Raw genomic sequence first — 57,671 nt, forward strand, 5'->3', positions numbered from 1 at the left:
GATAGAGTCCTCCCGTTCCGACGCCCAAGGAGTTCAAAACTGAACTCGCTGCCCAGGTCCCGTCCAGCGTCTGGATCCCAGCGGATTTCTTCCCTGTCGGCTGGCCAGACAGCGTCGATGATGCCCCGTGGAGCCCACCAGCGCTGGCGAGATACGCGACCGCGCTAGCCTGTGGTGGGAAGAGCCCGCCGAGTCTGCCGCCTTGGCGAAGATCGGGTTGGGCAGGATACGGTTCGCCGTTTTCCACGAGGATTCAGCCAGCTCGCAACGGGATTCGCGGCTCGGTCGAGGCATTAGCATAGCCGCCCGGCGCGTCGGAGTAGTGGGATTATGTTTTGTCCTATTTTATTGAACGTGTCGTGTTTATGCGTCCATGTTTTGCGGGAACGGAGACTGCGATGCCAAAGCATCAGACCTCGCTTGAAAAGATCGAAAAGATCGGGCGCAAGAAGGATGAGGCTGTCTTCCTAGTGTGTGAGTTCACCGAGCTCGGCGGCGAAGATCAAGTCTTGCGCGCTTCGTACCGCTCTGGGCAAGGGCCGTCTCGTACGGCTCGGCTAAACCTCATGGCCCTGCCAGTCCCTCGCGGCTGACACTGGATGGCTTCGCTGTAGAGCCGGAAGCTCTGGCGGTTGGATGAGAGGGGCTCGGACGATTTCTTGACGCAAACCCAGTTACCACGCCGGCCCGGACCAGCAGCCTTGCCGTTCGTCTCGATCGCGACGAACGAACCCGAGATCATGGAGCGCTTGCACGACATCGTCGCCCAACCCAACACTTGCTTCGGCCCACAGACGGCCCTGGCGCCGTCAACCACATGCTGCCGTTTCCCTAGTAATGTGATCTCGCTGAATGTCTTGTGAGTTCGATATGTCGGGCCGATGACAGACCGGAGTTTTTGCACCGTCGGCCCAGGTGGGTCGCCGCCGAAGTTCACGGCGGCGACCCTTCTTTTTTGCTAGTGAATGAGTGCGTGGGCCGCCAGCGGCCACGCCGGTAATCACTTCCACCTTCGAAAACGTCTTGGACGCTTCAAGGTACTTCTGCGGGGAAACGCGTACGGCTTCAGGATGCTGTCCAGGAAGGCTGCAGTCTGGAGCTTGATTACGGTGGGGCCTTTTCAATCGACCTTGTAAGAGGCCTGAAAGAACGTACCCCAGCGCTCCATGCTGAACTTCGCAAGCTGAGGCGGAGTGGGTGCCTCAGAACAGTATGGGCAAATCGATTCGCTTTCCTTTTGGGTCCACATTGCCCAATAGCGCCCGCCGACGCCAATGCTGAGATTTTTGGTGATGAAGTAGGACAACACGCCTTCGGCCTGTACACCCCCGCCTCCGTTCCCGCGATGTTCAGCAAAGGTAGTCCTCGGGCGCAAGAGATGGTGGTCGCGACCAGCGAAATCGGTCCGAGGCAGGTAAGCGACATCTGTGCTCAAACGCCAACGCTCGGTAAGCATGGTTTCGGCGCTCAGGCCGACGCGAGGTGCATTCCACTGCGTATCCTGGCTGCCAATGATTCGATCAGCGGACGCCCGGCATGAAGACATGGGGTTGGCAATCTCCATGCATCCGATCGAGTCGGAGTTCTGGGCGTAATAGGTCCAGCCGATAAATCCGCCCACCTTGTAGTTGGCGCCGCGCAAAAAATCATAACCTACGTCGGCCGTGTAGTACGTGAACCGCCCGTTTGTCTGACCCGATATGGTGTTGACATAAGAGAATGTGCGATCGAGGCCCCAATCTTCATCGTTGAACTTTCCTATGTCGAAGCGCCCGATGCCGACGTTGCTCTTCAGGAACACTCCCGACGGGCTGTCAAGACGGCCAAATAATTCCCCGGAAAGTCCGTCGAGGCCGTGGTAGGTGAGCCTTGATGTAAGACTGTTAGGATCTTGATCTCCAGCAGCGACTCCGCTGTGGTCCCATTGGAATCGTCCCCGGCCTGAGCCAGAGCCGCGATCCGCCTTCGAACGACCAACCGGCCGTGTAAGCAATCGGCGGCGCGCCGGCAGGTGCTTTCGCGTACAGCGGCGCATCGGACCATTGCGCCCCCCATGGGTCGGCGCCAAAATGGTAGTTCAACCCCATCTTTCCGATGTGATAGCTGCTGGACAGGCTCGTTGTGTTCGCCGGAACACTTGCGAACGGCGGAAACTGCACCGTCGGAGGCGTTCCGACGCTTGGCCCACCGAAATGCAGATAGTCATACTCTACATTGACCGACCATGCAGGCGTAAGCGCTTGTTCGATGCCCAGCCCGATGATGCCACCGACCTGACCATAGTCGAAATGAGTTTTCTGCCGTAGCTCGTTGAATTCGCGGTTATTGAGGACGTTGCCCTGATTGTGTTGCCAAGCCACGCCTCCCTTGAGATAGGCCAGCGTATGGCCGACAGCGCCGAACGCGTAACCGACGCGGCCGGTCCCGGTGGCGAAGAGGTTTGGACCAGCCGTGCAGTTTGCGCTCACAACAAAGCCGGAGGCGGCCAGGCAAGTATTTGTGCCATCGGACACAGCGCCGCTGGCATCTAGTTCGACGCCAAACACCCAGCCGTTCTTCTGCCAATTGTAGCCGACCTGGCCTCCTGCGAGGAACACTGGGGTATCGACGACGGCGCCATAGATTGACGGACCGTAGGGATTGGTGAAGGAGGTTCGGCCGTACCCACCGCCGACGTGCCCGCCAATATAGCCTCCGGACCAGCTCCACACCGCCGGTGGCAGTTGCACCGCTGGCTCATAATTCGCCGCAGTGGCTGCAACGCTTGCAAACGCAATTGTTGTGGCTCCCGAAAGAAGAATTCCAGATCGCATCCAAGTGTTCCCTGCATTGCCTCGGTCCACAACCGAGCGCCGTTATCCCCGCGTCCTGCAATCCACAGCAAGGCCGGGGCCTCCGTTGTTTCGCTGAATAGAACTTGTTCTTGCTGACGGAACTTGAGAGGGACCTCTCGGGCGGTCAGCCGGACAATTTGGTTGGAGGACTGTTTGGCCCCTTCAGTAATTTTGGATGACGGCCTTGTTTCCGACGCCATCCTGCTCAAGGAGCACGGTGCCACCGCCGGAATAGACGGCCGCCCCGTTGCTGTCGCCGCGGATGCGCGCGCTGAATTGTGCGCCACGCGACAGAGTTGCGCCGACATCATTGTCGTCGCCCCGGACTGCTACATGGGCAGTGGTGCCGTAGCCCGTCTGAGACAGTGCAACAGCAGAGTTGCCGTAGATCTGAGCGTACGTGCCTGCGGCGAGGCGGCGCTTCCTTCCGACATGAGGACGAGCGTGCGCGGCCTAGATAATGCAAGACGCCGCCCTACAGCTTCAACTCCACGCCGCCAAGTTTATCCTCGGCATCGGCACAAACTCGGCCACGGACACCATGTCAGGCGCTCCCATCTGCATTTGCAGAAAGCGCGCCGTGGCATTCAAGGGTCGGCGGCGAATATGGACTTGATATGCTGCCGCCTCTGAGGACGCCGTTTGCGGCCGGGACGCTGCGCGATCGGGTCGCCATGCTCTTGCCGAGAGAGCCGGCGCGCCGTCCCGCAGTCCATGTCGGAGAAGCCTTACACGCTGGCTGGCTCGAGCTCTGGTGTGAGCCGAACTTTGACGCGTGTACCTTCAGCCGCCGCGGCGCCGAGGCGCTTGCGCGAATGCGGCATCCGACCTGGGGTGTTCCACCGGCCTATTTCATCCCGGAGGCTCACGATCCGCATTTTAAGGAGTTGTCGCAGTTCGTGATCGACCGCGCGATCAAGGATTGGAGGGATCTTCTGGAGCAGCAAACTTCGATCGATCTCTCAATCAATCTCCCGGCAGCATTCCTGATTGACCGGCACGCGGTACGCGATCTCTGTTAGCGCATGCCGGCGCACCCCGCTTTCGGCGGCTTGACGATTGAAATCGAGAGCGAGGAAGCGATCCAGAATCTAGATCTCCTGATCGAGGTCGCGCGTGAGGTTCGCTGTCACAACATCGGCCTGCAATCGGCAATGTCGGCGCCAATTGGCCGCAGCTGATGGGGGTTGAAGAATTTCCGTTCATGAAACTAAAAGTGGACCGGCAGTACGCCGCCGGTTGCGGAAATGGGCCCCTGAACCGAACGGTGTGCCGTCATATCGTCTATATAGCCAAAGAGTACAACGTGCGCACCGTCGCCGCAGGCGTGGAGCCACGCCGACGTGATCGCTGTACTCGGCTTCGACCTTGCGCAGGGCCATCTGTTCGGAAAGGCCATGCCGCTGAAGCAATTTGCACAGTCATCTTTCAGCCCTGTTCCACTTCGTCCAAAATAGTTGCATGAGGAGTGGCTGAGCACAGCCAGGCAAAGCGTACCAGCGCTCGCCCGCGCCTCCACGCCTACTCGGCACCAGGCATGCGGCTGACTGCAAGTAAAGCGGTCACTTTGCAAAGCCAGTATCGCTTTCCCCACCTTCATTTTCCCTCCGAAGCGTTGCCGAAGGTATTGTAGCACAAAACTGTCTTGGGGAGCCTCCAGCGAGTCAATCCGCGGAGTTGAGGTTGCAGCCGTGAGCGCGGGCTTGCACAAAACCTCCAGTCAGGGCGTGTGACCGGATGCTTGTCGAAATCCGGCGCAGACGTGCGTCGGCTCGCGGCTTTTTAGTCCCGCCGCCGGTTTCGGAATCGTCAGCGTCGCTTGGCCCCGCGCTGCCATGCCCGACAAACCGACGGAAGGTCGCAGCGGGTCGAGTCGCGACCGGCTCTCGAGTAGGGCCCGAGGGCTCGCATTGGCGTGAAATAGAAGTGGCCCGTTGCTGTCGCAGATGCAACATGGTCTCAGAACCGGGACAGCACAATTTGTCAAATTGCCCATCATTGAGTGCGTCTGTCCTTGGCACGGCATTTGAAAGGGATCGCCAATGGCATCGCTCGCCTAAGGAGTTGGAAGGCATGGCTTACAAAATCGTCGCTTCGCAATGCACCGTTTGTGGGGCATGTGAGTTCGAGTGTCCCAACGCGGCGATCAGCCTCAAGCGCGACATTTACGTTATCGATGCAAAAAAGTGTACGGAGTGCGAGGCCCATTCCGAGACGCCGCAATGCGCGGTAGTCTGTCCGGTGCCTGACACCTGTGTCCCGTCTAAGACAACATAAGCAGCCCGCGTCCAGAAGGCTTCACCGCTCGATGTCGCGAACGAAGTAGTAGATGTCTAGCTTGTGGAGGCCGCCGTCCGCGTGGGGCGCATCGAGGTCGATCAACATCGTTATGAGCTTGAGGCGCTGATGGACTCCGAGAAACCCTCGAAGGACTCTGTCAGAGGACTCGCAAATTTGTCTTGAATAAGAGACAAGGCCGCCTCGATGCTCCAGGTCGCCGCGTTGAGGCTTATCGGTCGCTGGCTGACGAGCCGAGGCGAGGTGGACGGGGTCGAATAACCGCTATGGTCGAGAATGTCCAAGCGCTCAAACGCGAAGGCAAGCTCGAAGAGGCAATCCAAACCCTTTTGCCGCAGCTCGACCTCTGGGAAAAGGACGCCCAGGCGGGGCTTTGAACCGCCCCGGGTTTGCCGGAGGCTCCAACTCCTGAGAGGATGGAGCCATGACGAGCAAGACGACGAACAAGTTTTCACCCGAGGTCCGGACCCGAGCGGTTCGGATGGTTCTGGATCACGCCGGCGAGCACCCGTCGCGCTGGGCGGGAGTGACGTCAATCGCGGCCAAGATCGGCTGCACGCCGCAGACGCTGCATGACTGGGTCAAGAAGGCCGAGGTCGATAGCGGTCAGCGGACCGGCGTCCCGACCGATACGGCCGAGAAGCTGAAGGCGCTCGAACGGGAGAACCGCGAGCTTCGGCAGGCCAACGAGATCCTGCGCAAGGCAAGCGCCTATTTTGCGATGGCGGAGCTCGACCGCCGGTCCAAGCCATGATCGCCTTCATCGACGATCATCGTGGGGCGCATGGGGTCGAGCCGATCTGCAAGGTCTTGCCGATCGGCCCCTCGACCTACCACGCCCATGTCGCCAAGCGGCGCGATCCGGCCAGGCTGTCGGCGCGCGCCAGGCAGGACGCCGCGCTGAAGATCGAGGTTCGGCGCGTCTTCGATCAAAACTTCTCCGTCTACGGCGTGCGCAAGGTGTGGCGGCAGCTCAAGCGTGAAGGCTTCGATGTTGCCCGTTGCACGGTGGCGCGACTGATGCTGGACATGGGTTTGCAAGGGGGCATCCGCGGCAAGCCCGTCAAGACCACGATCAGCAACAAGGCCGCGCCATGCCCGCTGGATCACGTCAATCGCCAGTTCAAGGCACCAAGGCCGAACGTCCTCTGGCTCTCCGACTTCACCTATGTCGCGACCTGGACCGGCTTCGTCTACGTCGCCTTCGTCATCGACGCCTATGCCCGCAGGATCGTGGGCTGGCGAGCCTCGCGCACGGCGCATGCAGGCTTCGTGCTCGATGCGCTGGAGCAGGCCCTGCACGATCGCCGACCGGTCCACCGCGGCGGGCTGGTGCATCATAGCGATAGGGGCAGCCAAGGCGGATTCAAACGGTCGTCGCAACACCAGTTACTTTCACTGATAACAGAAGATCGTCAAGCGCCTCCGCCGGCGTTTTCCAGCCTAGTGTCTTCCGCGGTCGGGCATTGAGGGCCGCTGCCACAGCGGATATCTCCTCGGCGCTGTGGATGCTCAGGTCCGTGCCTTTCGGGAAGTACTGCCGCAGCAACCCGTTGGTGTTCTCGTTAGTGCCGCGCTGCCATGGGCTTTGCGGGTCGCAGAAGTAGACCTGGATACCCGCATCGATCTTGAGACGATCGTGCTGAGCCATTTCGGCTCCCTGATCCCAGGTTAGCGAACGGCGCAGCTCTTCGGGCAAAGTGATGATGGTGCGCGTGATCGCGTCGCGCACGGCTTCGGCCCCATGTCCCGCAAGGGCTGGTCCGTTTTTGACGCGCGGAGCTTCGCCATGCCCCGCCAACCGTGGAAGGTGCAAGAGCATCGTAAAGCGCGTCGTGCGCTCGACCAGCGTGCCGATTGCTGAGCTGCCAACACCGAGGATGAGGTCTCCCTCCCAATGTCCCGGCACTGCTCGATCGGCAGCTTCAGCAGGGCGCTCACTGATCATGATCTCCGGCGAGACAAAGCCCTTGCCTCGCCTGCGTACGCGCGCTCTGGGCATCCGTAACACACGCCCTGTTCGCAAGCAGGCCGTCAGCTCGCGGCGTAGCGCGCCACGGCCCTGAACGAAGAGGGCTTGATAGATAGCTTCGTGGCTGATGCGCATCGTCTTGTCGTCCGGGAAGTCGATCGGCAAGCGTCGGGCAATCTGCTCAGGGCTCCAGGCTTTGGCCCATCGCCGATCCTTGCGCGGGCCATGCCGCCGCCCCTTCCACGGAACGGCGGGACCAGGAACGGGCGCGCCGGTCGGGGCTACGACGCCGCCAGCAAGTCTTTCCTCCACATAAGTGCGCAAGGTTGCATTGAGCGCAAGCTTGGTCGGCTTAGGCCGGCGGGCGGATCGATCCGCATGCCATTGGGCAGTTATTGCCCGATACCCCAACCCGCCGCCGCGAGTGGCCGCGTTGCGCCGCAGTTCACGGGAGACTGTGGAAGCAGCCCGCCCCAGGCGACGTCCAATCTCCTGTATGGAATGGCCCTGCACCTTGAGAAGTGCGATCTCCTCGCGCTCATTCAACGAGAGATACCGCCCGGAGAGAGCCTTTGCCGAAGATCTGAACATCGCTGGTGGCATGCCGCCCGCCTTTCGGAATAATCTGCTTCCGACAGGTTGTGACAATCCGGCTTCGAGTGCAGCATCTTCGCTGCTTAACCCAGCGGCAATCGCCCGCCAAAATTTATTCTGTTCATCGCGCCCGGCAACAGAGGGCCGTCCTGGCGACGGCAATGGGGCTCGTCCTGACCGCGCCGATCTGCGCCTTACAACGTTCATCGCAACCTCCAAACTCCTGGTGTTGCGACGACCGTTTGAATCCGCCCAATACGTCTCTATCAAATACACCGAGCGCCTGGCTGAAGCTGGTGTTGAACCCTCTGTCGGCAGCGTCGGAGATTCCTATGACAACGCTCTCGCCGAAACTATCAACGGTCTCTACAAGGCCGAGGTGATCCATCGGCGCGGACCATGGCGCAGCTTCGAGGCCGTCGAGTTCGCGACCCTGGAATGGGTGGACTGGTTCAACAACCGGCGGCTCCTGGAGCCCATCGGCAACATACCGCCGGCCGAAGCCGAGCAACGCTACTACGCCATGCTGGAACAGCCGGCCATGGCGGCATAAATTAAACCAAATGGCCTCCGGCAAACCCGGGGCGGTTCAACACGCTGGGAGGAGATCGTTACATCATGTCCGCAGATGGGCCAGGTTGAGATCATCGGCGTCTTACCAAGGGAAGGACGTGATTGACCAGTTGTCCATGGCTGGTTCAAGTTAGATACGGTGTCCGTGATGGCTTCGATTGACGATCGATTAAATGAGATCAGATACGTGCGGAATGACATTTGGCGCTGTCGAAGAAGGCTTAAAAGCGAGCTAAGTGATCTCGAGCGTAAGATTCTCGAAGATCGCCTGCTTGAGCGGCAATCTGCCTTTGAACGGCTCCTAGCGAACCGATCGTGTTTGCGATCGCTCGATGGGTGCGGCAAGCAAAGCTGCGCACCGGAGTGACGTCGGCGCGCGGGAAGACTCTAGCTATCTCGCTGGCGGAGGGCGCAAAGTGATTGTTTTGTTTCAGACAGGGCGTTAGCGGGTACGCCTGTCGGTGCCACGCAGCGTCAGGTTTATAACAATCCGCATCCTCCAGCTATCTAGCTGTACAGACATGGGTTTCTCTATTCAACCAGCGCTGGCACACTCGTTGCAAACCCCTGCGCAACGGGCGGCTGTTAGCCCTTTGCATCGACATGCAGAGGGGCAGGCGGCCCCCTGATGGCACGCGAGCGAGTAAAGAAGCCGATATGACCAATCGATGGAGGGCAGGCATGACATCACCCAGACGCATCTTGGTCAGCGATCCCGGGGCAAATCAACAGCGTCACAGACGGTGCTCGCATGCGCTCAGCCGAGATGAAATACAACATCTGATCGACCGCTGCGGCACGATTAGAAGCTGCCGAAGTTGCGACCGGTAAGACCTGCAGGAAGATTGCACGCTTTAAGCCTGAACGCCGGATCGGAAATCCGTCGGTCCACCGGTGAAGCGCCCCGTCTTGATTTGACACGACAATGGAAAGGGATTGTGTATGAGCCGAGCAACTACCGAAAGCGTGGCAGAGATCAAGGCGCGCAACAAGCAACTAATCGACGACGTGTTGAAGGTCTACCCAGAGAAGACGTCCAAAAGGCGTGCCAAGCATCTGAGTGTTCACGAGGCGGGCAAGTCGGATTGCGGCGTCAAGTCGAATATTAAGTCCATTCCGGGCGTCATGACCATCCGTGGCTGCGCCTACGCCGGCTCCAAGGGCGTGGTCTGGGGGCCGATAAAGGACATGATCCACATTAGCCACGGTCCGGTCGGCTGTGGTCAGTACTCATGGGGCTCGCGACGCAACTACTACGTCGGCACGACCGGCATCGACACGTTCGTGACACTGCAGTTCACTTCCGATTTCCAGGAAAAGGATATCGTGTTCGGCGGCGATAAAAAGGTCACCAAACTCATTGACGAGCTCCAGGAGCTATTTCCTCTCAACAGGGGCATCACCATTCAGTCCGAATGTCCGATCGGTTTGATCGGCGACGATATCGAGGCGGTCTCCAGAGAAAAATCAAAGGAATATGGCGGCAAAACCATCGTGCCTGTGCGGTGCGAGGGTTTTCGCGGGGTATCACAATCGCTCGGCCATCACATCGCGAACGACGCCGTCCGAGATTGGATCTTCGACAAGAGTGCCCCAGAGGTCAGCTCAGAATTTGAGCCGACGCCGTATGATGTCGCCATCATCGGCGATTACAACATCGGTGGCGACGCCTGGTCGTCACGGATCCTGCTGGAAGAAATGGGCCTGCGCGTCATCGCCCAGTGGTCCGGTGATGGATCTCTCGCTGAATTGGAGGCAACGCCGAAGGCGAAGCTCAACATACTACATTGCTATCGCTCGATGAACTACATCTCACGGCACATGGAGGAAAAATTCGGGATTCCCTGGTGCGAGTACAACTTCTTTGGGCCTTCCAAAATCGCTGAGTCCCTGCGCAAAATTGCAAGCTTCTTCGATAATAAGATCATGGAAGGCGCCGAGCGCGTCATTACGAAATATCAGCCGCTTGTCGATGCGGTGACCGCGAAATATCGGCCGCGGCTCGATGGCAAGACCGTAATGCTGTTCGTCGGCGGCCTACGTCCTCGCCACGTCATCGGCGCCTATGAGGACCTCGGCATGGATGTTGTCGGCACAGGCTATGAGTTCGGTCACAACGACGACTATCAGCGCACCGCCCAGCACTACGTCAAGGACGGCACGCTGATCTATGACGATGTCACCGGCTACGAATTCGAGCGCTTCGTAGAAAAGATCCGGCCCGACCTCGTTGGCTCCGGTATCAAGGAAAAATACGTCTTCCAAAAAATGGGCGTGCCGTTCCGCCAAATGCATTCCTGGGACTACTCGGGTCCTTACCACGGTTATGACGGCTTCGCGATCTTCGCTCGAGACATGGACATGGCAATCAACTCCCCGATCTGGGGGAAGACCACCGCACCTTGGAAGGACGCTCCGCGGCCGAGCCTCATGGCGGCGGAATAGGAAAGCGGACGCCCGGCCCTTTCTTCAACAGAGGAGGGGAAGGGCAGGAGAACGAACACAAGAACCTGAAGAGTGCCATGATGACACAGAACGCCGAACACATACTCGACCACTCTGAGCTTTTCCAGGGAGACGAATACCAGCAGATGCTGGCCAATAAGAGGGCGCTATTCGAGAATCCGCACGATCCCGCCGAAGTCGACCGTATCAGAGAATGGTCCAAGACGCCCGAATACCGCGAGAAGAACTTCGCCCGCGAGGCGCTAACCGTTAATCCGGCGAAGGCTTGCCAGCCGCTGGGTGCGGTGTTCGCCGCGCTCGGGTTCGAGCGCACACTGCCGTTCGTCCACGGCTCCCAGGGTTGCGTCGCGTATTATCGCAGCCACTTGTCGCGGCACTTCAAGGAGCCGACCTCGTGCGTCTCCTCGTCCATGACTGAAGACGCGGCTGTGTTCGGAGGGCTCAACAACCTGACCGACGGGCTTGCCAACAGCTACAACATGTACAAGCCGAAGATGATCGCGGTCGCCACGACTTGCATGGCGGAAGTCATTGGCGACGACCTCAACGCCTTCATCAAAACATCAAAGGAGAAAGGTTCAGTCCCCGCGGACTATGACGTGCCATTCGCTCACACTCCTGCATTCGTCGGTAGCCACATCACGGGCTACGACAACACGCTGAAGGGCATCCTCGAGCACTTCTGGGATGGTAAAGCCGGCACAGCGCCTAAACTCCAGCGCAAAGCGAACAACTGGATCAACTTCATCGGTGGCTTCGACGGCTACACTGTCGGAAACATCCGTGAGATAAAGCGGATCTTCGAGCTGATGGGGATCGGCTACACGATCCTCGCGGATAACAGCGATGTGTTCGATACCCCCACCGACGGCGAGTTCCGCATGTATGATGGGGGCACCACACTAAACGATGCCGCGAACGCAGTCCATGCGAAGGCAACCATTTCCATGCAGCAATATTGTACGGAGAAGACGTTGCCCTTCATCAAGGGGCACGACCAGGAGGTCGTCGCCTTCAATCACCCGCTGGGTGTCAGCGCTACGGACGATTTCCTGATGACGCTGTCGCGTATCACCAACAAGGCAATTCCAAATGCGCTGGAGCGGGAGCGCGGGCGTCTAGTAGACGCAATGGCTGACTCTAGCGCGCATGTTCACGGCAAGAAGTTCGCGATCTACGGCGATCCCGACCTCTGCTATGGCCTGGCCGCATTCTTGCTGGAGCTTGGCGCTGAGCCGACCCACGTGCTCTCGACCAACGGGAGTAAGGCCTGGGAGCAGAAGATGCAGGCGCTGTTCGCGACCTCGCCGTTCGGTAAAAACTGCCGCGCCTTCCCGGGCAAGGATCTCTGGCACATGCGTTCGCTCCTGTTCACAGAACCGGTCGATTTCCTGATGGGTAACACCTACGGCAAGTATCTCGAGCGTGACACTGGAACGCCGCTAATCCGCATCGGGTTTCCCATCTTCGATCGCCATCATCACCATCGCTATCCAGTGTGGGGCTATCAGGGTAGCATGAATGTGCTGGTCAAGATTCTGGACAAGATCTTTGATGAGATCGATAGAAAAACCAGCTCGGTTGGCAAGACAGACTACAGCTTCGACATCATACGCTAACGCGAGCGCCCCGCCTCATCGTCCGCAGGAACAGCGGCGCTGCGGCGGGGATCACAGGTTATCCGCCGGCCCATCCTCTTGGTCTGTGCGGATGTCTTGACATCCCCCCGAAAGACACACCATGACTTCGCTTCCCACGACCATACAGGACGTCTTTAACGAACCGGGCTGCGCCAGGAACGCGAGCAAGTCGAACTTCGAGCGCAAGAATGGATGCACCAAGCAGCTGAAGCCGGGCGGCGTCGCCGGTGGGTGTGCCTTCGATGGCGCCAAAGTCGCACTGCAGCCCTTCACCGACGTCGCCCATCTTGTGCATGGTCCAATCGCCTGTGAGGGCAATTCTTGGGACAATCGCGGTTCCGGCTCCTCCGGCTCCGATCTGTGGCGCAGAAGCTTCACCACGGACATGAGCGAGACCGACATCGTGTTCGGCGGCGAGAAGCGGCTGTACAGAGCAATCAAGGAGATCACAGAGAAATACGACCCGCAGGCCATCTTCGTCTACCAGACATGCGTGCCCGCGATGATCGGTGACGACATCGATGCGGTCTGCAAGGCGGCCTCCGCCAAATTTGGCAAACCGGTCATTCCCATCAATGCACCGGGATTTGTGGGGTCGAAGAACCTTGGCAACAAGCTCGCAGGCGAAGCACTGCTGGAGCACGTCATCGGTACCGGAGAGCCCGACTACACCACTGCGTATGACATAAACATCATCGGCGAATACAACTTGTCCGGCGAGCTCTGGCAGGTCAAGCCGCTGCTCGATGAGCTCGGAATCCGGATCCTGTCGTGCATCTCGGGGGACGGAAAGTATCGCGAGGTGGCTTATTCGCACCGAGCCAAAGCCGCGATGATGGTCTGCTCAAAGGCAATGATCAACGTCGCGCGCAAGATGAGGCAGCGCTACGGCATCCCGTTTTTTGAAGGCTCGTTCTACGGTATTGAGGATTCCAGCGATTCACTACGCCAGATCGCGCGCATGCTGATCGAACGCGGCGCGCCGGCTGAGCTGATGGAACGCACGCAAGCCCTGATCACACGCGAAGAGACCAAAGCCTGGGCTGCGATTGAACGTTTCAAGCCACGCTTTGCCGCCAAGAGGGTTGTTCTCATCACCGGTGGCGTGAAATCCTGGTCGATGGTGGCCGCTTTGCAAGAGGCCGGGCTCGAGATCGTCGGCACGTCGGTGAAGAAATCGACCAGAAAGGACAAGGAACGTATCAAGGAGTTAATGAGCCAGCACGCCCACATGATCGAGGACATGTCGCCTCGCGAGATCTACAAGATGCTAAAGGACGAAAAAGCCGACATCATGCTCTCCGGCGGCAAGTCGCAATTCGTCGCACTAAAGGCGGCGATGCCGTGGCTCGATATCAACCAGGAGCGCTGTCACGCCTATATGGGCTATATCGGGATTCTCAAGCTCATGCAGGAGATCGAGAAAGCGCTCTACAATCCGATATGGGATCAGCTCCGCCAAGCCGCGCCATGGGATGAGTTCGACCGAAAGCGTCAGGCAAAGGCGGCTGCGCAGATGTATGCGCAAGCCGCTGATCCAGTTCGAGACGCGAGCAAGAACGGCGTCAATACGATAAGTCTCTCCAATGGAAATGAGGCCAGCGGTGGCGAGAGCGCGATTGCGGCGCATGGCCTGAATCTCGCAACGGCCGCCAAGCCGTGCACCAATTCCGCCGCACGGTGCGTTGCTTGTAAGGACATTCGTTCCGATCTGCAGCCCCCGACGCTGCAGGCGGCGGAGTAGGGGAACGGCATGGCGATCGTCACTACCTCGAAGAAAGCCTGTTCGGTCAATCCGCTCAAAATGAGCCAGCCGATCGGCGGCTCATTTGCCTTCCTGGGTGTGCGCGGCGCGATGCCGCTTTTGCACGGCCCGCAAGGTTGCACCTCCTTCGGGCTAACGCTGTTCGTGCGCCATTTCAATGAAGCCGTGCCGATGCAGACGACCGCCATGAGCGAGGTTGCCACCGTGCTCGGTGGCCACGAGAATCTCGAACAGGCGATCCTCAACATTTACAATCGCGTCGAGCCCGAGATCATTGGTATCAATTCGACTGGCGTCACCGAGACCAACGGCGATGACGTCGAAGCATTCATCCGGTTGATCCGACAGAAGCATCCAAAGCTCGAGAAGCTCCCCCTTGTCTACGTCTCGACCCCGGATTTCAAGGATGCCTTTCAGGATGGCTGGGGCAAGACGGTGGCGCGGATGATCGAGATTCTTGTGGCTCCCGTCGACACAGCGAGATCGCGCGATATCTCCCGCGTCAACGTGCTACCTGGATGCCACCTCACGCCCGGCGATCTCGACGAGCTTCGCACGATTTTTGAGGATTTTGGGCTCAAGCCCTCGTTCCTGCCGGACGTCGCCGGTTCGCTGGACGGTCACATCCCCGACGAATTCACGCCCACCACGATCGGGGGCATTGGAGTGGACGAGATTGCGACCATGGGGCAGGTGGCCTGGACGATCGCGATCGGCGCGCAAATGCGCCGCGCGGCCGAGGCCATGCAGGTGCGGACAGGCACGCCGTTCCGTCTGTTCGAGCGGCTCTGTGGCCTTATCCCAAATGACGAATTCATCGCCTTCCTGAGCCAGATCAGCGGCCGGTCGGTGCCCTGGAAATATCGCCGGCAGCGTGGACAACTGGCAGACGCCATGCTGGATGCACATTTCCATATCGGCGGCCGCAAGCTCGCGATCGGCGCCGAGCCGGACTTGTTATTCGATCTCTCCAGCTTGCTCCACGAGATGGGCGCACAGGTAAGTGCTGCGGTGACGACGACGAACTCACCGGTGCTCCAGCGGGTCAGGACCGAGGACGTCCTGATCGGCGATCTGGAGGACCTTGAAGAGCTTGCCAGGTCGCGTGACTGCGACCTCTTGATGTCGCATTCACATGGTCGCCAGGCCGCTTCGCGACTCAATGTCCCGTTCTTCCGGGTAGGCTTTCCGATGTTCGATCGCCTTGGCGCTGCGCACCTCACGTCCGTCGGCTATCGCGGCACGCGCAATCTGATCTTTGACATCGCCAATCTGATCATCACCGACCGCGAAGCCAACCATGGGCCGACGCCCGACACCTGGCGATCAACCTGCGGCGGCCCGCAGGTCCATCCGCCCCAGTTGCATTGAGCAGGGAGAGGAAACAACCCGGATGAAAGTTGCATTCGCCACTCAGGACTTGAAGCAGGTCGATGCCCACTTCGGCTGGGCCAAGAACATTGCGATCTACGAGGTCGGCCCCAACGGGCATCGGTTTATTGAGGCGATCCAGTTCGACGGTGACCTCACCGAAGACGGCAATGAGGATAAGCTCGCGCCGAAGATCGAGGCGATCAGGGAGTGCGCAATCCTCTATGTTGCGGCGATTGGCGGCTCGGGTGCTGCGCGAGTCGTCGCCAGGAACATCCATCCGATGAAGGTGCTGCAGCCAGAGCCCATCCACGACCTTTGCGTCAAACTCGAAACCGTGCTGAAGGGCTCGCCGCCGCCCTGGCTGCGGAAGCTGCTCACCAAAAGCCGGGAACGTACGGTGGATTTCGAAGCCTGAAGGAACAAAGATGGCTGATCCGTCTGAAGTCACTCCAGCCGCCGCCGCGGCGGAAGGGCCACTTCTGAAAGAGCTCGTCAAGATTTGGCGCGCCCAGGACACCCACGGCGCCTGGGAGGCAAAAAGGATCTCGAGCTGTTCGAACCCTACGTTCTCGACAACCGCAAGCGCGGTGCGCTGCCGATCGTCGGCAATCCCGACCCGGACACGACATCGCGGCTGGAGCTGTTCCTCGACGCCGTTGTGCTCTCGGTCGAGACGGCAACCGATGTGATGATCTCGCCAATGCTGAAGATGCATCGCGAAGGGTTCGGTCGGATCGTGCTGATCGTCGGCCGGCTCGTTGTCGTGAGCAAGCAGCTGCGCGACGTGCATCGCTTTGGTTTCGACCATCTCTCTGATCTCGCCAATCAGGCGACAAATTCGTCAACAGTGGCGTTGGTGATCCGTAAGTTCCCGGAAGTGGCGAGTTGTTGAGGCTAGTGTGAGCGATATCGAAACTCTGAAAGCGGAAATAAAGAAGCTGTCGGCCAAGGCGACCCAGGCCAAGATGGACCTCCACGATCTCTCCGAGGAGCTGCCGGTCAACTGGTCGTCGATCCTGAGCGTGGCTCAGAAGGCCCACGCTGCCTTCAGCGAGCTCGAAAGCAAGCGCCAATATCTCGAGGCGCTGGACAAAACATAGCGGACGGTTAGCCATGTCATTCAGGACCCGCGACGGTCGCAATTGGAGGCCGGACTACCTGGTTTCTATCGATCTCAACAAGTGCATCGGCTGCGGCCGCTGCTACAAGATCTGCGGCCGTGAGGTCATGACGCTGAAGGGGCTAAGCGAGGGTGGCGAGATCATCGACCTCGACGCGGACGACGATGAGCTCGAAAAGAAGGTCATGGTGCTGAAGGACGAAGGCGCTTGCATCGGCTGCAGCGCCTGCGCCCGGGTGTGCCCAACAAACTGTCAGACCCACACACTACCTGGTTGATTTAGCTTTCTCCGACGAGATCGACGGGTGAGTTGTCAGATACAAGCTGGTAGGGAACGCCCAGATCCGACTTGTTCTAACGTGAAGCCGGCAGTTGCCGAATCGGCCGCGACCTCGCATGGGCCCCCGCGGCGAAGGCCAGCAGGATCGTGAAAACGACAATGCCGACACCGTCATTGAAGAGTGAGTCGCCCTGCTTGTCGACCTCGAGACTTTCAGCTGCCTTTACATTTTGAGCGCACCTATGACCGCCACCGGATCGGTCAGGCTGATGAGAGCGCCAAACACCAGCGCCCAGGACAGCGGCAGCGACTAAGCAAGGAGACCAGCGGCCTGCCAGAATAGAAAGCCAACGATAAACGTCGACGTGAGCGAGGTGAAGGTGGCAAGCTCGATTACGGGTACGGCGCGGCTTACCAATTGCGAGATCGACGTGGAGCGCTCCCCCGAAGAGCAAGAATGCTAGTATCCCGTTCATGACAACCGACGTGAAGTCGATCTGGAGCACTGTCGTTGTTAGCGCTTCGAGCAGATGCTGTTCTGGCGACGAACGCAGAGATCCCGCGTTTACCTGACGCTTCTGGCTCGATTGCAAGGCTTGCGAATAGTGATGACGAACGGTGGATCAGCATACCATAAGCCCTGTGCAAAAAAGGCGGGCTTCGTGCCCCAACCCTTTATTGGGAACGCGTGTGCGCGGATCTCATCATGGCCTGGCTGCAACAGCAGTCCACTTGCCAGAGGGCCGGATATATTTAAGCAACTGGAATCGGCATTCAGGAGAACTGATAAAGAAGGTGTCGCCAGTCTGGCGTCTGACGACTATCCGACACTGTTCTGTCGCCTTTGTTGGTCCGCGACACCGGCCTAGGGTCTGTTGGGATTCATCTGGAGTTTATCGCGGCCGCGGCCAGATAGATCATTGAAGTGAAGCTCTGGTCGGTCTTGTCGGCGCGCATTGCGATGCGCTTGAATTCCTTGAGCTTGCCGAAGAAGTTCTCGATGAGATGCCGCCATTTGTACATCTCCTTGTCGATGGCGAGAGGCTGTGCACGGCGCGGATGCTGGGAGATGACGACTTTGGCGCCACGCGCTTCGAGTTCGGCGATGATGGCGTTGCTATCGAAGGCCTTATCAGCGATCAGCGCGTTGAAGGCCAATCCCTCGATGAGTGGCGGCACGCCCACCGTATCGAAACGCTGTCCCGGCAGGAGCACGAAGCGCACGAGATTGCCGAGCGCATCGGTGAGCGCCAGAATTTTGGTGGTCATGCCGCCTTTCGAGCGGCCGATCGCCTGGCTTTGCGTCCCCCTTTTGCGCCCTGACCGTGGCGGTGGACCTTGACGATGGTGGCGTCGACCATGGCGTATTCCATGTCGGGATCGTCGGAGATGGCCTCGAACAGCCGCTTCCAGACATCCGCCTTCACCCAGTCGCGAAAGCGCGTGAATGTGCTATTCCAGTGGCCGAACATCGCCGGCAGATCCCGCCAGGGACTGCCGGTTCGGGCGATCCACAGAACGGCCTCGACAAACAGTCGGTTGTCCTTGCCGCTGCGGCCCGGATCTCCCGGCTTGCCAAGACAATGCGGCTCCATCTTCGCCCATTGGGCGTCAGTCAAAACGAATCGGTCCATCCCAAGCTTGAATCACAACCAAGCCCCGATGAGAATCCTGAATCCCAACAGACCCTAGTCCGCCGAGCTCTTGTCTGGCCTCAGTTAATCCGCTGAAAAGCAATCACAATCTTTTTCTTCTGTTGGGTCGGCCAAATTGGCACGAGTTTTGACACTCCTTCGTTGCGAGCCGGGAGCCGCCGACCGACCTTCATTTCGTGGATGACACCGCGATCGATGGAACGAAGAAAGAAAATCAAAATGTCAAACCCGCATCAGACAGCATTCTATGGGAAGGGGGCCTCGGCGAAATCGCCCCGATGTACTCCGCAATTTGCCCGGGCGCCTGGCGCGCGCCGGACAGATCAGCCAGCCAACAGGTAAGCAAGATGGACGTGCAAGAAACCACGGCAGCATGCCGGACGCCTTCGCCGAACTGGCGTCGCCAGCGCGGTGGTTGCGCGAGCACGATCCGGTGCATCGCGCGGCGTCGGGCCTCTTTCTGTTGAGCCGCCACGCCGACATCTACTGGGCGCTCAAGGCCACGGGCGATGCGTTTCGGGCGCCGGCGCCGGGCGAACTGGTGCGCTATTTTCCGCGTGCGGCGACCAGCCTGTCACTCAATCTGCTGGCGTCTACACTAGCGATGAAGGACCCACCGGCGCATATGCGTCTGCGCCGGCTGATCTCGCGCGATTTCACCATGCGCCAGATCGAGAACCTGCGGCCGAGCATCGCGCGCATCGTCGCAGCGCGCCCCGACGGCATGGCGCCCGCGCTGGAGCGTGGGAAGCCGGTGGACCTGCATCGGGAATTCGCGCTGGCCTTGCCCATGCTGGTCTTGGCCGAACCTGTTCGGCATGCCCCAGGACGACATGTTCGGGCTCGCCGCCGTCATCGCCCCCATTCTGAGAGGCCTGGGCCCGCACGCCAGCGACCCCCAGCTCGCCGCGGCGGACGCGGCCAGCGCCAGGGTGCAGGCCTACTTCGGCGACCTCTATACAGCGTAAGCGCACCGATCCCCGCCACGACATCGTGTCGATGCTGGTCGGCGCACACGACCACGATGCCGACACGCTGTCGGATGCGGAGTTGATCAGCATGCTTTGGGGCATGCTGCTGGGCGGCTTCTCAACCACTGCTGCGACCATCGACCATGCGGTCTTGGCGATGCTGGGGTATCCCGAACAGCGGCACTGGCTTCAGGGAGACGCCGTGGGGGTGAAGGCATTGGTCGAAGAAGTCCTGCGCCGCGATTCGCCCGTCATGTTCAGCACCACTATGCGTATCGCCCGGCGCGACATCGAATTGGGCGGCGTGGTGATCCCGAAGAACACGGACGTGCCCGTGCTGATCGCGGCCGGCAATCGCGACCCGGACGCCTTCGCCGATCCCGACCGCTTCGATCCCGCGCGGTTCTACGGCACCAGTCCTGGCATGTCGACGGACGGGAAGATCATGCTGAGCTTCGGCACGGCATCCGCTGCTGCGTCGGTGCGCAACTGGCCAGGGTGCAGTTGGCCGAGAGCCTGCCGCGGATCCAGGCGCGCTTCCCCACGCTGGCATTGGCTAAGCCGCCGACCCGGGAGCCCTCCGAGTTCCTTAGGACGTTCCGCGCGCTGCCGGTGCTGCTGCATGCGCAGGGGGGCTGAGATGCGCGTCGTGATCGACCAGGATCTGTGCGCAACCAGCGGGCAGTGCGTGCTGACGCTGCCGGGCAACTTTCGACAGCGCGAACCGGACGGCGTGGCCGAAGTGTGCGTGGCGAGGGTCCCGCAGGCGCCGCACGCGGCCGTGCGGCTCGCGGCCGAAGCGGGCCACGCGGCTGGCCCTGGCCATGGACATCGCCGACGCGCAGTCGGTGGCAGCGCTGCTCGAGACGGCGGAGCGGCACGTCGGTGGGGTTGACCTGGTGAACAACGCGAGCGACATGCATCTGACCCCGCGCCACCGCGCGATCCTCGACCTGGACCTGGCGGTCTCGGATCAGACCATGGCGACCAATCTGCGCGGCACGCTGCTCTGCTGCCGGCAGGCCATATCGCTCGCGGCGGTGGCGCGATCGTCAACAAGTGGTCGTGCCAGGCGCTCAGCGGTGACACCGCGCAGACGTCCTACGCCGCGTCGAAGGGCGGGGATGAAAATGCTGTCGGCCTCGCTCGCCACCCAGTACGGTCATGCGCAGATCCGCTGCAAGGCGATTGCGCCGGGTCTCGTCATGACCGAGCGTCTCCTCGCCATCTGGACGAGTGCATGCAACGGCATCTGCGCCGGCACCAGCTCCTGCCGCGCGTCGGCTGCCCCAAGGGACGTGGCCGCGCTGGTGGCATTCCTGCTCTACGACGATGCTGCGTTCATCACCGGCCAGGTCGTGTGCATCGACGGCGGCATGCTGGCGCATGTGCCGACGTACGCCGACGGTCGCAACAGCCGCGCGGCGCGGCCTGCAGGCACGCCGCCGAAGCGGCCGCGGCGCCGCGCTGCTGATGGACATGCTGCTCAACCCGCTGGACCGTCGGCACCGGCTGCGGCACGACATCCCGCTCCGTGCGCGGCGCTTTCCCCCTGGTCGGGCATCTTCCCGCCATCGTCTGCGACCTGCCGCGCCTGCTGCGGCGCGCGGAACGGACGCTGGGCAGCCACTTCTGGCTGGAGTTCGGCCCTGCCGGACACCTGATGACCTGCGTGGATCCGGATGCGTTTGCACTGCTCCGGCACAAGGACGTGTCCTCGGCGCTGATCGAAGAGATCGCGCCCGAATTGCTTGGCGGAACGTTGGTTACCCAGGACGGCGGCGCGCACCGGCGGGCGCGCGATGCGATCAAGGCGGCGTTCCTGCCCAAGGGGCTGACCCAGGCCGGCATCGGCGATCTGTTCGTGCCCGTCATCCGGGCGCGGGTGCATGCCGGAAGGAGGTCCGCATAGACAAGAGCTGGGAGAGCCTGTTCGATGGCGACATCGGCTTGTCGATCGGCGATGGCAAGAAGATCAGCTGCAGAACGCGGTTGTGAATCATGAGGCGGAGACGTATGCCCTTCTTCGCCGGGTTTGCCCGGATTGCCAAACGTTCCGACCGGTCAAGCACTACACGACACGCCGGATCCGAACCGTCTTCTGCACCGTTGAGGTTCGCAATCCGCGATGGATGCTGTGCCGGAATGCCATCCAGGGGCGATCGAGCGACACCGGAGCTTATGGAACTGCCGGCGCGGCTAGGAAGCATGCTGCCCTACCGGCAGGCGCCGAAGGTGATGCCCGATTTCCTGCCCACTGAACCGACTGAGACGCATGCGACGGACAACGTACCATCAGGATCGGCAAGCGGCTCAACGACCAGGTCATGCAGGACACTGGCGTGCGAGGTCCCAAACGGATGACCGATGCCAGCTTGAGATGCAGCTTCCCGGAGCTCGGCGCAAAGAGTTGGTCATCAGCATCGATACGGCGCACCTTCGTAGCGATGATCAACATTCGGCGCGAAATTGCGAGCTCGTCGTGGCCAGATGCGCCCGCGGAGGACGGGAGAAAGGGGCAGTCGCTATTTCTTAACCGGCAGCACCGATCATCAGGCAATCCGTGATCGTGCTCTTCGCCCTCTCCAGGAAGTCGGATATCGCGGCTTTGGGGATGTGACGGTAATCTCGGACGGGGCCGAAATCCTAAAGCGGCTGCCCGGCGCCATGCCGAAACCAACGACCCACATCATCGACTGGTTTCATATTGCCATGGAGATCCAGCGCATACAGCAGATCGCCGATCGCATCGTACGATCCCGGTCAGGCCCCTTTGAGCGCTCCCAACCATCGGCAGGGACATCAGAGCTGTGAAGTGGCGTCTGTGGCATGGGCGGGTCGGCAGCGCGATCCGCGACCTGGAGCAACTTCCTAGGACAGATTCAGTTGCGGCATTCTGCGTAGCTTCGGTTCGTTCTCTCAACATTGAAGACGTGCGGCCAACTCTGCTCAGCTACCGCTTGGCCGGGTCGGTTTCCATCATTCATGGGCGCAGCTCGTCGATAACTTCGGCTGGCGAGCATCGAACGCCGCGACATCTCTGCGCCACGCAGGCTGGCAAAGGCCTGGAGCACAGCGCCAAAGCCGAACCATACATCGGCGATCCGCCCTCCGAAATGTAACCGCGATCATCAACCGATGAGCATTGGATTCTCCGGATCCCTCATGGATGCAGTCAGGCGGACGGTCGCGGCCAGCCACCCCTCAGTGCAACGACAGTGCTCTTGGCCAACACACGACTAGCAGAGTGGCCGTGTGATCTCCCGAAAGGTAGGCCGATAAGTCCATGACCAGGATTTGTCAGAGCCAGTCCCGGCGAAGCGGGCGCAGTGACCCTCTCACGGCATACTCGTCGAGCTGGCGAGAGAGAGGTCTGAGGTAATGCCTCAGACGGGGCGGTTTTCGCTTCTGTTCTTCACCGGCTCCATTTTGGCCAGGCCGTCCTCGTATGAAACTTCCGTGTATGATCCACCGATGTCCTTGGCCGCGTCGAGCAGGTAGTCGAGCCTACCGGCCGCACCGAGCTTCTGGATGTCATTCTTGTCGACGCCGGCGAGGTCCATCATCTCCTTCCACACAGTTGATTCGTCGCAAGGCAGAATGCGGAAGGTGATGTCGCCTATCTTGGTGCGGTATTTCGCGAGCAGATCAATGTTGTTGCAGAACATGAAATAGCTGCCTTTGGGGCTCAGCCTGCCATCCAGAACCTTTGCGGCCTGAGGTAGATAGGCGAAGGAGTGCAGATATCCGGCAAGGACTGGGATGGTCGGTTCGCCTTCCTGCGCGATTGCAAGAACTTGTTCGATGGAATAGTCCGGCGGTCGTTTTTCGTCGGCGAGCTGGGCTTGGAACTTCAGCGCGATGTCGCCCCGAAATCCAAATCGCCCCGACTTCGTTGTCTCGGTCTTAAGCACCGCATTCAGCAATCGTCCCTCCTTGTCCAAATGGCCAAGAGCGGTTTTGTCGATCGACGTCATGGAAGGCTCCTCATCAATCTGTAGTGTACATGCAGGCCCAATGCGGCATGTCCGCCAACCTTGTGCAAGTTGTTTGCCATGCGCCTATGTCTGTAGCGACGCACAGCGTAAGCGGCGGCTCGGCGCAATGTGCATGAATACGTGCTGGCACCATCACGAGGTCTCGGCCGGATGAGGTCGGGACGCCGGAAAACCGCCTGTCTCAAAGCCGACAGGTCGCAAATCGTATGGTCGCCGCCTGCAAAACCAATCGATTTCAGCTGCATCCGGACTGGCATGGGATTTGCGAATTGTGCCTCGCGACAGAAACTGAGAGCGAGCCAGAAATGATCAACCTAACGGATAGCGCCATCAACGCACTGAAGGCCGCAATCTCCTCGACAACCCAGCCGGCAGGCGGTTTGCGGGTCATGGTCGAAGGCGGCGGTTGCCAAGGGTTCACATACAGAATGGGTCTTGCTCATGAGCCGGTCTCCGATGAACCCGTGTTCGAGCAAGACGGGATCAAAGTCTTCGTCGACAACGCGAGCCGGGCGCATCTCAACGGCACCACGATCGATTTCGTGGTGTCGCTCGAAGGATCAGGGTTCCGCTTCGATAACCCAAATGCCAAATCGAGCTGCTCCTGCGGCAAATCGTTCAGCTGAGCGGCCTTCGGACCATTCGCAAAAGGAGCATCGAACATGGGCCTGAAGGCTGAACGAACGAAGCAGTCTTCGAATGCAGAGGCTTCCGATCGCGAGCGGATTATCCGCGCCGTGCTCGATGACGTTCGGCCAAGCCTCAGGCGTGATCGTGGCGATTGTGAGCTCGTCGAAATCGAAGGCAACAAGCTCATGTTCAGGCTCACCGACGCCTGCATGTTATGCAAGCTTGCGGGAGCGACGCTCGCGGCCATTCAGGCGCGCCAGGTCGAGCGGCTCGGCGAGTTCGTCCGCCTGATCCCGCTCCCCGGAGCTGCCAAAGTGGGGCCTTAAGTGCAGAGCGGACAATCCGTGCGGCCGATCTACCTGGATAACAACGCGACGACCCGTGCACATCCTTTGGTGGTCGCGGCAATGCTGCCGTTCTTCGCTGGGCAATTCGGCAATCCGTCGTCCGGGCATGCATTCGGCATTGAGGTTGCGCCCGCATTGAAACAAGCGCGCCGGAAGCTGCAGGCCCTCGTTGGCGCGGCATTCGATCACGAGATCGTCTTCACCTCGGGGGCAACTGAATCCGACAACACCGCGATCCTGTCCGCGCTCGCCGTGCAGGAAGGACGCGACGAGATCGTCACTACGGCCGTTGAGCATCCAGCCGTGCTGTCCCTTGCCGAGGAGCTGGGCCGACGAGGAATCAATACCCATGTCATTCCGGTCGATGCAAGCGGCCGATTGAACATCGAGGCTTATCGCAACGCATTGTCGAGGCGCACGTCAATCGCCTCGGTCATGTGGGCCAATAATGAGACCGGGACGATATTTCCGGTGAGATCCCTCGCCAAGATGGCGCGCTCAGTCGGCGCGCTCTTTCACACCGATGCGGTCCAGGCGGTCGGGCGGATTCCGATTGACCTGAAGACTACGGACATCGACATGCTGTCGCTCTCCGGCCATAAGGTTTATGGTCCGAAGGGAATCGGCGCGCTGTATGTGCGCAAGGACATCAAATTCCGACCGCTGATCTTCGGCGGCGCACAGGAGCGGCATCGCCGCGCTGGCACCCAAAACGTTCCGGGCATTATTGGGCTCGGCAAGGCGGCGGAACTCGCTGCGGCAGGCCTCATAGAAGAGCAGATGCAGATTGGCGTGCTTCGCGACCGGCTGGAGCAAGGCATTCTCGCTCTCGGCTGTTGCATCGTGCTTGGTGATATCAAGAACCGCTTGCCAAATACGTCCAACATCGCATTCGAGCATCTCGAAGCAGAGGCCATCGTCGACCACCTGAACCACAACGGAATTGCCGTCTCGCTCGGTTCCGCCTGCGCGTCCGGCTCCATGGAGCCGTCCCATGTCCTGCGCGCGATGAGAGTACCACCGGCCTTTTTGCGCGGTGCGGTTCGCTTCTCGCTGTCGCACGAGACGGCGCCGGATGAGATCGATCGTGTCCTGCAAGTCCTGGCGGACATCAATGCCAAACAGAGAGCCTTGTGGCGTGCGTGTCAGGAGCGCGCGGGTGAGAGCTCACAACTTGCGGAGCTCCTATGAAGGTCATGATTCGCCGTTCGCCCGAGACGGGGCTTTCGATTTATGTGCCCAAGAAGGATCTTGAGGAGTCGATTGTCGAATGTGAGCACGAGACGCTGTGGGGTGGTTGGATCAGAATCGCGAACGGGTGGGTGCTCGACCTACCCGCGATGGCGAGTGACACCATCCTTCCAATTACTATCAATGCCAGGAAGCGCGGCGGCGAAGCAACCGAATGATGAATGCTGCGACTCCACAGAACCTCGCCAAACCAGCGGATGCGGAAGCTGTTCTTGGCGCAGCGGTCCGGCCTTTGCGAGGAAGGCCACATCATTCCCTGGCTTTGGCTTGGCGTGATCGAAGGTTCAGCCCAACGTGCCGATGAGTCCGGAAGCGGTCGAAGCGTTCTTGGGAACCAAGATGGCGCCGACGCATGGTGCCAAACGCAATACTCGGCCTAGCATTACAGTTGTCTTTTTGATTTGACATGAGCGCGTTGAGCGGCAGCCTGATGAGCTCTGCGCCAGAAAGACCATGCGATGATGCGTGCGGGTTGAATACGCTTTCGAGCAAGTCTGATGGCAATGCGGCGGATTTCCTGGATTGACCAACGGATCAGCGGCGGCGTGGTTATGCTTTGGCTTTTGCCGGGTGGCGAGGTTTCGTTTTTTTGGGCGGTGGCGGATTAGCGCGCTGTCGGATCGCGGCCATCATGGCGAAGGCCAGCATCACCAAGGACACATGACGGTGCCAGCCATGCCAGGATCTGCTCTCGTTGTGATCCAGCCCGAACTCGTTTTTCGCGGTTTCAAAGCTGTCCTCGATCGCCCATCGATGGCCTTCGACCGCGACCAACGTTTCAATTGATGTTCCCGCTGGGCACCAGGTGGTGAAGAAGGCGAGGTCATCATCGGCGATGCGACGACGGATCAGTAGACCGCGCGTCCATAAACCATCATTTGCGCTGTTGAACTGCTCGGCCTCGAGGTCGGCCAATTCGAGATAACACCAGTCATGCAGCCGCGGTCCTTGGGTTCCGGCTCCCGCCGACAAGCGCTTCCAGTCGGACGGGCGCTGCGTCCGGGCGAGGTCCGCGGCCGTACCGGCGACCGGCGGTCGCTTGCCCCAGGATCGAAACACATGAGCGCTGCTGACCCCAAGCACGTAGCCTTTGCTTTGCCTGCCCGACGTAGTTGCTGTTCGATGTCGCCAACACCGTAGACCGTATCACCGGCGACCCACTTGAATGGTACAGACGCGGCTATCGCACGTGCGATCATTCTCGTCGCAAGCTTTGGTTTGGTCGCAAAGCCGACATCGGCAGGCACGTATGCGTCTTCCAGACGATCTGGATCGTCGGTCCATTCCTTCGGAAGATACAACGCGCAATCGATGAACGCATGACCATGACGCGAAACGTAGGTAGCGAAGACGCCGATCTGGCAGTTCGTGATCTTCCCTGCCGAACCAGTGTATTGCCGCGCCACTCCGCACGAGGCCTAAGGCGTCTGGTACGCGAGCTTGCCGACGTCGTGGCCAGACTGGCAAGAGCCGGGCGAGCTACTCGCGACGGTCGAGCATTTCGCCGTCTACATCAACTGCTGCGAGTTCGCTCCTCGTCCTCTTTAACCCTCGCGCCGCAACGCTGCAAAGGCGCGCTGTCGCATTCCTGATGTATTGTTCGAAATCAGCGGCGCTGTTGATTGCCATTGTTAGTTGGGGTTCTCTTAACTCGTTGGATTGTCGTTAGATCTTTGCGATCCGCGAGCTGGCATGGCATTTGCTATAGCTAAGTCCGTCATTCACGCCGGAAGCGGAGCGCCGCACCCGAGTAATGGTGGGATCGAGATGGGCGATGAACAGAAGTCGGCCCAAGCCGAAATAGTTGGAGGCTATAAACATGGCAACGCACGATCACGACAACAGGTCTAGCCACACCGCCGAGCCCGTCGACGAAGCAGTTCGACGTACCCGGCGAAAGTGCGGCCGAGCAGATAAAGCACATCTGGGAAATGGCGGTTGAGGCTGGCCAGGAGATGAATCGCATCGGTCCCGAACTGCTCCGGCAAAATGCGGAGGCGTTCCAAGACGCCATGCGGGTCAGATCGGAGATGACGGCAGCCGCAATGGGCCGCTCTACCGATCAGTTCGCGCTCCCCGGCTTGTGGAGCGGCCTCCTACAGGCTACCGAACGGTCGGCGGGTAACGCTGCGGCTACGCTACAATGCACAAGCGCCGTTACTCAAGCGACAAGCGAGATGTCTCGAGAGTATTGCGCGTTCGTTCGGCATCAAATGGAAATTACGATGACGTGCATAAAGAAGTTCTGGGCCTGTCGAACTCCCACAGAGATCGCGGTCCTGCAGAGTGAATTCTTGCGTGAAACTGTTCAGGGTCTGGTGGAGAGCAACCGCCGGGTGGTCGGCATCATGTCGAAGGTCGATGAGACCGCAAAGCGCATGGCCAAAAACACTCACTGGCCTGCTGCCTAGCGGGGTTCGGGCGCGACAGCGCTTGCTTGGCACGCGACTTACTGAATCTCGTGCTGAGGGCGGCGGGGCCGATAACAGCGGCGCAGGTTGCCCGATCCGCTCCGCGGCTGAGGGCTATACGTGCTGCGCCAGTTCGTGAGCTAACGATCTCGCAATTAAGCTACGGACCGCGATCGAGCAGACGTTGCAGGTCGACAACGTGCGGACCGCCAATCTCGGCGGGGAGGTCTCGACGTCGGAGTTTGCGAGCGCTGCAATCAAGCGCCGCATAACCAAGCGGACGAGGCGATCGACAATAGGGAGTAGATAGATGGTGAAGGGTTCTGATCTTTTGGTCGCTGCCTTGGAGCATGAAGGCGTTGACCGCATCTTTGGCGTGCCGGGCGACGAAAATCTCGACTTCGTCGAGTCGCTCCGCACTTCAAAGATCCAGTTGGTCGTGACCCGTCATGAACAGGCGGCGGCGTTCATGGCGGCGACGCACGGGCGGCTGACGGGGCGGCCAGGCGTGTGTTTCTCGACGTTGGGTCCTGGCACGCTGAACTTCTCGACCGGCGCGGCCCATGCACATCTCGGCGCGATGCCGATGGTGATGATCACCGGGCAGAAGGCGATCATGAGCAGCCGGCAGGCCCGCTTCCAGATCGTCGACCTGGTCGGGTCGTTGAAGCCGCTGACCAAGCTGGCGCGTCAGATCGTCAGCGCGCCAAGCATCCCGACGCTGTTGCGCGATGCCTTCCGCATCGCGATGGAGGAGCGGCCGGGCTCGGTCCTGCTCGAGTTGCCCGAGGACATCGCCCGTGCCGAGGTCGAGGCGGTGCCGATCCATCCGATCGAAATCCCGGTCGCGCACCCCGCGGCCCTCGATCGCGCGGCCGAGATCATCCTGGCGGCGAAACGGCCCCTGATCATGGCCGGGGCCGCGGCCAGCCGCCCGCGTTCGACCTACTGTCAAGCGCCAGCGTTAGCGGTGGCCTCCAGCTACTCTGGAGCCCTGCATGCTGGTCGTTGAAGGTCTGACGTGCCGCTTCGGCGCAAAAGCCGCGGTGGACGACGCTTCGTTTCAAATCTCCCCCGGCGGCTTCGTCGGTGTGATCGGGCGCTCCGGCGCCGGCAAGTCGACCTTGCTGCGGACCATCAACCGCCTGGTGACACCGACGCAGGGCCGCATCCAATTCGACGGCATCGACGTAACGGCGCCGCGCGGCAAGGAGCTGCGGCAGTGGCGGGCGCGATCGGCAATGATCTTCCAGCAGTTCAACCTGGTCGGCCGGCCCGACGTCCTCACCAATGTCCTGATGGGGCGCCTCGCAACGATGCCGGCATGGCGCTCGTTGACGCAGACCTGGCCCGAGCACGACAAGGCGCTGGCGATGTCGGCGCTCGAGCAGTTCGATATCGCCTCGCTCGCCGCCCAGCGTGCCGACCAGCTCTCCGGCGGCCAGCAGCAGCGTGTCGCGATCGCCCGCGCGCTGGTGCAGCAGCCCGACATCATCCTCGCCGACGAGCCGATCGCCTCGCTCGACCCGCGCAACACCAAGATCGTGATGGATGCGCTGCTGCGCATCAACAAGCATTTCGGCATCACCGTACTCTGCAACCTGCATTCGCTCGATCTGGCGCGCAGCTATTGCGACCGTCTGATCGGCATGGCGCAGGGTCGCGTGGTGTTCGACGGCGCGCCGGCCGAGTTGACCGACCACTTCGCGCGCGAGCTCTACGATCTCGAAGCCACCGACGTCATGGGCGGAATGCCTGTGCCGGTGCCCGAGGGCGTGCCGGCGCTCGGAACGGCTGCGGCCGCCTGAGCCGCGGCATACCTGTAGTTGCCCAATTTTTTGCGTCAACCGACCCCAACCGATGAAGAGGGTACCATGATCACTCGCAGACTCATCCTCGCCGGCGCCGCCGCGCTCGCGTTCACGACTTCGGCCTCCGCCGTTGCGCCGATTTGCGATGCGCTCACGCTTTACGGCAGCGCTGCCAACTCCGGACTCTGCAAGGGACTCGGCATGGGTAACCATTGGGTCTGCGAGTTGACGCAGAAAAATCCCGACATTCATCTCACCTTCAACGAAACGACCGAGCTGCACATCACGGTCAGACAACCGAACTGCGAGGCGAAATCAGACCTGACGGGGGCCTGGAATGCCGAGGGTCACACTCTGAACGGGCAACCCTCGATGACCTGTAACGTGAATGTGCAGAATTATGTTGATCGCCTGAATGCGCAACCTGGCATGGAGGGTGCGGGACGCCGCGCCTGCATCGCTGCGTTCAGTACGGCCGCTAGCAACGGCAGAATCTCATTTGAAGCTCAGTCGTTCTTTATCAATCCGTGTAAGAAGGACTGTGCGGAGGACGCCAGTAAGTCGTGAACTCGTTGACATTTGAGTGCTCTCTCCGAGTGCCGGCGCCTACATGAATGGCGCCCGCACAATCGGTAGTGCACATTAGAGCAGACGACCGGCGCGCGCAAATGCGGCGATAACTTAAGGTGTAAGTTCTGAAGCGGGAAAATGCAGGACAATCTTTAATACGATCTCAGGTCCTTTTTCGGTAACTACAACAATTGCGCTCGTCGCAAGCGGTACTGCCAACCCGTCGGAACTTTCCAGCCTTGCACGCTGCGGAGGCGATGGCCTGTTCCGGAGGTTGTCGTAACGGGCACAATCGGCGATCGGCGCATGACGAAGCGTCGGTGCGGCCGGCGTCATGATGTTGACCGGTGGGGCGGGTTCACGTTGACGGGCCAGGATATTGAGCACGACATCGGCGGAATGGACGCCGTGACTGAGCGCTTCGGCACAGGCCGCTTCCACCGCAGGCAGACCGTCAGTCAGCACCGCGTTGAGGATGTCGACCATCTGCCGGTTGCCGTCATCGGTGCTGGCAAGCCTGCGCCGGATCCGCTCGATCGCGGCCGGCAGCACCCAGTCCTTGAACGGAGCGCCGTTGCGCAAGGCGCCGGGTTTGCGGGCGAGCACCGGCACATAGTGCCAGGGGTCGTAGACAGTATCGCCGCGACTAAAGGCGCGGGTGCTCGGCAACGATACGTCCATCCTGACGGATCACGATGCGATCGGCATAGGCTTGAACTTCGACGGGGCGTCCGACTGCGCTGGCTGCGACCGAGTACTTGTTGTTGTCGAAGCGCACCAGGCAGGTCTTCGAGACCGACGCCGTCACCGCATGGAAGCCGTCGAAACGGCCGGCATAAGGACCGAGTTTGGGGCGTTCGGCATCGAACACGTCCCAGATCGTCTGATCGACCAGCTCCGGATGGCGATGAGCCTTGGCGTAGCCGATGCATTTGTCGAGCAGCCAGGCGTTCAACTCGTCGAGGTTTTTGAACCGCAGCCGCGGCGTGAAGAAGCGTTGCCTGACCAGCCCGACCTGGTTCTCGACCTGCTCCTTCTCCCAGCCTGACGCCGGCGTGCAGGCGACCGGATCGACCAGATAGTGGCTGCACATCTGCAGAAAGCGACGATTGTAGAGACGCCCTTTACCGACGACGATCGTCTCTACGGCGGTCTTCATGTTGTCGTAGATGCCACGGGTGCAGGTGCCTTTGAACAGGGCGAACGCCCGGTCGTGGGACACCGAGTAGTAGCCGGTCGAGCCGTCGGCGTTGATGTCGTTGGCGAAGGCGTCGGTCTTGACGCCGGTCAGGCGGGCGCGGGCGAACGAGGCCGAGCCGTAGCTGGCGATATGGATGTTGCCGGCGCGCTGTCCTTCGATGACGGCGGCGTAGTCGTTGGCGATGCGCAGCGTGACCTTCACGCCCAATTCCTTGGAGAGATAGCTCATGAACGGCGCCCAGCGCTCGGTCACGCCCGAGGCGTTTTCCGCCGGAATGACCGCGAAGGTCAGCTCGGGATATTTGGCTTTCCAATCGTCGGATCGCGCGTTGTATCTTCCGAAGGAATGGACCGACGATCCAGATCGTCTGGAAGACGCATACGTGCCTGCCGATGTCGGCTTTGCGACCAAACCAAAGCTTGCGACGAGAATGATCGCACGTGCGATAGCCGCGTCTGTACCATTCAAGTGGGTTGCCGGTGATACGGGTCTACGGTGTTGGCGACATCGAACAGCAACTACGTCGGGCAGGCAAAGCAAAGGCTACGTGCTTGGGGTCAGCAGCGCTCATGTGTTTCGATCCTGGGGCAAGCGACCGCCGGTCGCCGGTACGGCCGCGGACCTCGCCCGGACGCAGCGCCCGTCCGACTGGAAGCGCTTGTCGGCGGGAGCCGGAACCCAAGGACCGCGGCTGCATGACTGGTGTTATCTCGAATTGGCCGACCTCGAGGCCGAGCAGTTCAACAGCGCAAATGATGGTTTATGGACGCGCGGTCTACTGATCCGTCGTCGCATCGCCGATGATGACCTCGCCTTCTTCACCACCTGGTGCCCAGCGGGAACATCAATTGAAACGTTGGTCGCGGTCGAAGGCCATCGATGGGCGATCGAGGACAGCTTTGAAACCGCGAAAAACGAGTTCGGGCTGGATCACAACGAGAGCAGATCCTGGCATGGCTGGCACCGTCATGTGTCCTTGGTGATGCTGGCCTTCGCCATGATGGCCGCGATCCGACAGCGCGCTAATCCGCCACCGCCCAAAAAAACGAAACCTCGCCACCCGGCAAAAGCCAAAGCATAACCACGCCGCCGCTGATCCGTTGGTCAATCCAGGAAATCCGCCGCATTGCCATCAGACTTGCTCGAAAGCGTATTCAACCCGCACGCATCATCGCATGGTCTTTCTGGCGCAGAGCTCATCAGGCTGCCGCTCAACGCGCTCATGTCAAATCAAAAAGACAACTGTAATGCTAGGAAGGATCGCCGGTTCAAGTTGTCCTTCAAAGCTCCCGAACGTCTTTGGCGGATTGTGCTTTGCATACGCGTCACATTTCGGCGACAAGATCAACTTTCAACGACCAGCCGCCATGCTCTTTGCCCAAGGGCATAGATGAACCCGCGTACCCGCCGTCACAATAGCGCTGCCGAGCGGCGCTCTTGTGATCGCAATTCTGTCAGCTTTCCAACATGAGTTGATAAAACTGACATTCGAGCAGGCGGTACCTAACTGCTTGAAGCGAACCACAAAATACGTTTGTGGCAGGTATGGCACGCCAGTTGCTCTTGGCTTTTCAGAAACGACTCTGGGGATGCTTGCTGGAAGGATTCGGCTTGCGAAGAGAATTGGAAGAATGAGTACTTCAGCGCAACACCAGGTATCCTGTGGCGGCGGCGAGATCAGCGAGACCATGCAAGTCATGACTAAGCACAACAGCTGCAGTACGGTCGATGGCAGCGGCAAGGGCAGGTGCGGATCTCAGGCCGGCATCGGCAATGTGCGGAAGGAGGTCTGGGAAAAGGTGAAGAACCATCCCTGCTACAGCGAGGAGGCGCACCACCATTATGCCCGGATCCATGTCGCGGTCGCACCGGCCTGCAATATCCAGTGCAATTACTGCAATCGTAAATACGATTGCGCCAACGAATCGCGCCCCGGCGTTGTCAGCGAGAAGTTGACGCCGGAGCAGGCCGCCAAGAAGGTGCTGGCGGTCGCTTCCGCCATCCCTCAGATGAGCGTGGTCGGCGTTGCTGGCCCTGGCGACCCCTTGGCGAATTCGGACAAGACATTCAAGACGTTCGAGCTCGTCAATAAATTCGCGCCAGACATCAAGCTGTGCCTCTCGACGAACGGTCTGGCGCTAGCTGATCATGTCGACACGATTGCAAGACTTAAGGTTGAGCACGTGACGATCACGATCAACATGATCGATCCCGATATTGGCGCAAAGATCTATCCCTGGATCTTTTACCGCCACAAGCGCTACACCGGCATTGAAGCTGCAAGCATCCTCAGCAATCGGCAGCTCCAGGGCCTGGAGATGCTCACCGCGCGCGGCATCCTGTGCAAAGTCAACTCGGTGATGATTCCCGGGATTAACGATCAGCATCTGGTTGAGGTTAACAAAGCCGTGAAGTCCCGCGGCGCCTTCCTGCATAACGTGATGCCGCTGATTTCGTCACCCGAGCACGGCACCGTGTTCGGTCGCAGCGGGCAACGCGCCCCGACGGCACAGGAAGTGACAGCATTGCAGGATAGCTGCGAAAGCGAGATGAACATGATGCGTCACTGTCGCCAGTGCCGCGCCGACGCCGTCGGACTGCTCGGGGAGGACCGCGGCGGCGAATTCACCATTGAACAGATCATGGCCATGGACTTCAAATATGATGAACAGGCCCGAAAGGAGTATCAGGTTAAAGTCGAGAAGGCGCGCATTGCAAAGCTTGCGGCCAAGCAGGAGCAGCTTGCGGAGCTCGCCAGCGCGTCCAGCGAAATCAAGGTGCTGGTGGCGGTTGCAACCAAGGGCTCGGGATTGATCAACCAGCACTTCGGTCATGCCAAGGAGTTCCAGATCTACGAGCTCTCGACTTCAGGCGCAAAATTCGTTGGCCATCGTCCTATTCATCCCTATTGCCAGGGCGGCCATGGCGAGGACAGCAAGCTCGAAGTCGCCATCGGCGCCATCAACGATTGCCATGCCGTGTTCGTGTCAAAGATCGGCGGCTGCCCGAAGGCCGAATTGATCAAGGCCGGAATCGAGCCGGTCGATCAGTATGCCGGCGAGTTCATCGATGGCTCGGCGATCGCCTGGTTCAAACTCTATCTCGATAAAGTCAATGAGGGGAAGATCAAGCACGTTGAGCGGGTCGATGCGGCGGCCCGCCACAATACGCTGATTTCCGCCGCCTGAGGATTGGGTCAGACAATGCCGTTCAAGATCATCGCCTCGCAATGCACGGGCTGTTCGGCGTGCGAAACGCAATGCCCGAATCTCGCTATTTCCGAACGAGCCGGCGTTTTCCTGATCGATCCTGAGAAATGCACCGAGTGCGCCGCCTACTTTGATGAGCCGCAATGCGTGGCGGTTTGCCCGGTTGACAACACATGCGTGCTCGACACGGCGCTGCCGCGTCACCAGGAGCCTGCTTGAGGGCCACGATGGATGTCACTACGACACTAACGGTTCAGACACTCGGGCGGATGATGCCCGCCTTGACGAGGCGCCGGCCGCGGCTTTCGCCTTCTCAGACCGGGTGGACGGCTCGCCCTGGTCGCCAACCTTTTCGCCAGTTGCCAAACCAAATTCTGGCGACGCGCACGTCGGTGGGAGCGCGTCGAGCTATTCTTGTCGGCCCAAAGGCCGCTGTCTTGAGCATCGAGGATCGATTTCGCCTATGGGCCCACGAAGAGCGCAGGACCCGTCTTCCGCGATATCAATCCAGTCACCTGCGGCCATCATTGATCAGTCGACATTCATGCCCGAGGCCTTCTTCAGTCGGTCGTCCGAGAGAAAACGAGGGCCTCCTCACCGAGTCCTGTCTTGGTCGCACGGTGTCGAGCCGGCCGAGCATCATCCCAGGGCGGCAGGGTTTCACCTCGATGAAGGTGCAGAAAGTACACCTGCGCCATGCCAAGGCGTTCGCACCCGATCACGTGATGCGGAATCGAATTTCCTGCCACCGGTGCGGTCGGCGCCACCAAGCCGGAGTTCGGCTGTTATGAGAGCACCTCGTGTGGGTCTTCCTGTTCTCGCTCAACGCATATTGCCGACTTGCAGATGCGTCTCGGGCAACTCGGGATGGACGGCAGCTGTCGGGAGACTGCTGGGGCTTTGTCCCGCGGACAAGGCTGGCACCAAGGTGTTGTTGGGCACGCTCGAGCGTATGGGCGGGACCGTGAGTGATGACGTCCACAATGCCCTGGGTTGCCGGGGTAATCAGGTCGACTCTGTCGGCTGTGCGCATCCCGCGCTGGAGCACGCGGCTCGCCGCCGGCTCAAGCACGCCTCCCTCGATGACAGACGCGCGTGCCGCGTCGGTGGCTTCTTCAACATCAACCATGGGCTCACGATAGTTATCTGGAGCATCAGGAGTTTAGGTTGCGGGCGTTGATGTTGCTGCACCGGGATCCCGACAGGCTCATGCGATCCGTGATCGCAAGCGCCGCCGTGCGGGAATGGCGGGGGTTGATCGAGCATCATGATAGGGCGGTCCGTAAGGCCGGGCGCGGTACAGTTGAACTATGGAACAGGGACGGCAGCATGAGCAACATCGCCCGTGATAGTGACATCGTCGAGCTGACGGACGCCCCATTCTTTGATTATGGTGACAACGTGCGGGCCAACCGCACTATCCGCAACGACGGCACCTATGTGGGCAAGGAGATCGGTGAGGTTCTGGTCAAGAAAGGCGAGCTTGGCTATGTCATCTCGATCGGCACATTCCTGCAACAATTTTATATCTATGGAGTCGAATTCCTCAACTCCGGCAATCGCGTCGGCATGAAATGCAAGGAACTCGATCTAGTCACGCGAAACCGCGAAGGCGAGGAGCCGTTCTTGCCAGGAGCGGCACCCCGATGATCGACCCAAGATTGCCAAAATACCGGTCAGGCCAACGTGTCAAGGCCGCAATCGATCTGCTCAACGACGGTTCCTTTCCCGACGCGTCGGCGGAAGAGTGTCTGGTCAGCGTTGGGTACATTGGTGAGATCGTCCAGATCGGTCGCCATACGGAAGCGAACCTACCCATTTATATGGTCGACTTCGGCAAGCAGTTGGTGGTTGGCTGCCTCGAGGCAGAAATCTCTGCAGTCTAGGATATCGCGCAATGAGCGCCGCAATCATCAGGCGACATCATTCCGGATTGCCTGCGCATCCCAACGAGGTCGACCGGTGGGCGGATCGTGCGCGCGCTGAAGAAGCGCGAGCACTACCGATATGTCTCGCCAAAGGTGACAGCGGTTGCTGGCGGCTATCTGGTCGAGAGCCCGTGCTGCTCAGGCAATATCAATGCGGAGGGCGGCCTCGTCGACGTCGCGCTGCTGCACCACGATAGGACTGGGGCGGCATGCCAGCTGCTCCGATCACCGCACGGGCGTTTGGGAGTGGCATTCAACCCATCAACGGCTTGGCCTGGCGACAGCGGTTCTGAACGCCGACCCTGAACGTTTATTCTGGCAATAGATGTGGAGATGTTCTGGCAATGGATGTGGAGATGGTGCTCGAAGGCGCCTTGACGGAGATCGAGTAGACGCTCGCCGCTATTGATACAGCCTCTGAGCCCTGCCTGACGCTCCGGCAGAAAGTTCCACATCTTGCCTGGATCTGTTGCGAGGCGTCCGACATGACGCAGAATCCGTTCCGCCGGGTTGGAAGTTCGACCTGCATCTGCTCGACGGTGGAGGTCACTGTTACAGCTCACGAATGAGCCGCAGCGCGCCGGCATTGTGCTGGCCAAGCGCTCTGGCAAGTCGATCAAGCAATCGCCTGCCGGTGCCAAGCTCACACAGGACGGCTAGGCCCGCGGCTTGCTTGCCATGCCGTAGTGCCCGGCCCGGGAAATATCACGAGCAGGTCGCTCACTCGTTCATCGGGTCCATGAGACGGGGGACCGGCGATGGTCTCGCAGAACTGTTCGTGAGGACGGAATCGCCTGGGAACGTCAACGTGGCTTATTAAACCAAGGATACTGCGATAGCCTAAATTGGATCAGCGAGCTGTGCCCGATCTGCTGACGAGGAGTAACGCTCAGGCTTCGCAAGATTTGCCTTTGTGAGTACTCGTCATTAAGTCCGCCGCCGTGCACTCGCTGTGAAGGCCGGTTGATGATGCGCGCGCAAGTGAGGCAGTGCGACTGTCCCGGCCCATCCGCTCTACTCCATCAATAGTATTGGGGCTTGGAAATATCATACTACGAAACTGGTGAGTGAAGTCGGCGCGTTCAAGCAAGAAGGGATTGTTTTTGGAAGACGCATCGAGTGTCCCTTCTCTATGGCTTGCTTCCATGTTGAAGGCGCTGACGTGCACGTCGAGAATCAGGTTTGTCACGCGGATATAGATCCAGAGGACAGCGGACAAATTCGCGTGTAGTCCCGGTTCTTATCTACAAGAGAAAAATCCGCTTGAATAGTTGTCGATGACCATTGATATGGTAGTGGAAAGCAGTTGCGTCTTCGCCAAAACAAGGCGCTACAGGCAAATGTGCAAAGCGGAATCGGAGAACACGTGCCAAAAAGCACCAAGCGCAAAGAGTATAGTAAGGATGACGTCAAGCTGCTCAAAGCGCACTCAAAGGCCCGCACCCCTGTAGCTAGGGTTTCAACGCTTATGAAGCGATCCGAGGGCTCTCTAAGACAGAAAGCACGTACCTTGGGGATTGGCTTGGGTCACCAGCGCTGAGATACGCGTCAAGGTTCGGAAATTGACCGGCGTGATGATCGAGACGGCCAGGCGGCTTACGACCGCCGGGCCATCCGATCGTTTCAGGTTCTGCGCCCGAGGGTCAGCTCGCGCGATGAACGAGCTGACCGATTTCCTGATAGACCGGCTCACTTGGCCTAAAACTCGTCGAGTGTCATGGTTTTAATCAGAGACTGATAAGCCCGGCTCGTTCGTCACATAGTGCGGCTTACATCGCTGAATATAGATCTGCCGAGCCCAAATACGGGCTGCGACGTGCCGGCGAGGCGCAGAAAGAAGGGAATAGCCGCGGTCCGGCCTACGGCGACAATATAAAGGAACCGGCAGGAGATGTGCGTCGAGTAGGCGCAGAAGCGTACAAGTATTTTGTATGTTCATGCGGAGACGCGCCGGCATCCTCTTGTATGCGGGATTTGTTATGAGGTGAGCAAGAGCGGTGGTGAACCTTGTTCATCGTCATCATCGAGACTGTCGATTTCGCCGCAGCGACTGCCGCGCGCGGACAGCGCGGCGGCCGCGGCAGACGGCATGGCGGCAATGAGAATTGAATTGCGTGCCGTACTCGCTCGCAGCAGGCCGCATTTGCGGTAAGATCGTCTGTATCCAAAAACGATTGAGTCTGACGTCCTTCGAATTCGGGAGCTGCTCCTTGCTGCACTTTCGATATGTTGCCTGAGGCACTTTTAAGCGTGTCGCCGCCGATTTCGCGGTTGCAAGGGCAGAGCTAATCAGTCTGTATCGTATCCAGAACGCGTAACGTGTCCGTCGGGCTGCGGCCGACATGAGGCTTGTCGCATAGACATGCTGGATCGTGTTCTCAGGATCGACGATGAACGTGTAGCGATGCGCGATGCCATCACGCGATCGCACTCCAAGGCCATCGACCAGTGCGCCCTTGGTGTCGGCAAACTGCCAGATCGATAGACGGTGCAGATCCTTGTGCTCACGCCGCCAGGCGAGCTTGCAAAGCTCGCTATCGGTCGAGCCACCAAGCACGATTGCATCGCATCGGCGAAATGCTTGGATAGGCGAGCACACTCACCGATTTCGGTTGGGCAGACGAATGTGAAATCCTTCGGGAAAAAGTAGATGACTTTCCATTCTCCGGGAAACTCCTGTCAGTCAGCGTCTCGAAGGCACTCTGCCCGTTCTCCTCTGGCAGGTGAAAGCCGGGCTTCACGCCTGTGATGTCGAACGGCGGCAACTTACTTCCAGTTCCAGGCATATTGTCCTCACAACATCGCGTCACACGGAAACAGCGTTCCGCGATTGGCAAAGCAAGCGATATGCCACCCATCTGACGGCAAGTACCCATCATGCCGGTCGTGGAACATTCGCCTTTGATGATGGCGGTGTGCTCGAACCCCATCTGCACGAATCCACGCGCCAGGCTTTGTCGGGTTTCTGTCAGAGCCCTTGCCTCTGTCGGGTCCGCCACAGCTTCCGGTCTCGGACGCTGCGCTATTAGTCAAGCCTAGTCAGATGCTTAACGCGCGTGCGAACGAATGGCACGCCAGTTGCTAACTGGATGCAGCAACAAGGAGTGAGGGCTGAGGGCACGCCGACGCCGATGGCGAGCGATGGCCTCCTTCCCGAAACCCGTGTGCCCACGTTTCTGAGAGAGAAACAGCCTCGCGCGTTCGGCGCGCAAAATTGGCAATCGGTTGATGGAGAGCAACATGTCTTCGCTGAGACAAATCGCGTTTTATGGCAAGGGTGGCATCGGTAAATCGACAACGTCGCAAAATACGCTGGCGGCTCTTGCTGAGCTGGGCCAAAGGATTCTCATCGTCGGCTGTGATCCCAAGGCGGACTCGACCCGCCTCATCCTGCACGCCAAAGCGCAGGACACCATTCTGAGCTTGGCGGCGGATGCCGGCAGCGTTGAGGACCTCGAAATCGAGGACGTCATCAAGCTCGGCTACAAGGACATTCGATGCGTCGAGTCCGGCGGTCCAGAGCCGGGGGTCGGGTGCGCCGGAAGAGGCGTGATCACATCGATCAACTTTCTGGAGGAGAATGGCGCCTATGAGGACATCGACTATGTCTCTTACGACGTGCTGGGCGACGTCGTCTGCGGCGGCTTCGCGATGCCTATCCGCGAGAATAAGGCACAGGAAATCTACATCGTGATGTCCGGCGAGATGATGGCGATGTATGCCGCCAACAACATCTCGAAGGGTATTCTGAAGTATGCGAATTCCGGCGGCGTGCGCCTCGGCGGCCTGATCTGCAACGAGCGCCAGACCGACAAGGAGCTGGAGCTGGCAGATGCTCTTGCCAAGAAGCTCGGCAGCCGGCTGATCTACTTCGTGCCGCGCGACAACGTGGTGCAGCACGCGGAGCTGCGCCGCATGACTGTGCTGGAATACGCGCCAGAGTCCAAGCAGGCGGATCACTATCGCAATCTCGCGAGCAAGATCCACAATAATGCGGGACAAGGCGCCATCCCGACGCCAATCAGCATGGACGAGCTCGAGGATATGCTCATGGAGCACGGCATCATCAAGCCTGTCGACGAGAGCCTGGTCGGCAAGACCGCCGCCGAGCTCGCCGCTGCTTCGGCATAGTTCATGTTGTCGGCCTTCTCGACCGGGGAAGGCCGACATCGTCCACTCAGAAGCCGGGAGACCTTCATGATTGGCACACAAAGCGAATTGGCCAATACGATGTCATCTCCTGTATCAGCAGCTCACGTCCCCGAGCAGCGCGATGCAAGTGAGCTCTACGGGCTTCTGACCGGGCGCCATCCAACAGAAGTCGACATCAGCGACGATGAGGATTTCGATCGCCATGTGCTCGCTTGCGTTCTCGCCGCATCCGCTATGGATGGCGGCCAACTTCCCGAACGGGCTGGCTTGACTAACCAGGAGCTCGATGCGCTCTTGGTGCAGTACTTTCCATCCATGCCGGTCAGGAGTTGTACCTGGCGCGAACAGTCCGCGTTACCGGCTCCTGACGAGACGATTATGGTGCGAGACCTCCTGCTTGCGCAACGTTCCACTGATGGCGAGGTCGGTGGCTGGCTCGCGACGATGATCGCGCGGCGCGCCATGGAGCCTAATCACCTGTGGGAAGATCTCGGTCTGCGGGAGCGGGACGAATTGTCCCGCCTCCTCATGCGCCATTTCGGGCCGCTGGCGGCTCGCAACACCAAGAACATGCGCTGGAAGCGCTTCTTCTATCGCACGCTATGCGAAGATGACGGTCTGGTGATGTGTACCGCGCCGGTCTGCACGGAATGCAATGATTTTGATCTTTGCTTCGGCGAGGAGAACGGGGAGAGCCGGATGGCCGGAGCGCCGGCGGGATCATCTGCGTCGTCTCGATGACTCCGTCCATGCCACCCAAGTTCGCATGGCTGAGCTCACAATGGATGCCCGCTCCTCGGCGCGAGTCCCGGTGTATCGGACAACTTTGGGCCAACTGTCACATGACCAGAGTGAGGGTTTGAAAAGACACCGGTAAACAACTTCGCGCAGGCGGCCTAAGCAGGACGCGGCGGCGCCGATATCGGGCTTGATAACTGGCGGATGCGACCGTCACATTTACGCCAAGATGTTCTATGTTGACGCGCGATCGAGGCCAAAATCCGCCCTCTCCATCGCGCCCCGCTGAACTTTTTACGAACGCCGACTTGTGGTTGGACGACCCGATGGCTCATGAATCTTCTTCGATAAGCGCCGGAATGCACGCGCCTTCCCCGAACTGCTGCAGCTTGAGGTCAGGCCCGAACCGTTGCCCGACTAACATGCTTCTAAGCTCGGCGCTTGCCTTCAGCTCGGTCGCAAGCGCACCGAACCTGGCGCTCCGCGGTTTCCACCCTGTCGGATTTGCGACACACCCGACTAATCTGAAATTCGGCGTCATTCACAGGTTCTCGGGAATTCGAGCGGGTTGGCACAGCAATTGCTGAACAGCTTACGGAATAAACATACGGAGCCGCTGATGGCGTTCGCTGCCGCAATCACCGGGCCCGACAAAGATCGGTCGAGGTCCATAGTCCTTAATGACACCCCGCTGCGCGACGGCGAACAGACACCCGGCGTGGCCTTCACGACACCGGACAAGGTCTCGATCGCGCGTGCGCTGGCTGCGGCCGGAGTCACGGAGATCGAGGCCGGCACGCCGGCGATGGGTCAGGAAGAGATTGCCGCGATCCGAGCGGTCGCCGAAGCGGACCTTGGGGCCAGGATCATCGGCTGGTGCCGGATAAAACCCGCGGACGTCGACGCGGAGATACGACCGCTCGTCCGCGGCGCAGGTCAATGGCTACCTGCTCGGCGTCGACGGTCATCCGGCGAACCGGGACTATGGCGGACATTCGCAAGTGAACCGCGTCACGGCCCAGAACCTCGCCGGCAACGCCACGCGAAGCCCGAACAACGCCGGCGGCGCCAACATGAACACACCGCTATGGAGCGAGGACATACCCCAAGCCCTGCGGATCACCAACGTCGCCACATACCCGGAGCGCGTGCGCTGCTATCCGCGGCAGTAACTGTGATGCGGGGACATGGGGCGGCTCTCGTTGCGCTAGGCTTTCTCTTCAAGCGAACTGACCTTGCCTGATGCCACGCGACGCCTGGGCGCGGACGCGTTCGTCCGCGTGGCATGCGTTCGGATTTTGTACATGCCGATAATGATCGGTGCATTGAGGGAATTGAGGGAACGGCCCAATGACGAGACAGATTCACACCGAGCAGGAGAGAACATCGGTCAGCTCCTGCGCGAGAGCCCTGGCCATCGCAGCGCTGGCCGCAATCGCGGTCCTGTGCACCGCCGGCGGGGCGCGTGCGCAGAAGTGCGATGAGATCCGCAACATGTCCTGGAGCGAGGCGCTCACGCATCTCTATGCGGTGCATGCGATCAACAAGGGAGGACTGACGGTCGATCAGATCTTCACGCCGCGCGGGACGATCGGCTCGCACATGGACTTTGCACCGATCGAGGTAAGCATCACCGGAAAGTATCCCAACGTGGAGCCCGACTTCCGCGACCGGCCGACGCTGCACATCACCTGGAACCATCTGGTCCAGTCCCCCGGCCCGGCCGGCACGTGGGAGGCCGCGGAGATCGTGATCCTGGAGCCGCTCAAGGACTTCGACAGCGAACTGTGGGCCGCCACGCCCTACGACACCATCACGCTCGGCGCCCATCACCTGGGGGCAAAGACCATCATTCTCGCCAAGGGTAACGCCCTGGCCGGCGAAATCCGCAAACGCATCACCGACAATGACGGCGTCAAGGTGGAGACCTTCACTGGCACCGGCGGGCGCGCGACGCGCGATGCCGTCGACGGGAGACTCGCCACCATCGCCGGGCTCTGGCGGCTGCACGACGCGCAACCGTCGCCGAACAACCTCGACGCGACCGATCTATCGAAGCAGCAGAAGACCCGTGCAAGCATGCCGGTATGGGTGACGTCGAGTAGCTGCACGGCCGGCGTGCAGATCCTCGGGGACAAGGCGGCGCAAAGTAACCTTGCCGCGCACGGCAATCCGGATCCTCGGTTCATGACCGAGCTCAGGAACCGGAACCTCTATTTCGGGCTGCACATGGGGACAGCGGTCGAGGCGCTGCACGGCGCCCAGTCGCCGGGCGGCGAAGCGAACGGCCTGCGCGCGCGGCTGGGCCTTTGCGCCCAGACCTATCCCGGCAACGTCGACCTTCCCGGCGAGTGGGTGCTCGATCCGGACAACATGAAATAAGTCGAAAATCCAGTGACCCACGAAATCGAGGTTGAGTACGCCATGAAACAGGAGACGATCCGTTGCTCGAGTTGGGTCGGCGCCAGTGCGTCGGCACCGGCCGCGACGCGCCTGACGTGCCGCGCACTCTGGACCAAGGACGAGATCGTGAACCGCACGCCATCGGATTACGCTTGGCAGCTCGCGACCCATATCCTAACCTATGCGATGTACGTCGATGCGCGGGTCGCCAACGCGTCTGAGGACGGGCTCACTCCCATGCGTATGGGAAAGCGTCTGTGGTGGAACATCTACGGTCCGCTGATCGCGAACGCGCGCAAGAAGCCAAACGAGATCGTCTCCAGCAATCCGGAAGCGCTCGCGCGGAAGGCCTGCGCTTCGACGGCGACGTCAACGGACTGGAACGCGTATATCAGCGCGCTCAAGCTGCTGCTGCCCAAGTCGTGACACGAAGTGCCGGCCGTATCGGTGTAACAGCGACCGTTGATTCAATATCTTGATTCTGATCGAATTCCGTGGCGCGCGCTCACATCGCGCTTCACGTTGGCGCAACCAATCAACGGTGCCCGCGCCCTCCGAACGCGTTTTCTCCAACTCAGAGGACATGCTCATGCTACCTGTGATGAGATTTGCTTTGATCTCCCGGTGCACACGTCGCGCACATACCGCCTCCAACTACTTGAAAAACCTGATCTCTCGATCCAATCCATCATTGGACGACAAACCGCAGCGCTATTCCTGCTGGCAATCTGCTGAAGCGGAGCTACGCCTCACTCATACCGCGAACGTTTGAGTTTGGCGCGATGCTGCCGTTTGCATCATCGTGGCCGGTATTTCGATGGTAACCCTATCGATTCCCTCGTCCGACGTGCAGATTGCGCGAAACTCGGTGGCGGCCGTTTGGCCGCGCTGGAGCGGATGAAGCGCGTCGTGGCCCACGCTCGCGACAAGGGACTGGATGTAGCGCTGGGTGGCGAAGACTCCTCGCGTGCCGATCTCAACTTCCTGATCGAGCTGATCGCAAGCGCCACGGCGGCCAGCGCGCGGCGCTTTCGTCTCTCAGATACGCTGAGCCTGCTCAATCCTGACGCATCCTTAACGCTCATGGCCGCACTGCGCGCCAGCACCGATCTCGACTTCGAATTCCACGGCCAAGACGATCTTGCCCCGGCGACGGCTGATACGCTGGCGGCGACCAAGGCCGGTGCGACGCACGCCCCTCTGACGGTCATTGGATTGCGAGAGCGAGCCGGCAATGCGCCGCTGGAGGAAGTTGTCGCACTCAGCCAGATCTACGGCCGTGATACCGGCGTGCTGCTCTCCGAACTGGAAAACGTCGCGGCCGCCGGTGCAGCCGCAGCGTGCCCACCATTCCGCTCAACAAGCGCTTGTCGGCGGGCATGTCTTGACCTCGATGGGCTCTTAAAAGACCGGCCCGCCTACCAAGCGTTGGACCCGGGGTTGCTCGGCCGCTCCCACCGCATTGTGATCGGCGAGCATTGCAGCTTTCGGTCACTGCCGACCAAACCGGGACCATTCTCGCGCGCGTCCGTAAGCATGCCGTCGAGCACAAAGGCCCGGTTTCCCAGGAAACGGTGGTGGCGATCTGGCGCGACATTCGCGAGAGCTCGCTCTTCAACCGAGGGCGACCAGGTGGTCAGCCATGCGCTTCGCGCGATCAGGTTGGAACATTCCAGCCAGGACGGTTTCTGTTCGCGGATCTAGATGGAGGTTGAGAATGACGATGGACGGGATCCTTTCGCAATTGAACAAGGCCTCCGCGGCAGAGGAGTTTTTTGCAGTGCTCGGCGTCGAGTACGATGCGAAAATCATCGACGTGGCGCGGCTTCATATTCTGCGTCGCATGGGTGAATATCTCGCCGGCGAGGAGTTTACCGGTGCATCCGATCCTGACATCGCTTCGCGTTGCAAGGCCACGCTTGAGCGCGCCTATGCCGATTTCGTCACGTCCTCCCCGATCGAACAGCGCGTGTTCAAAGTCTTGAAAAATGCGGCCGCACCACAATCGAACAAGCAGCCAGCATTGGTGCAGCTCAGTTCCTTGGAGTGAATTGAGTTTGTATCTCGTGCTCTGGAGCGTGAAGGTTCAGAGAACCTGCCACCCTCCCAGGGCGTCGAATTCAAATGAAAGTTGCAGTTACGGCCTCGCGGATCCGCAGCTTGGACACTCGGCTCCTGAAGGTAATCACGGCTCAGCCCTGATATTTCCATCGATTCAAGCTGGTACTCATGGTGCACCTAGCTCCTGCAATGGTACGCCGGCAGACGGGGAGCGCATATTTGACGAGGAAAGCGCAGCAAGATTCGGATGAATGTCGTCTGTCGCATTCCGGACACGGGTGCAGCACGGCTATCGAATGGTTCCGATCCTCGTGAGAGGCTGCCAATCCGATTTCCTTCAGTAAGAGTCTGTATTGGCGGTCAATCTTTATCGTCTGCGCAACTGGTACGACAATTGCTGAGATATGCTCAGCTAGTGTGGAGAAGCGAATGCACATCTTGGTCCGGATAGAGTTTATTTTGGACGCCGCGCAGTTTCGCGCGCGCTGCCTGTCGGCATCATGATGCGTCGCGACGCCAAAGTGACGCTTGCATATTCCGGGCTGGCTGAGTTGAAAGCTGCGCTTGATCCGCGCCAAAGATTCGTCGACGAAATCACTCCCATTGGCCGATCAATGGCCGAGGTTTCGCGGGGGGAGCCCTTGCTCTCCAGCGCCGGTCTCACGGCGCCGTTGACAGGCGGCTTCACCCAACCCTCGTGCCCTCGCAAGGGTTGCGGACGTGTCGCTGCAATCGGAGATATTGCGAGGGCATTCGGAGCAATGGATCGCGTTTTCACCGGCAAGCTCGCAGCCGACAATGGCACCAGCCGAGCCCCTGGCAGGTCCTCGATCTGTTCCAACTTGGTTGCGAAGATGAGGGGGACCAATCGATCGGATCGAGTGACCGCGCGGTTGCGTGCCTCACTAGTACCATTGCCAAATGGTGGCCCCAGAATGCCGAACTCGGCAAGAACCCGAAGCGCGTGCTTCTGGGCTCGTCGACAAAGGTGCAGCAATGGGTGCCTCGGCCCCGCGCTGCTGCCAGGCGGTGCTGAAAAATGGCGGCGGGCACGCGGCCGAACTCTTAACTGAAGCAATCTTCACGCGCGAATTTAAACAGGCGGAGCACCCTTCGCTGGCGAGCCGCTACTGAACACGGATGGGAGTACAGATGATGAGCACCGCGCCCAAAAGCGCCGCTCCGACCGCCGGTGGTGGTCGCGCGGCGACCAAGAGGGAGCTGCCCGAACGATTCAAGGCGCATAGGCACGTCTGGGTCTTCATCGAGCAGGAACGCGGGATAGTGCACCCCGTCTCCTGGGAGCTGATGGGTGCCGGCCGCCGGCTCGCGGACAAGCTCAACGTTGACCTCGCCGCGGTTGTCATCGGCCCGGTGGGTGAGACAACGCAGCAGGCGATCGCCGAATCCTTCTGCTACGGCGCCGACGTCGCCTATATCGTCGCGGATGATCTCTTGGCCGATTATCGCAATGAATCCTACACCAAGGCCCTGTCAGAGCTGGTCAGTACGTACAAGCCGGAAATCCTACTCCTAGGGGCAACTACACTGGGCCGCGATCTCGCCGGCTCAGTGGCCACCACACTGCTCACCGGCCTAACTGCCGACTGCACCGAGCTCGATGTCGATGCCGACGGCTCGCTTGCAGCGACCCGGCCGACGTTTGGCGGCTCACTATTGTGCACGATCTACACACTGAACTATCGTCCACAGATGGCAACCGTCCGTCCGCGCGTGATGCCGATGCCGAAGCGCGTGACCGGCGCCGTCTGGCGCGTCATCTCGCATCCGCTCGGGCTTGTAGAAGAAGATATCGTCACAAAAGTGCTGTCGTTCCTCCCGGACCGCGATTCTACAAAGTCCAACCTTGCCTATGCCGACGTGGTCGTCGCTGGAGGGCTCGGTCTGGGATCGCCTGAGAACTTCCAACTGGTACAGCAGCTCGCGGACGTGCTTGGCGCCGAATATGGCTGCTCGCGGCCGCTGGTCCAGAAGGGCTGGGTCACCTCGGACCGACAAATCGGCCAGACCGGGAAAACCATTCGGCCAAAGCTCTATATCGGGGCAGGTATTTCCGGCGCGATCCAGCATCGCGTTGGCGTGGAGGGGGGCGACCTCATCGTTGCGATCAACACGGACAAGAACGCTCCGATCTTCGACTTCGCCCATATCGGCATCGTCGCCGACGCTATTCGACTGTTGCCCGCATTGACCTCTGCATTCCGCGCGCAGCTGTCGCCGCACTCGCACGACCGCATCGCTGGCTAGGGGAGCTTGTTTATGATCGAGGAAAGATTCGACGCGATCGTCGTCGGTGCTGGCATGGGCGGGAATGCGGCAGCGCTTACCATGGCCGAGCGGGGCCTAAAAGTGCTGCAGCTGGAGCGCGGCGAGTATTCGGGGTCCAAGAACGTGCAAGGCGCCATCCTCTACGCCGAGATGCTGGAGAAGCTAATCCCGAATTTCCGAGAAGATGCGCCGCTTGAGCGGCATCTCGTCGAGCAACGCTTCTGGATTGTGGACGAGCGTTCGCACACGGGGATTCACTATCGCTCCGATGATTTCAACGAGGAGAAGCCGAACCGCTACACCATCATCCGCGCGCAGTTCGATAAATGGTTCTCGCAGAAGGTCCGCGAGGCCGGCGCTACGGTGCTGTGCGAGACCACAGTGACCGAGCTCCTCCAGGATTCCCATGGGAGGGTCGTCGGGGTGCGCACTGACCGAGATGGGGGTGAAATCCATGCAGATGTCGTCGTGCTGGCGGAGGGGGTAAACGGAGTGCTCGGGACGGGTGCGGGCTTAAGAGGGCGGCCGAAACCGGACAAGCTCGCGCTCGCGGTCAAGGAGATGCATTTCCTGTCGCGTGAGACAATCGATGCTCGCTTCAATCTCAAGGGCGACGAGGGGCTCGTCATCGAAGCCGCCGGAACCATTTCCCGCGGCATGACCGGTATGGGCTTCATCTATTCCAACAAGGAATGCATCTCGCTCGGCATCGGCTGTCTTGTTGCCGACTTCCAGCGTACCGGCGAGACGCCTTACGGCCTGCTCGAGAGCTTCAAGCGTCACCCGTCCGTCGCGCCGTTGATCGAGGGTTCGGAAGTAAAGGAATATTCCGCGCATTTGATCCCCGAAGGTGGATACAAGGCCATCCCGCAGCTTTGTGGTGAGGGCTGGGTCGTTGTCGGAGACGCCGCCCAGCTCAACAACGCCATCCATCGGGAGGGGTCCAATCTGGCGATGACGTCGGGCCGTATCGCCGCGGAAGCGATCTGCCTTGTCAAATCGCGAAATGATCCGATGACGGCCAAAAATCTCTCGCTTTACAAACAATTACTGAATGATTCCTTCGTGATTAAGGACCTGAAGAAGTACAAGGATATGCCGGCACTGATGCATACCCACTCGCAGAACTTCTTTCTCACATATCCGCAGCTCTTCTCCAAGGCGATGCAGGATTACGTGCGCGTGGACGGCACACCAAAGCTTGAGAAAGAGAAGCTCATACTGAGCTCGTTCATCAAGGCGCGATCGTGGAGTGGACTGTTCGGCGATGCCCTGCGCATTGCCCGGGCCTGGCGGTGATCACAAACTGAAGACTACGACCAACGACGGAGCCAGAACGAATGTCGAGCGAGCCCTCCCGACGTGTCGAGGACAAACTATTCTACAACCGCTATCTCGTGGATTCCGGCCGCGCCCATATCAAGGTGCGGCCGCACAGCACACCATCTTCGCGGCTCTTATCGATGCTGAAGGCATGCCCTGCACGGTGCTACGAGCTCAGCGATAAAGGTCATGTTGAGGTGACGGTCGACGGGTGTATGGAGTGCGGCACGTGCAGGGTGATCTGCGAAGAAGGAGGTGATATCGAGTGGAGCTACCCACGCGGCGGTTACGGTGTGCTATTCAAATTTGGTTGAAGGCTCGCGCAGGGCATTGGCAGGTTGCGGCGTTCTCGCGGAACAACGGGATCACGCGTGAAATTGAGATCTCACCTGAGTCAATCGCGCTCCAACTTTTTTTCCATCTGCCGGGCGGGCCCTTGCCAGCTCCCGCTATAATATGCCCGGAGATAGCCAAAGCGAGCGGATCCGAAACAGGGCGCGATGCATTGGCGAGATCAGGTCGTCCATCTCGGAGCTTTCGATCGATCCTGGTTCTCGTCCCCATATCTGGCCGGTTTCGTCCTTCTTGGAGTTCGCGGCGATCCGCCTGCCGCCAATGCCTCGCGACGGTGCCTATCACCTACAAACGGAGCTGGAAGCAGGACTTCGCTTCGCGATAGCTGCCGACCCGACAACGTGCCATCGAGCGTCTTGTAGGTTAGACAAGCCCGATCGGTCGGCGACATCCAGGCCCGCAAAGCCGAACTGAGAAGCTTGCTCGCAAGAACCTCGCGGACGTTCATGCTCTCGAGGAATGCAAGAAGGCAAAGCGAGTTGATGCGACATGCGATCGAGAAGCGCGCCAAGGTCGAGTTGGAGTTTGATCCGCCGCCGAATGCTGATTTGGCGACCTATCCCGCGATGATGTGGTCTCCACCTTACGCCAACACGTTGTGACCTTCCGACCTCGCTGGACCTGTTGGTTGAGCGAGCGCCGGACGTCCGCTTCACCGTCGACCGGGAGGAAGCCCGTTTCGCGGCTGGCCGCTATTATTCGCGAACAGCGGTTCGAAGGAGTCCTTGACGTGCTCGGCTCGCCGGGCTCCTGAACGAGCCAGCGAAGGATCCCCATGCCGGGATCGCTTCGGAGCGGATTTCACAGGAGCTGCCGAGCCGCGTGAGTGTCCGGGGCGCTTTGAGGGACACCTGCAGATGGAATGTTCAGAGCCGATGGGGTCGTCAGAAAATCTCGGCGCCTGCTTGCGAGGTCAAAACCGCGTAGAAATTCGCGGCCTAGTTTCTTTGTCATCCATTTAGTGCTTATCGCTGATGCGGAGCCGCTCTGCACGCCCCGTGGCAGTCCCCCGACGCGTCAAGCTCGGCGGACCTTCGCGTTAGCGAGGACGAGATCCGCAGTTCTGAGTTTTCATGTTCAGTTGCAGCGCGCGTTGCCGCTGGCGGATCATGGAAGCGTTCGCTAACGGCCACGCAAGGGAAATCGCGGCAGGACACGTCAACCGAGCCGCGGTGATGTGGCAAAGAGGCGAAAGACAGCGCTCATCTCAGTGAGGCCTCCTGGTGAAATCGACCGTCATTGAAATCGGGAAACTCGGCTCGCTCCGGAAACAGAGCAGCAGACCTTTGACGTCTTAAACCTCAATTTCCCCGGATCGTCCGAGAGGCACATGCGAAGAGAAAGAGCCAGTTTGCGGCGGGGCCATGCGGGCCGCTCGCATGATCCGGACCGATCTCTATTGGAGAAATGCCCAGCTGCGGAGCTTCGCTAATGGCGTTCGGCCTACAGCGCACCTCGTCACTGCAGCGGCAGGTTCGCTTCAGATGTTCGAACCGTTACGCCGACCGCCGCATTGCCCATCCTTGCAGCGCCCCGCCTCGAGATTCGGATGTTGGCTCGAACAGGATCCGCTCATATGAAGGCCACATCGTCAGCTCGAGACGGCTCGTCATAGCAGGTCTTTCCGAGTGACGCCCAACGGCGGGGAGATCAGGTCGAGGCGATCCTCGCCGGGGGGCGGCTGAACGTGAACGCGCACTAAAGCGACGGTGATCTCCATGCAGGGGCATCCAGTATCCCGTGCAACACGAGCCCCGATTCGGTTAGGAGTTCCACGGAGGACGTAAAGCCGGATCACTCGCGGAGAAGGTGTCCACGCTTGCGTTCAACAATCCGGACGGAGCCTCCAGACACGATGAAGATTCATAACTGCCGCCGCACGTGCTCCGGGAGGCGCCGGCACGCTCTCAGGCCTATGCTGGCCGGATGGAGCAATCGTTACTTTTCGGGTGCCTGCGCCCGGGCATGAACGTGCAGCACCTGCTGACAGGACTAGAGCAGATCGGTCCCAACACTCATCTGCCGGTTGTTTGTCCGGCATGGTCCTTGATTCATTTCGTGAATGCCTCCACCGGCAAGCTGCTCGGTGACCGCAGTGCTTCCAAGTGCGGTCAGGGCGGTCGACGGGTGACATCCGGCATGCTCACTCCGGTTTGGATGCGCATCATTCTCCCGCTGTAATTCGTGTATCGTCCCTGGAATCCAGCGCCTTGAGGGGGTGATGCTTGCTGCCGCTGCCGCCGTCAACTGCCGCCGCTCTCGTCAAGCCTCGCCAGCATCGGAGATGGCGCTCACAGCTGGCATGGTGCGGGGCAGCGGCAGCGTGCGTTGAAGATTGCGGCTGGCCGGCGAAGGTGTGCCGAGCTTGGCATCGTATTTCTCAGCCAGCACCAGAAGCCGCTTTCGCGTAAACGGGTCGGCCTTATCGGCCAAATCGCGCGGGCCTGCTGCGCAAAGCTCCTGTAGAACTCGACATCCATTATGTGCCCCCACTCAACGCTACCAAGCTTGCAGTTAAGTACATCGACGGCTGCGACGTCAAGGCGGGCGAGCAGGGTGGGCCTTTCGCGGATTGTTCTGGGACGAGCCTGTAGCAGCCGATCTCGCGCAAGTAAGCTCGCCGTCGGCAGGGGCAATTCATATGGCAGTCCTCCATCGGATCCGGAAGCGATGCCCGGAGTGCGGGGGACCGATGAATCTCCTGGCAGGCGAGTTTGGGCAAACGAGCGCCACGTCTGCAGTCAAGGCAAGGGGGACCGCTGCGCGACCCAGCCGCCTGCCAGTGCGGCCGGCAGTTTCCCTGAGGCCTCCCGACAAGCGAGTGGTTGCACAAGGCAAGCAGATACTTTTCAACGGCCGTGAGCCGCGCTCAACGCGCGGCAGGCGAACGGTTGTTAGTCATATCGCACGCTGTTGATGCATGCCGGAAATCGGTGAGGCGCAGGTGTATTCGGTCACGCGCGCACGAGCTGGTGCACCTCATATGAGGCCCATCACCCCACAGAAGTAAGGCCGGTGCGTGCGCGGGGTCCTTCGCGATGTGGCGGCGCAAAGGCGCCATTTAGATTGCACCTGCGCCTCTTCTTTGGATCGGTAACTTTCTCGATTTCAAGTAAGGGTGCACGCACGGTCCGCGAAGTCGCTCGTCCGTCGGCACCTCGTGCTCTGGTTTCCGAGAGAGCGGCGCGGTCTATTTCAGGTGCTTGCCGCATCCAGTGCCTTCCCGGGCGCTTCGATCTAGTTGTGGTTCCACAGCAAGAGGCAACTGCGAAGAGGCCCAGGGACAGTCAGCCTGAAGATCGTCTATGCGGATGGGCGGCTCTGGACATTGCGCCGATCTCTTCAACATGTAGCGGGTCGCGTGGGCCCTGCAGTCTCGTCATGGCGATCGCCCTAAGCGTTGCCGCATTGCTGCTCGGCGCGCTCGCCGATGGCGCCGGCTTGGCAAGAACATGCAAAAGCTGCTCGCAATCATAGCTGCTCTGTTCATTGCAGCCGAACTCGCGCTGATATTGCATCCGCCATTCCCGTCGCTACCGTCGTGGATCGTTGTGGCGGTGGTCGGATCAGCAATCGTCCTCAGCTACGCGATCATCGGTGAACCGCCCCGGGATTGCCGGAGGCCATTTGGTTTAAGTTATGCCGCCATGGCGGGTTGTTCCAGCATGGCGTAGTAGCGTTGCTCGGCTTCGGCCGGTGGTATGTTGCCGATGGGCTCCAGGAGCCGCCGGTTATTGAACCAGTCGACCCATTCCAGCGTCGCGAACTCGACGGCCTCGAAGCTGCGCCATGGCCCGCGCCGATGGATCACCTCGGCCTTGTAGAGGCCGTTGATGGTTTCGGCGAGAGCATTGTCATAGGAATCTCCGACGCTGCCGACAGAAGGCTCCACGCCTGCTTCAGCCAGGCGCTCGGTGTACTTAATGGATACATATTGGGCGGATTCAAACGGTCGTCGCAACACCAGGAGTTTGGAGGTTGCGATGAACGTTGTAAGGCGCAGATCGGCGCGGTCAGGACGAGCCCCATTGCCGTCGCCAGGACGGCCCTCTGTTGCCGGGCGCGATGAACAGAATAAATTTTGGCGGGCGATTGCCGCTGGGTTAAGCAGCGAAGATGCTGCACTCGAAGCCGGATTGTCACAACCTGTCGGAAGCAGATTATTCCGAAAGGCGGGCGGCATGCCACCAGCGATGTTCAGATCTTCGGCAAAGGCTCTCTCCGGGCGGTATCTCTCGTTGAATGAGCGCGAGGAGATCGCACTTCTCAAGGTGCAGGGCCATTCCATACAGGAGATTGGACGTCGCCTGGGGCGGGCTGCTTCCACAGTCTCCCGTGAACTGCGGCGCAACGCGGCCACTCGCGGCGGCGGGTTGGGGTATCGGGCAATAACTGCCCAATGGCATGCGGATCGATCCGCCCGCCGGCCTAAGCCGACCAAGCTTGCGCTCAATGCAACCTTGCGCACTTATGTGGAGGAAAGACTTGCTGGCGGCGTCGTAGCCCCGACCGGCGCGCCCGTTCCTGGTCCCGCCGTTCCGTGGAAGGGGCGGCGGCATGGCCCGCGCAAGGATCGGCGATGGGCCAAAGCCTGGAGCCCTGAGCAGATTGCCCGACGCTTGCCGATCGACTTCCCGGACGACAAGACGATGCGCATCAGCCACGAAGCTATCTATCAAGCCCTCTTCGTTCAGGGCCGTGGCGCGCTACGCCGCGAGCTGACGGCCTGCTTGCGAACAGGGCGTGTGTTACGGATGCCCAGAGCGCGCGTACGCAGGCGAGGCAAGGGCTTTGTCTCGCCGGAGATCATGATCAGTGAGCGCCCTGCTGAAGCTGCCGATCGAGCAGTGCCGGGACATTGGGAGGGAGACCTCATCCTCGGTGTTGGCAGCTCAGCAATCGGCACGCTGGTCGAGCGCACGACGCGCTTTACGATGCTCTTGCACCTTCCACGGTTGGCGGGGCATGGCGAAGCTCCGCGCGTCAAAAACGGACCAGCCCTTGCGGGACATGGGGCCGAAGCCGTGCGCGACGCGATCACGCGCACCATCATCACTTTGCCCGAAGAGCTGCGCCGTTCGCTAACCTGGGATCAGGGAGCCGAAATGGCTCAGCACGATCGTCTCAAGATCGATGCGGGTATCCAGGTCTACTTCTGCGACCCGCAAAGCCCATGGCAGCGCGGCACTAACGAGAACACCAACGGGTTGCTGCGGCAGTACTTCCCGAAAGGCACGGACCTGAGCATCCACAGCGCCGAGGAGATATCCGCTGTGGCAGCGGCCCTCAATGCCCGACCGCGGAAGACACTAGGCTGGAAAACGCCGGCGGAGGCGCTTGACGATCTTCTGTTATCAGTGAAAGTAACTGGTGTTGCGACGACCGTTTGAATCCGCCTTGGCTGCCCCTGTCGCTGTGGTGCACCAGCCCGCTACGATGGACCGGCCGTCGATCATGCAGTGCCTGCTCCAGCGCATCGAGCACGAAGCCTGCATGCGCCGTGCGAGAGGCTCGCCAGCCCACGATCCTGCGGGCATAGGCGTCGATGACGAAGGCGACGTAGACGAAGCCGGTCCAGGTCGCGACATAGGTGAAGTCGGAGAGCCAAAGGACGTTTGGCCTTGGCGCCTTGAACTGGCGGTTGACGTGATCCAGCGGGCATGGCGCAGCCTTGTCGCTGATCGTGGTCTTGACGGGTTTGCCGCGGATGACCCCTTGCAAACCCATATCCCGCATCAGTCGCGACACCGTGCAACGGGCAACATCGAAGCCCTCACGTTTGAGCTGCCGCCAGACCTTGCGCGCGCCGTAGACGCGGAAGTTCTGATCGAAGACGCGCCGGACCTCGATCTTCAGCGCAACATCCTGCCTGGCGCGCGCCGACAGCCTGGCGGGATCCCGCCGCTTGGCCACATGGGCGTGATAGGTCGAGGGGGCGATCGGCAGGACCTTGCAGATCGGCTCGACCCCATGCGCCCCACGATGATCGTCGATGAAGGCGATCATGGCTTGGACCGGCGGTCGAGCTCCGCCATCGCAAAATAAGCGCTTGCCTTGCGCAGAATCTCGTTGGCCTGCCGAAGCTCCCGGTTCTCCCGCTCGAGCGCCTTCAGCTTCTCGGCCATGTCGGTCGGAACGCCAGCCCGCTGCCCGCTGTCGACTTCAGCTTTCTTGACCCAGTCATGCAGCGTCTGCGGCGTGCAGCCGATCTTGGCCGCAATCGACGTCACCGCCGCCCAGCGCGAGGGATGCTCACTCGCGTGATCCAAAACCATCCGAACCGCACGCGCCCGGACCTCGGGTGAAAACTTGTTCGTTGTCTTGCTCGTCATGGCTCCACCTTCTCAAGAGTTGGAGCCTCCGGCAATCCCGGGGCGGTTCACGGAGATTACTTTCTGGCCCAACTGATCGCGCGCGCAAACGGCGTGCTCAACGGTCTGCATTTCGGGTGGGCTTTCCTCGTCCAGTACGGGACGGGGGTAATTCTCGAGCAGTGGCCGGTAAAGGACGGACACTACCCCCCAATCGCGTATCAGACGGCGTTCAGTATCAATGTTGTGCTGCAGCTGGTCGCCCTGGTCTGGTTCATCGCCCCTTCGCTCAAAGAGTTGAATTGGAAATCTGAGATCGCCGTCAAGCGCAAGTCGACAGGCCAAAGCAGGTCAGTTCACGTCGTAATCCCGAGCGCTCAAATGGTTATCCTGGAAACCGATCAAGACGTGGAGTGGTGAACTCGGCCTTCTGCATGACTTCCCCTCGTCGGTCTACAGGCGCGTCAAGATCGTCCGGTCGCCGGCCTACTGATTGCCTGAGAAGCTCCAAACAACTGGTCGGATATGCGACATGCGTCGCAAGGTCGACAGGAATGATACGTAGAATGCGTAATATCAATGAGTGCTGGCTGGCATGCGGCTTGCTCTTGTTCTCGGTAGGTCCAGGTAAAGGTGATTGAGCAATGACCAATGTGACCGAGAGCGCGCATCAAGTCGGTGCGGAGAAGGTGCTGAGAGTCGGTTCGCCGGCTCCCTCCATCAAAGTTGAGGACTGGCTACGTGGCCAGCCCGTTACGAAGTTCGAACCTGGGAAAGTATACATCATCGACTTTTGGGCAACGTGGTGCGGAGCATGTATCGCCTCGATGCCGAAGTTGGTGAGTCTGCAAGGCAAATACAGGAGCAACGGAGTTGAGGTGGTGGGCATCGCGGCTAACGAACACGCTTCGACGGCAGATGAGGCGCGAGCCAGCTTGGACGCTTGGCTGACGAAGAGCTTGCCAAATCTGAACTTCTTGATCGCATTCGACTACGCCGGCGAAATGAGCAAGCTTTGGATGGACCCCAGCTTTTCTGTCGAAATTCCGTCGTCGTTCGTGGTCGATCGTGATGGTCGCTTGGCCTTTATCGGCGATCCGACGAAACTCGACAACGTGTTGCCGAAAGTTCTGAACGGCTCC

General features: G+C 60.1%; 43 protein-coding genes, 18 pseudogenes and 2 other annotated features (1 of these 63 cut by a window edge). Of the genes and pseudogenes, 47 read left to right on the forward strand and 14 right to left on the reverse strand.

Translation table 11 applies throughout. From position 1 onward, the window contains the following. Positions 1-398 precede the first annotated feature (398 nt). Positions 399-593: a hypothetical protein gene (locus tag ACVWYI_RS38485; protein WP_456664787.1), complete on the forward strand. Its 195-nt coding sequence runs from the start codon at positions 399-401 to the stop codon at positions 591-593. Between the two features lie 527 nt (positions 594-1,120). Here ACVWYI_RS38485 and ACVWYI_RS38490 read toward each other — a convergent pair. Next, complete coding sequence (locus ACVWYI_RS38490) at positions 1,121-1,993, reverse strand: hypothetical protein (RefSeq protein WP_456664788.1); 873 nt, start codon at positions 1,991-1,993, stop codon at positions 1,121-1,123. Continuing rightward, complete coding sequence (locus ACVWYI_RS38495) at positions 1,884-2,729, reverse strand: outer membrane protein (protein WP_456664789.1); 846 nt, start codon at positions 2,727-2,729, stop codon at positions 1,884-1,886. The genes ACVWYI_RS38490 and ACVWYI_RS38495 overlap by 110 nt, the downstream gene beginning before the upstream one ends. Positions 2,730-3,424: 695 nt before the next feature. Here ACVWYI_RS38495 and ACVWYI_RS38500 point away from each other — a divergent pair. The 3 genes and pseudogenes from ACVWYI_RS38500 to ACVWYI_RS38510 form a co-directional block, all read left to right on the forward strand. Continuing rightward, positions 3,425-4,291: pseudogene (locus ACVWYI_RS38500) on the forward strand (EAL domain-containing protein); the annotation flags it as partial. A gap of 616 nt (positions 4,292-4,907) precedes the next feature. Further along, entirely contained in the window at positions 4,908-5,111 is a 204-nt protein-coding gene (locus ACVWYI_RS38505; RefSeq protein ID WP_456664790.1) for a 4Fe-4S binding protein, read from the forward strand. A gap of 445 nt (positions 5,112-5,556) precedes the next feature. Next, positions 5,557-6,491 (forward strand): annotated as a pseudogene (locus tag ACVWYI_RS38510) (IS3 family transposase); the annotation flags it as partial. Then, positions 5,841-5,958, forward strand: a sequence feature (AL1L pseudoknot). It overlaps the preceding pseudogene by 118 nt. A gap of 7 nt (positions 6,492-6,498) precedes the next feature. Here the strand turns inward: ACVWYI_RS38510 and ACVWYI_RS38515 are convergent. Further along, a complete protein-coding gene (locus tag ACVWYI_RS38515; RefSeq protein ID WP_456663005.1) occupies positions 6,499-7,905 on the reverse strand; it encodes an IS30 family transposase in 1,407 nt (468 codons plus the stop codon). Positions 7,906-7,951: 46 nt separating this feature from the next. Here ACVWYI_RS38515 and ACVWYI_RS38520 point away from each other — a divergent pair. The 9 genes and pseudogenes from ACVWYI_RS38520 to fdxB form a co-directional block, all read left to right on the forward strand. After that, positions 7,952-8,251, forward strand: a pseudogene (locus ACVWYI_RS38520) (integrase core domain-containing protein); the annotation flags it as partial. 962 nt (positions 8,252-9,213) lie between these two features. Beyond that, positions 9,214-10,716 carry a nitrogenase molybdenum-iron protein alpha chain gene (gene nifD, locus ACVWYI_RS38525; RefSeq protein ID WP_456664791.1) on the forward strand — a complete coding sequence of 501 codons (1,503 nt, stop codon included), beginning with the start codon at positions 9,214-9,216 and terminating at the stop codon, positions 10,714-10,716. An 80-nt stretch (positions 10,717-10,796) separates the two neighbouring features. Beyond that, positions 10,797-12,356 carry a nitrogenase molybdenum-iron protein subunit beta gene (nifK, locus tag ACVWYI_RS38530; protein WP_354070311.1) on the forward strand — a complete coding sequence of 520 codons (1,560 nt, stop codon included), beginning with the start codon at positions 10,797-10,799 and terminating at the stop codon, positions 12,354-12,356. Positions 12,357-12,477: 121 nt separating this feature from the next. Beyond that, positions 12,478-14,121, forward strand: a complete 1,644-nt coding sequence (gene nifE / locus ACVWYI_RS38535) for a nitrogenase iron-molybdenum cofactor biosynthesis protein NifE (RefSeq protein ID WP_354053160.1) — start codon at positions 12,478-12,480, stop codon at positions 14,119-14,121. A 9-nt stretch (positions 14,122-14,130) separates the two neighbouring features. After that, positions 14,131-15,513: a nitrogenase iron-molybdenum cofactor biosynthesis protein NifN gene (gene nifN, locus ACVWYI_RS38540; protein ID WP_456664792.1), complete on the forward strand. Its 1,383-nt coding sequence runs from the start codon at positions 14,131-14,133 to the stop codon at positions 15,511-15,513. 22 nt (positions 15,514-15,535) lie between these two features. After that, positions 15,536-15,931, forward strand: a complete 396-nt coding sequence (nifX, locus tag ACVWYI_RS38545) for a nitrogen fixation protein NifX (protein WP_247457917.1) — start codon at positions 15,536-15,538, stop codon at positions 15,929-15,931. 10 nt (positions 15,932-15,941) lie between these two features. After that, positions 15,942-16,408 (forward strand): annotated as a pseudogene (locus ACVWYI_RS38550) (NifX-associated nitrogen fixation protein). A 7-nt stretch (positions 16,409-16,415) separates the two neighbouring features. Further along, positions 16,416-16,616, forward strand: coding sequence for a CCE_0567 family metalloprotein (locus ACVWYI_RS38555; protein WP_018457678.1), 201 nt, complete (start codon positions 16,416-16,418; stop codon positions 16,614-16,616). Between the two features lie 13 nt (positions 16,617-16,629). After that, a complete protein-coding gene (gene fdxB / locus ACVWYI_RS38560) occupies positions 16,630-16,914 on the forward strand; it encodes a ferredoxin III, nif-specific (protein WP_247457916.1) in 285 nt (94 codons plus the stop codon). A gap of 884 nt (positions 16,915-17,798) precedes the next feature. Here the strand turns inward: fdxB and ACVWYI_RS38565 are convergent. After that, positions 17,799-18,550 (reverse strand): annotated as a pseudogene (locus ACVWYI_RS38565) (IS5 family transposase). A 368-nt stretch (positions 18,551-18,918) separates the two neighbouring features. On the opposite strand from ACVWYI_RS38565, the pseudogene ACVWYI_RS38570 reads away from it, so the two are divergent. The 4 pseudogenes from ACVWYI_RS38570 to ACVWYI_RS38585 all read left to right on the forward strand — a co-directional run. Beyond that, positions 18,919-20,181, forward strand: a pseudogene (locus tag ACVWYI_RS38570) (cytochrome P450). Between the two features lies 1 nt (position 20,182). Beyond that, positions 20,183-20,338, forward strand: a pseudogene (locus ACVWYI_RS38575) (ferredoxin); the annotation flags it as partial. Positions 20,339-20,366: 28 nt separating this feature from the next. Then, positions 20,367-20,861: pseudogene (locus ACVWYI_RS38580) on the forward strand (SDR family oxidoreductase); the annotation flags it as partial. Positions 20,862-21,015: 154 nt separating this feature from the next. Next, positions 21,016-21,442, forward strand: a pseudogene (locus ACVWYI_RS38585) (cytochrome P450); the annotation flags it as partial. Positions 21,443-22,928: 1,486 nt separating this feature from the next. Here ACVWYI_RS38585 and ACVWYI_RS38590 read toward each other — a convergent pair. Beyond that, the gene (locus ACVWYI_RS38590; protein WP_456664793.1) at positions 22,929-23,519 is read right to left on the reverse strand and encodes a hypothetical protein; all 591 of its coding nucleotides are present in this window, start codon (positions 23,517-23,519) and stop codon (positions 22,929-22,931) included. A 326-nt stretch (positions 23,520-23,845) separates the two neighbouring features. On the opposite strand from ACVWYI_RS38590, the gene ACVWYI_RS38595 reads away from it, so the two are divergent. Genes ACVWYI_RS38595 through nifT form a run of 4 tightly spaced genes read left to right on the forward strand, consistent with a single transcriptional unit; the run spans position 23,846 to position 25,926 of the window. Continuing rightward, positions 23,846-24,166 (forward strand): iron-sulfur cluster assembly accessory protein, encoded by a 321-nt coding sequence (locus ACVWYI_RS38595; protein WP_247457912.1) that lies wholly within the window; start codon positions 23,846-23,848, stop codon positions 24,164-24,166. A gap of 36 nt (positions 24,167-24,202) precedes the next feature. Beyond that, the gene (locus tag ACVWYI_RS38600) at positions 24,203-24,496 is read left to right on the forward strand and encodes a NifU family protein (protein ID WP_456664794.1); all 294 of its coding nucleotides are present in this window, start codon (positions 24,203-24,205) and stop codon (positions 24,494-24,496) included. 18 nt (positions 24,497-24,514) lie between these two features. Continuing rightward, positions 24,515-25,708: a cysteine desulfurase NifS gene (gene nifS, locus ACVWYI_RS38605; protein WP_456664795.1), complete on the forward strand. Its 1,194-nt coding sequence runs from the start codon at positions 24,515-24,517 to the stop codon at positions 25,706-25,708. Next, positions 25,705-25,926: a putative nitrogen fixation protein NifT gene (nifT, locus tag ACVWYI_RS38610; RefSeq protein WP_018457694.1), complete on the forward strand. Its 222-nt coding sequence runs from the start codon at positions 25,705-25,707 to the stop codon at positions 25,924-25,926. The genes nifS and nifT overlap by 4 nt, the downstream gene beginning before the upstream one ends. A 391-nt stretch (positions 25,927-26,317) precedes the next feature. Here nifT and ACVWYI_RS38615 read toward each other — a convergent pair whose 3' ends face one another. Continuing rightward, positions 26,318-26,851: a transposase gene (locus ACVWYI_RS38615; protein ID WP_456664796.1), complete on the reverse strand. Its 534-nt coding sequence runs from the start codon at positions 26,849-26,851 to the stop codon at positions 26,318-26,320. Beyond that, positions 26,782-27,174: pseudogene (locus ACVWYI_RS38620) on the reverse strand (transposase); the annotation flags it as partial. The pseudogene ACVWYI_RS38620 and the gene ACVWYI_RS38615, both read right to left, overlap by 70 nt. 639 nt (positions 27,175-27,813) lie before the next feature. On the opposite strand from ACVWYI_RS38620, the gene ACVWYI_RS38625 reads away from it, so the two are divergent. From ACVWYI_RS38625 to ACVWYI_RS38640, 4 genes and pseudogenes are all read left to right on the forward strand, one after another. Next, positions 27,814-28,179 carry a phasin family protein gene (locus ACVWYI_RS38625; RefSeq protein WP_456664837.1) on the forward strand — a complete coding sequence of 122 codons (366 nt, stop codon included), beginning with the start codon at positions 27,814-27,816 and terminating at the stop codon, positions 28,177-28,179. A 310-nt stretch (positions 28,180-28,489) separates the two neighbouring features. Then, a pseudogene (locus tag ACVWYI_RS38630) lies at positions 28,490-29,125 on the forward strand (thiamine pyrophosphate-binding protein); the annotation flags it as partial. A gap of 52 nt (positions 29,126-29,177) precedes the next feature. Next, positions 29,178-29,987, forward strand: a complete 810-nt coding sequence (gene phnC, locus ACVWYI_RS38635; RefSeq protein ID WP_456664797.1) for a phosphonate ABC transporter ATP-binding protein — start codon at positions 29,178-29,180, stop codon at positions 29,985-29,987. A 66-nt stretch (positions 29,988-30,053) separates the two neighbouring features. After that, positions 30,054-30,557 carry a hypothetical protein gene (locus ACVWYI_RS38640; RefSeq protein WP_456664798.1) on the forward strand — a complete coding sequence of 168 codons (504 nt, stop codon included), beginning with the start codon at positions 30,054-30,056 and terminating at the stop codon, positions 30,555-30,557. A gap of 270 nt (positions 30,558-30,827) precedes the next feature. On the opposite strand, the pseudogene ACVWYI_RS38645 reads toward ACVWYI_RS38640, so the two are convergent. Then, a pseudogene (locus tag ACVWYI_RS38645) lies at positions 30,828-31,779 on the reverse strand (Mu transposase domain-containing protein); the annotation flags it as partial. Positions 31,780-31,839: 60 nt separating this feature from the next. Continuing rightward, positions 31,840-31,989: pseudogene (locus ACVWYI_RS38650) on the reverse strand (PhnD/SsuA/transferrin family substrate-binding protein); the annotation flags it as partial. Between ACVWYI_RS38650 and ACVWYI_RS38655 the strand changes: the two are divergent. The 6 genes from ACVWYI_RS38655 to ACVWYI_RS38680 all read left to right on the forward strand — a co-directional run bounded on the left by ACVWYI_RS38655 (position 31,988) and on the right by ACVWYI_RS38680 (position 36,856). Beyond that, positions 31,988-32,842, forward strand: coding sequence for an IS701 family transposase (locus tag ACVWYI_RS38655; RefSeq protein WP_456664799.1), 855 nt, complete (start codon positions 31,988-31,990; stop codon positions 32,840-32,842). The pseudogene ACVWYI_RS38650 and the gene ACVWYI_RS38655 sit on opposite strands and share 2 nt — an antisense overlap. A gap of 550 nt (positions 32,843-33,392) precedes the next feature. Continuing rightward, positions 33,393-34,949: a nitrogenase cofactor biosynthesis protein NifB gene (gene nifB / locus ACVWYI_RS38660; RefSeq protein WP_456664838.1), complete on the forward strand. Its 1,557-nt coding sequence runs from the start codon at positions 33,393-33,395 to the stop codon at positions 34,947-34,949. Positions 34,950-34,964: 15 nt separating this feature from the next. Beyond that, the gene (locus tag ACVWYI_RS38665) at positions 34,965-35,189 is read left to right on the forward strand and encodes a 4Fe-4S binding protein (protein ID WP_247457905.1); all 225 of its coding nucleotides are present in this window, start codon (positions 34,965-34,967) and stop codon (positions 35,187-35,189) included. Positions 35,190-35,922: 733 nt separating this feature from the next. Further along, entirely contained in the window at positions 35,923-36,150 is a 228-nt protein-coding gene (locus ACVWYI_RS38670) for a 4Fe4S-binding leucine-rich repeat protein (RefSeq protein WP_456664839.1), read from the forward strand. A 149-nt stretch (positions 36,151-36,299) separates the two neighbouring features. Further along, positions 36,300-36,620, forward strand: coding sequence for a nitrogen fixation protein NifZ (locus tag ACVWYI_RS38675; protein WP_247457904.1), 321 nt, complete (start codon positions 36,300-36,302; stop codon positions 36,618-36,620). Then, positions 36,617-36,856 (forward strand): nitrogen fixation protein NifZ, encoded by a 240-nt coding sequence (locus ACVWYI_RS38680; protein WP_456664800.1) that lies wholly within the window; start codon positions 36,617-36,619, stop codon positions 36,854-36,856. The genes ACVWYI_RS38675 and ACVWYI_RS38680 overlap by 4 nt, the downstream gene beginning before the upstream one ends. 2,327 nt (positions 36,857-39,183) lie before the next feature. Here ACVWYI_RS38680 and ACVWYI_RS38685 read toward each other — a convergent pair. Further along, positions 39,184-39,684 (reverse strand): annotated as a pseudogene (locus tag ACVWYI_RS38685) (redoxin domain-containing protein). A 454-nt stretch (positions 39,685-40,138) separates the two neighbouring features. On the opposite strand from ACVWYI_RS38685, the gene nifH reads away from it, so the two are divergent. The 13 genes and pseudogenes from nifH to ACVWYI_RS38750 all read left to right on the forward strand — a co-directional run bounded on the left by nifH (position 40,139) and on the right by ACVWYI_RS38750 (position 52,399). Next, positions 40,139-41,029: a nitrogenase iron protein gene (gene nifH, locus ACVWYI_RS38690; protein WP_456664801.1), complete on the forward strand. Its 891-nt coding sequence runs from the start codon at positions 40,139-40,141 to the stop codon at positions 41,027-41,029. Positions 41,030-41,128: 99 nt separating this feature from the next. Beyond that, positions 41,129-41,791, forward strand: a complete 663-nt coding sequence (locus tag ACVWYI_RS38695; RefSeq protein WP_456664840.1) for a nitrogen fixation protein NifQ — start codon at positions 41,129-41,131, stop codon at positions 41,789-41,791. Between the two features lie 616 nt (positions 41,792-42,407). Next, positions 42,408-42,705 (forward strand): annotated as a pseudogene (locus tag ACVWYI_RS38700) (homocitrate synthase); the annotation flags it as partial. Positions 42,706-42,789: 84 nt separating this feature from the next. Further along, a complete protein-coding gene (locus ACVWYI_RS38705) occupies positions 42,790-42,960 on the forward strand; it encodes a hypothetical protein (protein ID WP_456664842.1) in 171 nt (56 codons plus the stop codon). Positions 42,961-43,138: 178 nt separating this feature from the next. After that, positions 43,139-44,170: a hypothetical protein gene (locus ACVWYI_RS38710; RefSeq protein ID WP_456664747.1), complete on the forward strand. Its 1,032-nt coding sequence runs from the start codon at positions 43,139-43,141 to the stop codon at positions 44,168-44,170. Positions 44,171-44,212: 42 nt separating this feature from the next. Continuing rightward, entirely contained in the window at positions 44,213-44,617 is a 405-nt protein-coding gene (locus ACVWYI_RS38715; RefSeq protein ID WP_456664746.1) for a hypothetical protein, read from the forward strand. Between the two features lie 373 nt (positions 44,618-44,990). Further along, positions 44,991-45,906: pseudogene (locus ACVWYI_RS38720) on the forward strand (hypothetical protein); the annotation flags it as partial. A gap of 2 nt (positions 45,907-45,908) precedes the next feature. Beyond that, positions 45,909-46,241: a nitrogenase stabilizing/protective protein NifW gene (gene nifW / locus ACVWYI_RS38725; protein ID WP_354116743.1), complete on the forward strand. Its 333-nt coding sequence runs from the start codon at positions 45,909-45,911 to the stop codon at positions 46,239-46,241. 1,007 nt (positions 46,242-47,248) lie between these two features. Continuing rightward, positions 47,249-47,386 carry a hypothetical protein gene (locus ACVWYI_RS38730; RefSeq protein WP_456664802.1) on the forward strand — a complete coding sequence of 46 codons (138 nt, stop codon included), beginning with the start codon at positions 47,249-47,251 and terminating at the stop codon, positions 47,384-47,386. 18 nt (positions 47,387-47,404) lie between these two features. Then, a complete protein-coding gene (locus ACVWYI_RS38735; RefSeq protein ID WP_456664803.1) occupies positions 47,405-48,520 on the forward strand; it encodes an electron transfer flavoprotein subunit alpha/FixB family protein in 1,116 nt (371 codons plus the stop codon). A 12-nt stretch (positions 48,521-48,532) separates the two neighbouring features. Next, positions 48,533-49,840 (forward strand): FAD-binding protein, encoded by a 1,308-nt coding sequence (locus tag ACVWYI_RS38740; RefSeq protein WP_456664804.1) that lies wholly within the window; start codon positions 48,533-48,535, stop codon positions 49,838-49,840. A 41-nt stretch (positions 49,841-49,881) separates the two neighbouring features. After that, entirely contained in the window at positions 49,882-50,178 is a 297-nt protein-coding gene (locus ACVWYI_RS38745; RefSeq protein ID WP_247457897.1) for a ferredoxin family protein, read from the forward strand. Positions 50,179-52,183: 2,005 nt separating this feature from the next. Continuing rightward, complete coding sequence (locus ACVWYI_RS38750; RefSeq protein ID WP_456664805.1) at positions 52,184-52,399, forward strand: hypothetical protein; 216 nt, start codon at positions 52,184-52,186, stop codon at positions 52,397-52,399. 81 nt (positions 52,400-52,480) lie between these two features. Here the strand turns inward: ACVWYI_RS38750 and ACVWYI_RS38755 are convergent, their stop codons facing one another. From ACVWYI_RS38755 to ACVWYI_RS38765, 3 genes and pseudogenes are all read right to left on the reverse strand, one after another. Continuing rightward, the gene (locus tag ACVWYI_RS38755) at positions 52,481-52,651 is read right to left on the reverse strand and encodes a hypothetical protein (protein WP_456664806.1); all 171 of its coding nucleotides are present in this window, start codon (positions 52,649-52,651) and stop codon (positions 52,481-52,483) included. A gap of 854 nt (positions 52,652-53,505) precedes the next feature. After that, positions 53,506-53,736 (reverse strand): hypothetical protein, encoded by a 231-nt coding sequence (locus tag ACVWYI_RS38760; protein ID WP_456664807.1) that lies wholly within the window; start codon positions 53,734-53,736, stop codon positions 53,506-53,508. 119 nt (positions 53,737-53,855) lie between these two features. Further along, positions 53,856-54,155 (reverse strand): annotated as a pseudogene (locus ACVWYI_RS38765) (integrase core domain-containing protein); the annotation flags it as partial. 46 nt (positions 54,156-54,201) lie between these two features. Here ACVWYI_RS38765 and ACVWYI_RS38770 point away from each other — a divergent pair. After that, positions 54,202-55,608, forward strand: a complete 1,407-nt coding sequence (locus ACVWYI_RS38770) for an IS30 family transposase (RefSeq protein ID WP_456663005.1) — start codon at positions 54,202-54,204, stop codon at positions 55,606-55,608. A gap of 7 nt (positions 55,609-55,615) precedes the next feature. On the opposite strand, the pseudogene ACVWYI_RS38775 reads toward ACVWYI_RS38770, so the two are convergent. After that, positions 55,616-56,550, reverse strand: a pseudogene (locus ACVWYI_RS38775) (IS3 family transposase); the annotation flags it as partial. Beyond that, positions 56,150-56,266: a sequence feature (AL1L pseudoknot), on the reverse strand. It overlaps the preceding pseudogene by 117 nt. Positions 56,551-56,643: 93 nt before the next feature. Here ACVWYI_RS38775 and ACVWYI_RS38780 point away from each other — a divergent pair. Both ACVWYI_RS38780 and ACVWYI_RS38785 read left to right on the forward strand, forming a co-directional pair. After that, positions 56,644-56,949, forward strand: coding sequence for a hypothetical protein (locus ACVWYI_RS38780; protein WP_456664808.1), 306 nt, complete (start codon positions 56,644-56,646; stop codon positions 56,947-56,949). A 224-nt stretch (positions 56,950-57,173) separates the two neighbouring features. Next, positions 57,174-57,671, forward strand: partial view of a TlpA family protein disulfide reductase gene (locus tag ACVWYI_RS38785; protein ID WP_456664809.1) — the start only. Its footprint extends 621 nt past the window's final position; the window shows 498 of its 1,119 coding nt (coding positions 1-498); its start codon is at positions 57,174-57,176; its stop codon lies beyond the right edge, outside the window.

Source organism: Bradyrhizobium sp. LB13.1, from assembly GCF_054056815.1.

What these genes read in the sequence shown, in the direction of transcription:
- ACVWYI_RS38485 (WP_456664787.1), top strand. Translation starts at nt 399, where the DNA reads ATGCCAAAGCATCAGACCTCGCTTGAAAAGATCGAAAAGATCGGGCGC.
- ACVWYI_RS38505 (WP_456664790.1), top strand. Translation starts at nt 4,908, where the DNA reads ATGGCTTACAAAATCGTCGCTTCGCAATGCACCGTTTGTGGGGCATGT.
- ACVWYI_RS38515 (WP_456663005.1), bottom strand. Translation starts at nt 7,905, where the DNA reads ATGAACGTTGTAAGGCGCAGATCGGCGCGGTCAGGACGAGCCCCATTG.
- nifD (WP_456664791.1), top strand. Translation starts at nt 9,214, where the DNA reads ATGAGCCGAGCAACTACCGAAAGCGTGGCAGAGATCAAGGCGCGCAAC.
- nifK (WP_354070311.1), top strand. Translation starts at nt 10,797, where the DNA reads ATGACACAGAACGCCGAACACATACTCGACCACTCTGAGCTTTTCCAG.
- nifE (WP_354053160.1), top strand. Translation starts at nt 12,478, where the DNA reads ATGACTTCGCTTCCCACGACCATACAGGACGTCTTTAACGAACCGGGC.
- nifN (WP_456664792.1), top strand. Translation starts at nt 14,131, where the DNA reads ATGGCGATCGTCACTACCTCGAAGAAAGCCTGTTCGGTCAATCCGCTC.
- nifX (WP_247457917.1), top strand. Translation starts at nt 15,536, where the DNA reads ATGAAAGTTGCATTCGCCACTCAGGACTTGAAGCAGGTCGATGCCCAC.
- fdxB (WP_247457916.1), top strand. Translation starts at nt 16,630, where the DNA reads ATGTCATTCAGGACCCGCGACGGTCGCAATTGGAGGCCGGACTACCTG.
- ACVWYI_RS38590 (WP_456664793.1), bottom strand. Translation starts at nt 23,519, where the DNA reads ATGACGTCGATCGACAAAACCGCTCTTGGCCATTTGGACAAGGAGGGA.
- ACVWYI_RS38595 (WP_247457912.1), top strand. Translation starts at nt 23,846, where the DNA reads ATGATCAACCTAACGGATAGCGCCATCAACGCACTGAAGGCCGCAATC.
- ACVWYI_RS38600 (WP_456664794.1), top strand. Translation starts at nt 24,203, where the DNA reads ATGGGCCTGAAGGCTGAACGAACGAAGCAGTCTTCGAATGCAGAGGCT.
- nifT (WP_018457694.1), top strand. Translation starts at nt 25,705, where the DNA reads ATGAAGGTCATGATTCGCCGTTCGCCCGAGACGGGGCTTTCGATTTAT.
- ACVWYI_RS38625 (WP_456664837.1), top strand. Translation starts at nt 27,814, where the DNA reads ATGGGCCGCTCTACCGATCAGTTCGCGCTCCCCGGCTTGTGGAGCGGC.
- phnC (WP_456664797.1), top strand. Translation starts at nt 29,178, where the DNA reads ATGCTGGTCGTTGAAGGTCTGACGTGCCGCTTCGGCGCAAAAGCCGCG.
- ACVWYI_RS38640 (WP_456664798.1), top strand. Translation starts at nt 30,054, where the DNA reads ATGATCACTCGCAGACTCATCCTCGCCGGCGCCGCCGCGCTCGCGTTC.
- ACVWYI_RS38655 (WP_456664799.1), top strand. Translation starts at nt 31,988, where the DNA reads ATGAACGGCGCCCAGCGCTCGGTCACGCCCGAGGCGTTTTCCGCCGGA.
- nifB (WP_456664838.1), top strand. Translation starts at nt 33,393, where the DNA reads ATGAGTACTTCAGCGCAACACCAGGTATCCTGTGGCGGCGGCGAGATC.
- ACVWYI_RS38665 (WP_247457905.1), top strand. Translation starts at nt 34,965, where the DNA reads ATGCCGTTCAAGATCATCGCCTCGCAATGCACGGGCTGTTCGGCGTGC.
- ACVWYI_RS38670 (WP_456664839.1), top strand. Translation starts at nt 35,923, where the DNA reads ATGGGCGGGACCGTGAGTGATGACGTCCACAATGCCCTGGGTTGCCGG.
- ACVWYI_RS38675 (WP_247457904.1), top strand. Translation starts at nt 36,300, where the DNA reads ATGAGCAACATCGCCCGTGATAGTGACATCGTCGAGCTGACGGACGCC.
- ACVWYI_RS38680 (WP_456664800.1), top strand. Translation starts at nt 36,617, where the DNA reads ATGATCGACCCAAGATTGCCAAAATACCGGTCAGGCCAACGTGTCAAG.
- nifH (WP_456664801.1), top strand. Translation starts at nt 40,139, where the DNA reads ATGTCTTCGCTGAGACAAATCGCGTTTTATGGCAAGGGTGGCATCGGT.
- ACVWYI_RS38695 (WP_456664840.1), top strand. Translation starts at nt 41,129, where the DNA reads ATGTCATCTCCTGTATCAGCAGCTCACGTCCCCGAGCAGCGCGATGCA.
- ACVWYI_RS38710 (WP_456664747.1), top strand. Translation starts at nt 43,139, where the DNA reads ATGACGAGACAGATTCACACCGAGCAGGAGAGAACATCGGTCAGCTCC.
- ACVWYI_RS38715 (WP_456664746.1), top strand. Translation starts at nt 44,213, where the DNA reads ATGAAACAGGAGACGATCCGTTGCTCGAGTTGGGTCGGCGCCAGTGCG.
- nifW (WP_354116743.1), top strand. Translation starts at nt 45,909, where the DNA reads ATGACGATGGACGGGATCCTTTCGCAATTGAACAAGGCCTCCGCGGCA.
- ACVWYI_RS38730 (WP_456664802.1), top strand. Translation starts at nt 47,249, where the DNA reads ATGGGTGCCTCGGCCCCGCGCTGCTGCCAGGCGGTGCTGAAAAATGGC.
- ACVWYI_RS38735 (WP_456664803.1), top strand. Translation starts at nt 47,405, where the DNA reads ATGATGAGCACCGCGCCCAAAAGCGCCGCTCCGACCGCCGGTGGTGGT.
- ACVWYI_RS38740 (WP_456664804.1), top strand. Translation starts at nt 48,533, where the DNA reads ATGATCGAGGAAAGATTCGACGCGATCGTCGTCGGTGCTGGCATGGGC.
- ACVWYI_RS38745 (WP_247457897.1), top strand. Translation starts at nt 49,882, where the DNA reads ATGTCGAGCGAGCCCTCCCGACGTGTCGAGGACAAACTATTCTACAAC.
- ACVWYI_RS38750 (WP_456664805.1), top strand. Translation starts at nt 52,184, where the DNA reads ATGAACGTGCAGCACCTGCTGACAGGACTAGAGCAGATCGGTCCCAAC.
- ACVWYI_RS38760 (WP_456664807.1), bottom strand. Translation starts at nt 53,736, where the DNA reads ATGCAATATCAGCGCGAGTTCGGCTGCAATGAACAGAGCAGCTATGAT.
- ACVWYI_RS38770 (WP_456663005.1), top strand. Translation starts at nt 54,202, where the DNA reads ATGAACGTTGTAAGGCGCAGATCGGCGCGGTCAGGACGAGCCCCATTG.